Source organism: Pseudomonas sp. LBUM1666 (assembly GCF_059695775.1).
Map to the genome: position 1 here is coordinate 1,892,844 of NZ_CP166789.1, position 57,671 is coordinate 1,950,514.

31 protein-coding genes and 2 pseudogenes (2 of these 33 cut by a window edge) are annotated in these 57,671 nt (G+C 61.5%); 21 read left to right on the top strand and 12 right to left on the bottom strand.

What is annotated here, in order from left to right; translation table 11 throughout:
* On the bottom strand, window positions 1–873 hold the 5' portion of the coding sequence (locus tag ACA056_RS08610) for a LysR family transcriptional regulator (protein WP_497271900.1). Its footprint begins 60 nt before the window's first position; only the first 873 of its 933 coding nucleotides appear in the window; the start codon lies at window positions 871–873; the stop codon falls past the left edge of the window.
* A 162-nt stretch (window positions 874–1,035) separates the two neighbouring features.
* Between ACA056_RS08610 and ACA056_RS08615 the strand changes: the two genes are divergently transcribed.
* From ACA056_RS08615 to qhpG, 7 genes are all read left to right on the top strand, one after another.
* A complete protein-coding gene (locus ACA056_RS08615; protein ID WP_497271902.1) occupies window positions 1,036–2,346 on the top strand; it encodes an MFS transporter in 1,311 nt (436 codons plus the stop codon).
* Window positions 2,347–2,369: 23 nt separating this feature from the next.
* The gene (locus ACA056_RS08620; RefSeq protein WP_497271904.1) at window positions 2,370–3,599 is read left to right on the top strand and encodes a Zn-dependent hydrolase; all 1,230 of its coding nucleotides are present in this window, start codon (window positions 2,370–2,372) and stop codon (window positions 3,597–3,599) included.
* A 151-nt stretch (window positions 3,600–3,750) separates the two neighbouring features.
* Entirely contained in the window at window positions 3,751–4,776 is a 1,026-nt protein-coding gene (locus ACA056_RS08625) for a histone deacetylase family protein (protein ID WP_497271906.1), read from the top strand.
* A 248-nt stretch (window positions 4,777–5,024) separates the two neighbouring features.
* Window positions 5,025–6,929, top strand: coding sequence for a sigma-54-dependent Fis family transcriptional regulator (locus ACA056_RS08630; protein ID WP_497271908.1), 1,905 nt, complete (start codon window positions 5,025–5,027; stop codon window positions 6,927–6,929).
* Window positions 6,929–8,647: an ABC transporter ATP-binding protein gene (locus tag ACA056_RS08635; RefSeq protein ID WP_497271910.1), complete on the top strand. Its 1,719-nt coding sequence runs from the start codon at window positions 6,929–6,931 to the stop codon at window positions 8,645–8,647. The genes ACA056_RS08630 and ACA056_RS08635 overlap by 1 nt, the downstream gene beginning before the upstream one ends.
* Window positions 8,637–9,314 (top strand): subtilisin-like serine protease QhpE, encoded by a 678-nt coding sequence (qhpE, locus tag ACA056_RS08640; RefSeq protein ID WP_497271912.1) that lies wholly within the window; start codon window positions 8,637–8,639, stop codon window positions 9,312–9,314. The genes ACA056_RS08635 and qhpE overlap by 11 nt, the downstream gene beginning before the upstream one ends.
* Window positions 9,311–10,636, top strand: a complete 1,326-nt coding sequence (gene qhpG / locus ACA056_RS08645) for a flavin-dependent monooxygenase QhpG (protein WP_497271914.1) — start codon at window positions 9,311–9,313, stop codon at window positions 10,634–10,636. The genes qhpE and qhpG overlap by 4 nt, the downstream gene beginning before the upstream one ends.
* Before the next feature lie 163 nt (window positions 10,637–10,799).
* Here the strand turns inward: qhpG and ACA056_RS08650 are convergent, their stop codons facing one another.
* Window positions 10,800–12,290 carry an aldehyde dehydrogenase family protein gene (locus tag ACA056_RS08650; protein WP_497271916.1) on the bottom strand — a complete coding sequence of 497 codons (1,491 nt, stop codon included), beginning with the start codon at window positions 12,288–12,290 and terminating at the stop codon, window positions 10,800–10,802.
* Between the two features lie 274 nt (window positions 12,291–12,564).
* Here ACA056_RS08650 and ACA056_RS08655 point away from each other — a divergent pair, with 274 nt between their 5' ends.
* Entirely contained in the window at window positions 12,565–12,819 is a 255-nt protein-coding gene (locus tag ACA056_RS08655) for a DUF1652 domain-containing protein (RefSeq protein WP_046048402.1), read from the top strand.
* Between the two features lie 48 nt (window positions 12,820–12,867).
* Here ACA056_RS08655 and ACA056_RS08660 read toward each other — a convergent pair whose 3' ends face one another.
* Window positions 12,868–13,224 (bottom strand): hypothetical protein, encoded by a 357-nt coding sequence (locus ACA056_RS08660; protein ID WP_497271919.1) that lies wholly within the window; start codon window positions 13,222–13,224, stop codon window positions 12,868–12,870.
* A 344-nt stretch (window positions 13,225–13,568) separates the two neighbouring features.
* Here ACA056_RS08660 and peaA point away from each other — a divergent pair, with 344 nt between their 5' ends.
* From peaA to peaD, 4 genes are all read left to right on the top strand, one after another.
* The gene (gene peaA, locus ACA056_RS08665; RefSeq protein WP_497271921.1) at window positions 13,569–15,149 is read left to right on the top strand and encodes a quinohemoprotein amine dehydrogenase subunit alpha; all 1,581 of its coding nucleotides are present in this window, start codon (window positions 13,569–13,571) and stop codon (window positions 15,147–15,149) included.
* Window positions 15,150–15,230: 81 nt separating this feature from the next.
* Window positions 15,231–16,661, top strand: a complete 1,431-nt coding sequence (peaB, locus tag ACA056_RS08670; protein WP_497271923.1) for a quinohemoprotein amine dehydrogenase maturation protein — start codon at window positions 15,231–15,233, stop codon at window positions 16,659–16,661.
* Window position 16,662: 1 nt separating this feature from the next.
* Window positions 16,663–16,986, top strand: a complete 324-nt coding sequence (gene qhpC / locus ACA056_RS08675) for a quinohemoprotein amine dehydrogenase subunit gamma (protein WP_497271925.1) — start codon at window positions 16,663–16,665, stop codon at window positions 16,984–16,986.
* A 25-nt stretch (window positions 16,987–17,011) separates the two neighbouring features.
* Complete coding sequence (gene peaD, locus ACA056_RS08680) at window positions 17,012–18,130, top strand: quinohemoprotein amine dehydrogenase subunit beta (protein ID WP_497271927.1); 1,119 nt, start codon at window positions 17,012–17,014, stop codon at window positions 18,128–18,130.
* A gap of 138 nt (window positions 18,131–18,268) precedes the next feature.
* Here peaD and ACA056_RS08685 read toward each other — a convergent pair whose 3' ends face one another.
* Both ACA056_RS08685 and ACA056_RS08690 read right to left on the bottom strand, forming a co-directional pair.
* Complete coding sequence (locus tag ACA056_RS08685) at window positions 18,269–18,670, bottom strand: lysozyme inhibitor LprI family protein (protein WP_497271929.1); 402 nt, start codon at window positions 18,668–18,670, stop codon at window positions 18,269–18,271.
* Window positions 18,671–18,727: 57 nt separating this feature from the next.
* Entirely contained in the window at window positions 18,728–19,126 is a 399-nt protein-coding gene (locus ACA056_RS08690) for a GFA family protein (protein WP_497271931.1), read from the bottom strand.
* A 277-nt stretch (window positions 19,127–19,403) separates the two neighbouring features.
* Between ACA056_RS08690 and ACA056_RS08695 the strand changes: the two genes are divergently transcribed.
* Together ACA056_RS08695 and ACA056_RS08700 are read left to right on the top strand one after the other, a co-directional pair.
* A complete protein-coding gene (locus tag ACA056_RS08695) occupies window positions 19,404–19,892 on the top strand; it encodes an SRPBCC family protein (RefSeq protein ID WP_282480961.1) in 489 nt (162 codons plus the stop codon).
* 7 nt (window positions 19,893–19,899) lie between these two features.
* A complete protein-coding gene (locus ACA056_RS08700; protein WP_497271933.1) occupies window positions 19,900–20,700 on the top strand; it encodes an aminoglycoside phosphotransferase family protein in 801 nt (266 codons plus the stop codon).
* Window positions 20,701–21,236: 536 nt separating this feature from the next.
* Here the strand turns inward: ACA056_RS08700 and inhA are convergent.
* Window positions 21,237–21,932: an isonitrile hydratase gene (gene inhA / locus ACA056_RS08705; RefSeq protein ID WP_497271935.1), complete on the bottom strand. Its 696-nt coding sequence runs from the start codon at window positions 21,930–21,932 to the stop codon at window positions 21,237–21,239.
* Window positions 21,933–22,022: 90 nt separating this feature from the next.
* Here inhA and ACA056_RS08710 point away from each other — a divergent pair, with 90 nt between their 5' ends.
* Entirely contained in the window at window positions 22,023–23,006 is a 984-nt protein-coding gene (locus tag ACA056_RS08710) for a GlxA family transcriptional regulator (RefSeq protein ID WP_497271937.1), read from the top strand.
* Here ACA056_RS08710 and ACA056_RS08715 read toward each other — a convergent pair.
* The 4 genes from ACA056_RS08715 to ACA056_RS08730 form a co-directional block, all read right to left on the bottom strand.
* The gene (locus tag ACA056_RS08715; protein ID WP_497271939.1) at window positions 22,975–23,877 is read right to left on the bottom strand and encodes an alpha/beta fold hydrolase; all 903 of its coding nucleotides are present in this window, start codon (window positions 23,875–23,877) and stop codon (window positions 22,975–22,977) included. The genes ACA056_RS08710 and ACA056_RS08715 overlap by 32 nt on opposite strands.
* A 36-nt stretch (window positions 23,878–23,913) precedes the next feature.
* Window positions 23,914–24,303, bottom strand: coding sequence for a hypothetical protein (locus ACA056_RS08720; protein WP_497271941.1), 390 nt, complete (start codon window positions 24,301–24,303; stop codon window positions 23,914–23,916).
* Between the two features lie 333 nt (window positions 24,304–24,636).
* On the bottom strand, window positions 24,637–26,463 hold the full coding sequence (locus tag ACA056_RS08725) for a glycoside hydrolase family 15 protein (protein WP_497271943.1): 1,827 nt from the start codon (window positions 26,461–26,463) through the stop codon (window positions 24,637–24,639).
* On the bottom strand, window positions 26,456–27,256 hold the full coding sequence (locus tag ACA056_RS08730) for a glucose 1-dehydrogenase (protein ID WP_497271945.1): 801 nt from the start codon (window positions 27,254–27,256) through the stop codon (window positions 26,456–26,458). The genes ACA056_RS08725 and ACA056_RS08730 overlap by 8 nt, the downstream gene beginning before the upstream one ends.
* 264 nt (window positions 27,257–27,520) lie before the next feature.
* Here ACA056_RS08730 and ACA056_RS08735 point away from each other — a divergent pair, with 264 nt between their 5' ends.
* The 6 genes and pseudogenes from ACA056_RS08735 (at window position 27,521) to ACA056_RS08760 (ending at window position 53,689) form a co-directional block, all read left to right on the top strand.
* Window positions 27,521–28,693, top strand: coding sequence for an MFS transporter (locus ACA056_RS08735; protein ID WP_497271947.1), 1,173 nt, complete (start codon window positions 27,521–27,523; stop codon window positions 28,691–28,693).
* Between the two features lie 169 nt (window positions 28,694–28,862).
* Window positions 28,863–29,597: a thioesterase II family protein gene (locus tag ACA056_RS08740; RefSeq protein ID WP_497271949.1), complete on the top strand. Its 735-nt coding sequence runs from the start codon at window positions 28,863–28,865 to the stop codon at window positions 29,595–29,597.
* A 303-nt stretch (window positions 29,598–29,900) separates the two neighbouring features.
* A pseudogene (locus ACA056_RS08745) lies at window positions 29,901–37,496 on the top strand (amino acid adenylation domain-containing protein); the annotation flags it as partial.
* Between the two features lie 27 nt (window positions 37,497–37,523).
* Window positions 37,524–40,808, top strand: a pseudogene (locus ACA056_RS08750) (amino acid adenylation domain-containing protein); the annotation flags it as partial.
* Window positions 40,808–52,570 carry a non-ribosomal peptide synthase/polyketide synthase gene (locus tag ACA056_RS08755; RefSeq protein WP_497271951.1) on the top strand — a complete coding sequence of 3,921 codons (11,763 nt, stop codon included), beginning with the start codon at window positions 40,808–40,810 and terminating at the stop codon, window positions 52,568–52,570. The pseudogene ACA056_RS08750 and the gene ACA056_RS08755, both read left to right, overlap by 1 nt.
* 162 nt (window positions 52,571–52,732) lie before the next feature.
* Entirely contained in the window at window positions 52,733–53,689 is a 957-nt protein-coding gene (locus ACA056_RS08760; RefSeq protein WP_497271953.1) for an alpha/beta hydrolase, read from the top strand.
* A 352-nt stretch (window positions 53,690–54,041) separates the two neighbouring features.
* On the opposite strand, the gene ACA056_RS08765 is transcribed toward ACA056_RS08760, so the two are convergent.
* Together ACA056_RS08765 and ACA056_RS08770 are read right to left on the bottom strand one after the other, a co-directional pair.
* The gene (locus ACA056_RS08765; protein ID WP_497271955.1) at window positions 54,042–56,519 is read right to left on the bottom strand and encodes a TonB-dependent siderophore receptor; all 2,478 of its coding nucleotides are present in this window, start codon (window positions 56,517–56,519) and stop codon (window positions 54,042–54,044) included.
* Window positions 56,520–56,770: 251 nt separating this feature from the next.
* Window positions 56,771–57,671: the 3' portion of a cyclic peptide export ABC transporter gene (locus ACA056_RS08770; protein WP_497271957.1), read on the bottom strand. 749 nt of this gene lie beyond the right edge of the window; the window shows 901 of its 1,650 coding nt (coding positions 750–1,650); the start codon falls outside the window, past its right edge; the stop codon is at window positions 56,771–56,773.

Below are 57,671 nucleotides of genomic sequence, written 5' to 3' on the forward strand. Positions count from 1 at the left end.
CTGCTCGCGGTTCCACAGCAAATGAATGTCCACATCGGCAATCCCTTCGTGGGGCGGCAGGCGCCAGAGCAATCCGGCGTCGACGTCCGCCGCCACCACGTGCTCGGGCAAACAGCCGATCCCGTACCCGGCGATCACCAGTCGCCGGACTTCCTCCAGGCTCGGTGATGAGGCGACGATCCGTCCGCTGAAGCCTTGCTGATCACGGAAAATCGTCAGCGGCGACAGCATGCCGCCGATTTGGTCGCTGGTGAAACTGACGAAGTTCTCCCGCTGCAAATCCCCTTCGGCAACGTTCTGTTGGCCGAACAGTGCATGGTGCTTGCCGCAGAAAAACGCATAGCGTTGACGCAGGAACAGCCGTTGTTCCAGGCGCGGTTGTGGGCGGCGATTGAGGCTCAGGCCCAGGGTCGCGGTTTTTTCCTGGAGGGCGCTGACGATGTCGGAGCTGCGCATCACGTCGACTTCCAGATCCACTCGCGGATGCTGGCGATGGAAGTCCGCGAGGAAGTCATCGAAGCGCTCCGAAAAGATCCGGCTGATGATCAGCAAGCGAACCTTACCGATCACTTCGTCGGCCGGTTGCTCCAGCACGCTGCTGACCTGGGACATCTGCCCGTAGATTTCCCCGGCCAGTTCGAAGATCTGCTCACCGACTTCGGTCAGGGCAAATCGTGGCCCGCGCCGGGCGATCAGTTGTCGGCCCAGTTGCTCCTCCAGACGTTTCAGCGCCTGGCTCACCGCCGGTTGCGTCAGGTGCAGGCGGGCGGCGGCGCGGCTGATGCTCAGCTCCTGGCCGATCACCCGAAAAGTGCGCAGCAGGTTCCAGTCCAGACGGTCATTGAGCAGGCGTTGTACATCGCGTTCGGCCATGGCGGCTCTCGATTATAAGCTGTCGTAATAGTCAGCATAATAAATAGAAAATTGACTAATCATAGCCCCGAGACGATAAATCATCTCCAGACAGGCGCCGTCAGAGCGCCTTGATTTAGCCGTTTCACTCCTGCCAAAAAAATAACCAAAGGAGACCGACCCATGAAGCCCCAAGCTTCTCCTCAGCCGCGCCGTGCGGCAGCCGCAGCCTTTATTGGCACCATGATCGAGTGGTACGACTTTTACATTTATGCCACCGCCGCCGCGCTGGTATTCGGCGCGCTGTTCTTCCCCTCCGACGACAAACTGTTCAGCACCATGGCCGCCTTTGGCACCTTCGCCGTGGGTTTTTTTGCGCGGCCGTTGGGCGGGATTATCTTCGGCCATATCGGCGACCGCATCGGCCGCAAGAAGTCGCTGATCATCACGTTGCTGATGATGGGCGTGGTCACGGTCTGCATCGGCTTGCTGCCGACCTACGCACAAATCGGCGCAGCAGCGCCGGTGCTGCTGATTCTGCTGCGCATCGTCCAGGGCATCGCCGTCGGTGGCGAGTGGGGCGGGGCCGTGCTGATGGCCGGCGAGCATGCGCCGAAAGGTCGACGAAATTTCTTCGCCTCCTTTGCGCAACTGGGCAGCCCGGCCGGTTTGATCCTGTCGTTGCTGGCCTTCAGCGCAGTCACCCGTCTGCCGGAAGAAGAACTGATGAGCTGGGGCTGGCGCCTGCCGTTCCTCGCCAGTTCGTTGCTGCTGCTGGTGGGCCTGGCGATTCGCCTGGGCGTGAATGAGTCGCCGGAATTTCTCGCCAGCCGCGAACTGGCTGCAAAAAGTACTCGTAAAGAACAGGCTCCGGTCATGGAAGTCCTGCGTACCGCATGGCGCCCGCTGCTGCTGTGCATCGGCGCCAATACCCTCGGGATCGCCGGGGTGTATTTCACCAATACCTTCATGATCGCCTACACCACCCAGCAACTCGAACTGCCGCGCTCACTGATTCTTGAGTGCCTGTTTGTGGTGGCGATCATTCAGTTCTGCATTCAACCACTGGCCGCGTGGGTCGCCGAGAAAATGGGCGCCACGCGATTCCTGTGCCTGGTGTCGTTGTTGGCCATCGCCTCGCCGTACCCGATGTTCGTGCTGGTCAGCTCGGCCCAGGCGCCGCTGATCATCCTCGGCATCGCCCTGGCGGTGGTGTGCATGGCGTCGTTCTACGCGGTGATCGCCGGTTACGTCAGCGGCATGTTCGAGATCCGCGTGCGCTACACCGCGATCTCGCTGGCCTATCAGATTTGCGGTGCCGTGGCCGGTGGCCTGACGCCGCTGATCGGCACCTTGCTGGCGCACAAGTTCGCCGGCCAATGGTGGCCGATGGCGGTGTTCTACAGCCTGATTGCCGCGACTTCGCTGATCTGTGTCCTGTCCCTTGCCCGTCGCCATGCCAGCGCTGAACGCCTCGAAATGGCCAACGCTTAATCACAATTTCCCAGGAGTAACTTATGTTGAAAATTAACGGTGAACGCCTGTGGGCGAGTCTGATGGCCATGGCCGAAATCGGCGCCACCGCACGTGGCGGCAGCTGCCGCCTGGCGCTGAGCGATGAAGACAAGGCCGGTCGCGAACTGTTTTCCCACTGGTGCCGCGAAGCCGGCATGATCCTGAGCGTGGACGCCATCGGCAACCTGTTCGCCCGCCGCGCCGGCACCGACCCCGATGCCGCGCCCGTGATGATGGGCAGCCACCTCGACACCCAACCTGAAGGCGGGCGTTTCGATGGCGTCTACGGCGTACTCGCCGGCCTGGAAGTGGTGCGTTGCCTGAACGACCTCGGCATCCAGACCCGCAAGCCGCTGGAAGTGGCGGTCTGGACCAACGAAGAAGGCGCACGCTTCACCCCTGCGATGTTCGGCTCGGCGGTGTTCACCGGGATCATGCAACTGGACACGGCGCTGGCGGTGTGTGACATCGACGGCATCAGCGTTGCCGAGGCGTTGCAGCGCACCGGTTATGCCGGCGAACGCCCATTGGGTGGCGCGGTGGATGCGTACTTTGAAGCGCACATCGAACAAGGGCCGATCCTCGAAGACAACGCCAAAAGCATCGGCGTGGTCAGCGGCGGGCAGGCGATTCGCTGGCTAGATGTACGCGTCGAAGGTATGGCCGCGCACGCCGGCACCACGCCGATGCCGCTGCGCAAAGACGCCTTGTATGGCGTGGCGCGGATGATCCAGGCCATCGAAGGTCTTGCTACCGATTTCACCCCCGAAGGCCTGACCACCGTCGGCGAGTTGAGCATCAACAAGTCCTCGCGCAACACCATTCCGGGGCTGGTGAACTTCACCGTCGACCTGCGTCATCACCGCGACGAAGCGATTGAGGCCATGGAGCAGCAGGTCCGCGCGCGGCTTCAGGCGATTGCCGATAGCCGAGGCTTGAGCCTGACGATTACGCCTCACTGGATCAGCCCGGCAACACCGTTCGATGCCGATTGCGTGGCGGCCGTGCAGCAGGCGGTGGACGCGCTGGGCTACGCTCAGCAATCGATTGTCAGCGGCGCCGGGCATGATGCAATTCACCTGGCGCGGTTCTGCCCTACGGCGATGGTGTTCATTCCTTGTGTCGGCGGCTTGAGCCATAACGAAGCCGAAGATGTGTTGCCCGAAGACGTGCGTCAGGGCACCGATGTGTTGCTCAACGCTGTGCTGTCTCGCGCCGGTAAAGTTGAATAACCACGATCCATGTGGGAGCGAGCTTGCTCGCGATAGCGGTGGATCAGTCGTTATCAATGTTGAATGTGCTGACCTCATCGCGAGCAAGCTCGCTCCCACAGTTGAACGCACCCGGTTTCAAGATCTACGTTAACTGACAGGTATCAACCCCATGCGCAGTTTTTTCCACCCCGAACAATTGCTTCACCATCCACGCAGCTACTACTCCCGTGGGCAGATGCGCACACCACAGGAAGTGCCGGAGAGGGCTCAGCGGTTGGTCCAGGCGTCGCACTCGCTGGGCTTTAACGTCGAGCAACCGGTCGATGCCGGGCTCGATCCGCTGTTGGCGGTCCACGGCGCGCCGTACCTGACGTTTTTGCAGGAAGCCCATCAGCGCTGGAAAGAGATTCCCGAGGATTGGGGCGACGAGGTGATGTCGAACATCTTCGTCCGCGAGCCCAATGCCCTGCGCGGGATTCTCGCCCAGGCTGCACGCTATCTGGCCGATGGCAGTTGCCCGGTGGGCGAGCAGACCTGGCGTTCGGCCTATTGGTCGGCGCAAAGCGCCATTGCCGGCGCTCAGGCGTTGCTCGATGGCGAGTCGGCCGCTTACGCCTTGTGCCGTCCACCCGGTCACCACGCCCGGGCCGAGGCGGCCGGGGGGTTCTGCTATGTGAACAATGCAGCGGTGGCGGCGCAGGTTCTGCGTGGCGGATTTGAGCGCGTCGCGGTGCTCGACACCGACATGCACCACGGTCAGGGGATTCAGGAGATTTTCTACGACCGTGATGACGTGCTCTACGTCTCGGTGCATGGCGATCCGACCAACTTCTATCCGGGGGTTGCCGGGTTCGGTGATGAGCGGGGTGTAGGGAAGGGCGAGGGCTTCAACCTCAACTTGCCGATGGCGCATGGCGCCAGTGAGGCGGATTTCCTGGGGCAATTGGACGTGGCATTGGCGGCGGTGAAAGATTTCGGCGCCGAGGTGCTGGTGCTGTCCCTGGGGTTCGATATTTTCGAGCTGGATCCGCAGAGCAAAGTGGCGGTGACCCGTGAAGGGTTTGCGCGGCTGGGCGAGCGGATTCGTAGCCTTGGGTTGCCGTGTCTGATCGTGCAGGAGGGTGGGTATCACCTGGAGAGTCTGGAGGATAATGCCCGGGCGTTTTTTGTGAATGCCGAGGTGTGGCAGATCTGAGTTTATGGTTGCCCGGGAAATAGCTATCGCGAGCAAGCTCGCTCCCACAGTAGTCGGTGTTGAATGCAAATTTGTGGTTCAACGCCATCAACTGTGGGAGCGAGCCTGCTCGCGATGAACGATAACGCGGTCCACCTGATGAAACACAAGCGCCGTAAGGCACTTGCCATCGCCCTGACGTTAACGTAAAGATTGCGGCAGGGCGCTGATCTTAAAAAAGCGCAGGGCGGACCGATCCGGAGCGCTTGATGACGCTAATAAAAACAACTCCTCCCAAGCTGCACCATGAAGCCCGGCTGGCCCGGGAAAAGCTCCATCTCGAGGGCGAAGTCCCCGATGGCGTGTTGCGGGCGGAAATCGATGCGTCGTGGCGGCGTAGCCTGAGCCATGGCGTGCATTTCAATGCCAAGCACGAGCTGGCGCTGGAATCCAGCGCGAGCCTCGACGTGCTGTTGGCGAGCAATCGGCTGCTGATCGACGCGGCATTGCCGGCCATCGATTACCTGGCCGAACGCCAGGGCAAGGAAGGGCTGATCATCCTCGCCAATTCCGACGCCACCATTCTCGCTGTCGAAGGCCGCGCCGATCGCCTCAAGGGCAGCGGCCTGCAAGACATCACCCTCGGCGCCTGCTGGAGCGAAGCCGCTCGCGGCACCAACGCGTTGGGCACCGCGCTGGTGGAAGCCCGGCCAACGATGATCGATTGCGGCGAACATTACCTCGATCGCCTGACCGATTTCTCCTGCACCTCGGTGCCGATTTACTGCCCCCAAGGCGACATTCTCGGCGTACTCGACCTGACCCGCGAAGGCCCGCTTGGCCGCGTGCATGACAGCACCGCATTGTTGGCCATGGCCGTCAGCCAGATCGAAAGCCGGGTGTTCAATGCCAGTTATCCGGACGAGATCGTCCTGGCCTTCCACAGCCGTCGGCAGTACCTCGAATCCCCTTGGCAAGGTCTGTTGGCGGTGAGCCTCGGCGGGCAAATCCTCGCGGTCAGCGCCCAGGCCTGTCAGTTGCTGCATGCCGAGCGTTCGGCGTTGGTCGGTCGACGTTGTGAAGAGTTTCTGGGTGTCGACGGCTTGCAACTGCTGTCGCGTTTGCATCAGGGCGGTGTTGGCAGTCTGCAAACGGCCAAAGGCGAGTTCTTCTACAAAACCCTGCGTGCGCCGCAGCGTTCGATCAACGTCAGCACACCACCGCGCAGCGTCGCCAAAACGGCCAAGCCACAACCGGATCTCGAATCCCTGGCCGGCAGCAATGTCCGTTATGCCCGAGCCTTGCGCATGGCCCGGCAAGGCCTGGCCAATGAACTGCCGGTGTTGCTGCTGGGTGAAACCGGCACCGGTAAGGAAGTCATTGCCCGCGCCCTGCACTTGGCCGGAACCCGCTGCGACAAACCCTTCGTCGCGGTGAACTGCGCGGCGATCCCTGAAGGCCTGATCGAGTCGGAATTGTTCGGCTACCGCGAAGGCGCGTTCACGGGCTCGCGTCGCGGCGGCATGATCGGTCGTCTGCAACAGGCCCATGGCGGCACCTTGTTTCTCGACGAAATCGGCGACATGCCGTTGGCCTTGCAGGCCCGTCTGTTGCGGGTGTTGCAGGACCGCAAAGTGGCACCGTTGGGTGCTGGCGAAGAGCAAGACATCGACGTCGCACTGATCTGCGCCACCCACCGTGACCTCAAGCGACTGGTCGAAGAAAAACACTTCCGCGAGGATCTGTTTTATCGGGTCAACGGCATCAGCGTGATGCTCCCGGCTCTGCGCGAACGTGAGGATTTCAGCGGTCTGGTCACTCGACTGCTGGCCAAGCTGGATGCGCCGACGATGGTCCTGCATGACGATTTGAACCGCTTGCTCGGCGGCTATCACTGGCCGGGCAACATCCGCCAACTGGAAATGGTTTTACGCACGGCGCTGGCCATGCGCGAGCCGGGGGACACCGTACTCACCCTCGACCACTTGCCCGACAGCATGCTCGACGAGTTGACCGCCACCGAACGTCCTCAGGCCGGCAGCATTCGCGAAAATGAACTGGAGCTGATTCGCCAGTCCCTGGACACTCACCAGGGCAACGTCTCGGCCGCCGCCGACGCCTTGGGCATCAGTCGCGCGACCTTGTATCGCAAGCTCAAACAGTTGCGCTCGTGATGCAGCGCTTGATCGTTCGGCTGATCGACAGCCAGAACCCCGAAGCCCTGCAAGCGGCGTTGCGCTGGCTCTATAGCTTCGTGCGGCCCCATCGTCTGGCGATTGCCGGGTTGCTCGGGTTATCGGTCTGCGCCTCGTTGCTGGTGCTGGTCCAGCCTTGGCTGACCAAACTGCTGATCGACGATGGCCTGCTGGCGCGCAACTTTCCGATGCTGGTGCTGATCGCCGGGTTGATGATCGTGGCCGGGCTGCTCGGAACGGGGTTGTCGGGGATCAACCGTTACCTGCACACGCGGCTGTCCGGGCGGATTCTGTTCGCCCTGCGCGACGACCTCTATCGACACCTGCAAACCCTCTCGCCGAGTTTCTACGGACAGCGGCGCATCGGTGACCTGATGTCACGTCTCGATGGTGACGTCGCGGAGATCCAGCGCTTTGCCGTGGACTCCTTGTTCTCAGCGGTGTCGAGCGTGATCGGCCTGGTCTGCGCCGTGGCGATGCTGCTGACCCTGTCATGGAAACTCTCGCTGCTGGCACTGGTGCTGATTCCCCTCGACGTGCTCTGGTTGCGCTGGATGCGGCGCAAGGTCGAGCGTGATGTGCGGCAATTGCGCGAGCGCTCGGCGGACATGTCCTCGTTCATGGTCGAGACCTTGCCAGTGATGAAATTCATCCAGTCTGCCGGCCAGCAACAGCGTGAATCGCGGCGCCTGGAGACGTTGGGCCAAGGCTACATGAGCCAGTTGCTGCGCCTGCAAGTCACCGAGTTTTTCACCCAGGCGGTACCGGGCACACTGACCTCGCTGTCCCGTGCCTGCGCGTTCCTGATCGGTGGATATTGGGTGGTGCAGGGGACCTGGCAACTGGGCGCGCTGATCGCGTTTTCCACCTATCTGGGCATGGCCGTCGGACCGGTGCAGAGCCTGCTGGGGCTCTATGTCGCGGTCCAACGAATGACCGTCAGCCTCGGGCGCGTGATGGAATTGCGCGGCGAAGAACCGACCGTTCTCACGCCGGTCACGCCTCAGCCGATGCCGACCTCCGGCGAATTGCGTTTCGACAACGTGCACTTCAGCCATCCCGGTCGCCCGACCACCCTGCGCGGCATCGAAGCGCGAATTCCTTACGGTTTGAAAGTCGCCCTGAGCGGCGGCTCCGGGGTCGGCAAATCGACCCTGATCGACCTGCTGCAACGGCACCACGATCCGCAGTCCGGCCGGGTGTTGCTGGGAGAGGTCGATCTGCGGGAACTGGACCTGTTCCAGTTGCGTCGGCGGATTGCCGTGGTCAGTCAGGACATCGTGCTGTTTCGCGGCAGCCTCGCCGACAACCTGGCCTACGCGGTGCCGGACGCCAGCCGTGAAGCGATTACCGAAGTCGCACGGCTGGCGCAACTCGACAGCCTGATCGAGTCTTTGCCCGAAGGCCTCGACAGTCCGTTGGGCGAACGCGGTCAGCAGTTGTCCGGCGGGCAGAAACAACGCATCGCCATCGCCCGGGCGCTGTTGCAGGATCCGTTGATTCTGGTGCTGGACGAAGCGACCTCGGCGGTGGATGAAGCCACCGAGCGCGAAGTCATCGAAGCCATCGATCGACTGTTTGCCGGGCGCACGCGGATCCTCATCAGCCACCGTCCTTCAACCTTGGCCGATGCCGATTTGCGCTTCGAATTGCTCGACGGCGTACTCACTTCAAAAACGGTGCTGCATGAAGCCTGAGCTGCGGATTGGCGTGGTGGACAGCGGTCACTCGGCGGCACAGCGGGTGCAGGTGGTCGCCGGGCGGCGCTTCTCGTTGCTGGAGGATGGCCTGGCCGAAAGCGACTTGCGCGACGATCCGCTGGGCCACGGCAGCGCGGTGGTCGAGGCCATCGGTCGACGGGCGCCGTCGGCGGTGTTTTGCGTGGCTCAGGTGTTCGACCAGCGTGGGGTCACCAGCGCGTTGCAGATCGCCACGGCGATTGACTGGCTGGTGGCGCAGGACGTTCGGCTGATCAATTTGAGCCTCGGTCTGCGTCAGGATCGCAGCCTGTTGCGTGAAGCCTGTGCCGCGGCGGTAGCGCGAGGTGTTTTGCTCTGTGCGTCCAGCCCGGCGCAGGGCGAGGGCGTGTTCCCGGCGAATTATCCACAGGTGCTGCGAGTCACCGGCGATGCGCGTTGCGCCGAACAGGAATGGTCGTGGCTCAACAGTGCTCAGGCAGATTTTGCCGCGTGTGTGCATGGCACCTATCCGGGGCAGTCCGGCGCCAGCCTCGGCTGTGCGGCGTTGAGCGGGCACATCGCGGGTTTCCTGGTGGCACATCCCGAGGCGAGCAACGAACACGTCATCGAATGGCTGCGGGAGAATGCCCGCTATCGCGGCCCTGAACGGCGCTTCGGACCATGATTTTGATTCTTGGCGCAGGGCCAGCAGGAGCGGCGGTTGCCTTGGGTTTGCGTCGGCTCGGTTATCCCGTGACGCTGATCAGCGAATGGCGGCGGTTTGCGGCGCTGGAGGGCGTTTCCATTCGGGTGCTGGAGGCCTTGCGTGGTGCGGGGCTTCATCAGGCGCTGGCAGATGCAGCGCTGCCGTCGCAAAGACAGGTGTCATGGAACGGTCAGCAGCATGCGCAGAACATCGAATTTTTACTGGATCGTCCGAGCTTTGATCGAGGCCTGCGCGAGGATCTGCGCCTGGCTGGCGTTGAGCTGATCGAAGGCCGTGTGCTGACGGTGCAGTCATCGGTTTCGGGGCATCGGATCGAGGTCGAAGGGCGCGAGGCGCTGCTGGCGGATTTTCTGGTTGAGGCGCGTGGGCGTCAGGCCCCTGCGCTCGGCAAAGGCCTGCGCGGGCCGAAGACGGTCAGCCTGCTCAATCGCTGGCAAGGCACGCCGGGCAGCACCGCCAGCGCGGTGGAAAGCCTTAAGGACGGCTGGGCCTGGATGGCCCGGCGAGCCGACGGTCAGTGTTACTGGCAATGGACGGTGGACGTGGCCAGTGCTGAATTGCCGGGCAAGGCGAATTTGCTCGAATACTGTCGTCAACGCCGCCAAGGCTCGGTGTTGACGCGGGCGTTTTTCGGTGCCGAGCCTGAGATCGATCTACAGCTGCATGCCCGCAGCAGCACGGCGATTCTTTGCCCGCAGGTGTGTGGCGATAACTGGATTCGGGTAGGCGATGCGGCGATGGCGGTGGATCCGCTGTCGGGCAACGGGATTTTTCAGTCCTTGTCCTCGGCGTTACAGGCGCCGACGGTGATCAACACGTTGTTGCGTAAACCCGAGCGAGCGGCGCTGGCCCAGCGCTTTCATCAGCAACGGGTGGAACAGTTGTTTTTGCGTTTTGCGCGGATCGGGCGGGATTTTTATGCCGATGAGCAGCGTTGGCTGGATCAGCCTTTTTGGCAGGCGCGGCGGCAATGGCCGGATGCTGAAGTGGCGCATGCCGAGGCGGACTTTTCCTCGTTGAGGATTGAGCGCGCGCCGGTGCTGCGCGATGGATTTGTGGATGAGGCCGAGGTGGTGATCACGGCGGATCAGCCGCTGGGGATCTGGCATGTGCAAGGGGTTGAGCTGGCGCCGTTGGTGCGGCGGTTGCGGATCGAACCGGCCGAGCAGGCGTTGGCGGGGTTGACGGTGGAGCAGGGGCGAGTGGTCAGGAGTTGGTTGTTGAGTCAGGGATATCGACCCCTCACCCTAACCCTCTCCCCAAAGGGTAGAGGGGACTGACCGTGGGTTTCTATTGAGGTACTGCGACCTGAAAGTCCGAGTCGAGCTCAGGCTTTGAACAGCATGAAGATCGACTCCCTTTCCCCCTCTCCCCATTGGGGAGAGGGCTGGGGTGAGGGGTGGATCTTGGGTCCGACACCGATCCATCTCCCTCCAAAAAAACCTACAGCTTTATCAACACCGACTTCAACTCGGTGTAATGCTCGATCGCCGCATACCCCATCTCCCGCCCAACCCCCGACATCTTGTACCCACCAAACGGCAACGCCGGGTCCAGGGCGCTGTGGCAGTTGACCCACACCGAACCCGACTTGATCCGCGGAATCATCCGGTGCACCGCCGCCAGATCGTTCGACCAAATGCTAGCCCCAAGCCCATACGGACTGTCATTGGCCATGCGCAACGCATCGGCTTCATCATCGAACGGAATCGCCACCAGCACCGGTCCGAAAATCTCTTCCTGCACCAGCGAATGTTTCTGATCGACATCGACGATCACCGTCGGTTTGACGAAAAAGCCCGGCCCGAACTGCTCACCCCCACAGGCGATCGTCGCGCCACTTTCCCGTCCCTTTTCGATGTAACCGTAAACCCGTTCCTGTTGGCGTGCGGAGATCAGCGGGCCCATGTCGACACTCGGGTCCATGCCGTTACCGAGTTTCATGGCGTTGGCGATGTCGGCGATGTCCGCCACCACATTGTCGAAATGCTTACGCTGCACATACAGCCTGGAGCCTGCGCAGCACACCTGGCCCTGATTGAAGAAAATCGCGCTGGCGGCGCCGGCTGCGGCACTCTTCAGGTCGGCGTCGGCCATGACGATGGTGGGCGATTTGCCGCCCAGTTCCAGGGTCACCCGGGTCATGGAATCCATGGCGATCTTGCCGATCTGCTTGCCCACGGCGGTGGAGCCGGTGAAGGTCAGCTTGTCCACCAGCGGATTGTGGGTCAGGGCGGAACCGGCGGTGATGCCGGTGCCGGTGACCACGTTGAACACGCCTTCGGGGTAACCGGCTTCCAGCACCAATTCGGCAAGTTTCAGCGCGGTCAGCGGGGTTTCGTCGGCGGGTTTGAGCACCACGGTGCAACCGGTGGCCAGGGCCGGACCGAGTTTCCAGCAGGCCAGCAGCAGCGGGAAATTCCAGGCAACGATGGCGCCAACCACGCCCACTGCTTCGCGGCGGATGAAACTGTGGAACTGATCGTTGGGCATCAACGGCAACGACACTTCAACGCTGGAGCCTTCGATCTTGGTCGCCCAACCGGCCATGTAGCGCAGGAAGTCGATGGACAGTTGCACGTCCATCACCTGGGCCACGGCCGCGCTTTTGCCGTTGTTCAGGCATTCCAGTTGCGCGAGTGGTTCGGCGTCGCGTTCCATCAGATCGGCGAGTTTCCACAGCAGGTTCTGCCGCTCTCGAGGTCGGGTGCGGGTCCAGGCCGAATCATCAAAGGCCTGACGCGCAGCGAGCACGGCGCGGTCGACATCCTCAGGCGTAGCCCGTGGCACTACGCACAGCACTTCGCCGGTGGCCGGGTTGTGCAGGGGCATGGTCTGGCCGTCGGCGGCCTCGACCCAGTCGCCGCCGATGAGCATGCGTGGGGCGCGCTGGATGAATGCCGACGTAGCGGGAAGCAGATAAGGGAGCGACATGGCGAGGCCTCTTGTTGTTCGTGAGAACAGGGCTTTCGCAATGGCTGTGCCAAGTGCCCGAAAAGGCAGAACCGCCCTTGATCGGCGGGGTTTTGGGGCACTCAAGGGAATCGCGGGCGCTGTGAGATTGTTGCAAATTGCGACAGCTATGAGACGACGAGCAACCGGGTTGCGACCTTGAGGTACCCATTATTGAGGACTAGAATTTTCAGGATAGGTGGGTGAAGTGACGGACCGTTCATCCGGCAATGCATCTGGCGTGAGGGAGGTAACGATGTTCCTTTCAACCCTGGAAATTCAAAACATCATTGAACACAGCTTTCTGCCGTCCGTGTGCACCTGCACCATGGCGGCGGACCAGTCCCTGACGATTCGGGTCTGCGACTGCATGACCGGCAAAGTGGATATAGTGGCCACCCACGTTCCCCTGTGGACACTGGACAGTCCCCATGCGATCGCGTCGCTGGTGGCGGACATGCAGCACGAGATCGACGTACACAAAAGCGTTCCCCCCACCTATGACATCTGAACCGGCGTCACGCCGCACCGTGGAAGCGGTGCGGCCCGCGCCGATTATTCAGGCTGCAAAATTACGGGATATTTCTTCGAACGTGTTGCCATCCACGGCAGCCAACAGTTTTCTGTCGTCCTTGAGTGTCGCCAGAAAGGTCACTTCGGTTTCCTTGCCAGCCAGCATGAACCCGGCGATTGCGCCGATGGGCCCCAACAGCATGGCCCCGGCCACGCCAAAGCCGATGGCATCCTTGATGTTGTTGATCGAATCCTCGTTGGCCACTTCCACGCACTTGAACGATGAGAGCGGCAGGGTAATGCCGGGCCATGGGTGAAGCGACGTTCTGAGGGTGAAAACGCCGTCTCTGTACTCTCCATCACCCTGCAGAAAGTCCCCCGCCAGGACAGTGATGCTTGCCATTTTTTTATCCCCTGGTGGCAATCGGTGAACAACCATTTCGCGCTTGCAGAGGATCGGCGTCAATCGCCGGCCGATGAGCTGTTCCGGTCAGGCCATCTATGCTTGTCTCAGACTGCAACACGTGTCGCGATATTAGACGCAGGTGATCTCGTTCAGCGATGCCGCAACGTGTTGATTTTCTCGCAACTCCTTGATTAAAAAGCTAATCGGCAAGCTGGCACGCTCCGTGTATTGCTCATCGCAGACGTTTCTCTTGCCTCCGTCAGCGGTGCGCCGCCGACGGCAGAAACCATAAAAACGATAAGCCACAAAAATAAGAAAGCACCGTGCGAGGTTCGACGTTGATGAAGAGAAAACTCCGATCAGGCCTGAGTGCCAGTCTGCTGGCCGTGGCCGCTTGTGTGGCGCTGCATTCGCCTTACAGCCTGGCAGCCCGCGACGCTCAGACCATCCTCAAGGAAACCTGTCAGGGCTGTCATACCCCCGAAGCCGATAATGCCCTGAGCCGCATCAGCCACCAGCGCAAAACCCCTGAAGGCTGGCTGATGAGCATCGCCCGCATGCAAATCATGCACGGTTTGCAGATCAGCGATGACGACCGCCGAACCCTGGTCAAATACCTGGCCGACACCCAAGGCCTGGCCCCAAGCGAAACCGATGGCGTGCGTTATGCGCTGGAACGTCGACTCAATACCGTTGAGAAGTTCGACGACCAGACCAGCCAGATGTGCGGCCGCTGCCACTCCGGTGCGCGGGTCGCGCTGCAACGGCGCCCGGCCCAGGAATGGGAGCGTCTGGTGAACTTCCACCTCGGCCAATGGCCGTCCCTGGAATACCAGGCGCTGTCTCGCGACCGCGACTGGTTCGACCTTGCTCGAAAAGACATGGTGCCGCTGTTGGCCAAGCGTTATCCGCTGGACAACCCGGCCTGGAAAAAATGGCTGAGCACCGCGCCAAAAGCCGAAGCGCTGGTGGGTGACTGGAGCTTCAGCGGCCACTTGCCCGGCAAGGGTGAATTGGCCGGTGTGATGAGCGTCACGGCCGATGGCAGCGACACGTTCAAGGTCAGCGTCAAAGGCCAATACGCCGACGGCAGCCCGTTCAACGGCGACGGCAGCGCGATTCTCTACACCGGCTACGAATGGCGCGGCAACGTGACCATCGACGGCGTGACCATGCGCCAAGTGTTCGCTGCCCAAGGCAACGCGATGCAGGGCCGGATGTTCGAGGCGGAGCACGATGAGCGTGGTCTGGACTTCGTCGCCGCCAAACAGGGCAGCAGCCGTTTGCTGGCGGTGCAGCCAGGTTACCTGAAGGCTGGCGCCGAAACTGAAGTGACCCTTGTCGGCAGCGGTCTCACTGGTAAACCGAACTTCGGCAAAGGCGTGGAAGTGGTCGAAGTGCTGGAGCAAACGCCAGAGCGCCTGCGCGTCAAACTCAAGGCCGCTGCGAATGCCCAACCGGGTCTGCGCAACGTCACCGTCGGCACGCTGAAAGGCCCGACCCTGTCGGTCTACAGCAAAATCGCTGAAGTCAAAGTCGTGCCCGAGTTCTCGGTGGCGCGGATCGGCGAGGGCGGTGGTTCGACGCCGAAAGTTCAGGGCCGTTTTGATGCCGAAGCCTGGGGCAAGGGCGCTGACGGCAAGCCGTATCGCATCGGCGTGTTCCCGGCGCAGTGGTCGGTCGAAGCCTTCGACGACCGCGCCAAGGAAGACGAGGACGTCAAGTTCGCCGGCACCATGCAGGCTGACAGCGGCGTGTTCACACCGGGCGATGCCGGGCCGAACCCGCAGCGCAAAATGTCCACCAACAATGCCGGCAACCTCAAGGTGATCGCCGCGGTCGACGACGCAGGGAAATCCCTGACCGGCGAAGGCCACATGATCGTCACCGTGCAACGCTGGAACAATCCACCCATTCCATGAGTTGGCTGATCTCAAACGATTCAGACACTTTTTCGGAATGACCGCAGGCCCCGTAGAACGGGGTTTGCACAGGAGGTTGCAATGGGCGCTATTTTGAATCTGGTTGAGCGGAATCTGCACGAAGTGCACGTCGATGCCGACCGCATGCTGTTTCACATCCCCAGCAGTTCGCTGTTCGCCAGCGATGAGCTGACGGGAACCATCATCGACACCTTGCGCGGTCCCGGCTGTTCATCCGATGACTTGATCCAGCGTTTGGCGTCACGCTTCAACGGCGAAGAAATCACCGAGACCCTGCGTGAGCTGATGGCCCTGGAACTGGTCAGCGACGGCTCGCCGCTGACCCCGGACATCGGCACCAAACGGGTCGAGCGCACGGCGATCAACACTGTGGTGCTCAACGTCAACACCGGCTGCAATCTGAGCTGCACCTACTGCTACAAGGAAGACCTGGACAAGCCGTCGGCCGGCAAGAAAATGGACGTCGAAACGGCGGTTGCCTCGGTGGAAATGTTGCTGCGCGAGTCCCCTGACGAAGAGCGTTTCACCGTGGTGTTTTTCGGCGGTGAGCCGCTGAGCAATCGCAAGCTCATCGAGTACATGGTCGACTATTGCGAGAAGCGTTTCCGCGAAGCCGGCAAGTTCGTCGAGTTCGTCATGACCACCAACGCCACGCTGCTCACCGAAGAAACCGTGGACTACCTCAACGCCCACCGTTTCGGCCTGTCAGTCAGTATCGACGGACCGAAAACCGTGCACGACCGCAACCGCATCACCGTGGGCGGGCAGGGTACTTACGACGTGGTGCGGCGCAAGGCCGAGATGCTGCTGTCGCGCTACAACAGTCGTCCGGTCGGCGCCCGCGTAACCCTGACCACCGGCGTCACCGACGTCGAAACCATCTGGGATCACCTGTTCAACGAACTGGGTTTTGCCGAAGTCGGGTTTGCCCCGGTGACCTCTGGCGACATCAGCACCTTCAACCTGTCCAGCGACGAGCTGATCGAAGTCTTCGCCAACATGAAGAAGCTCGGTCGACGCTATCTGGAAGCGGCGCTGGAGCACCGCAATATCGGTTTCTCCAACCTGCACCAGTTGATCACCGACATCCACGAAGGCCACAAAAAAGCCCTGCCCTGCGGCGCGGGCCTGAAGATGCTGGCAGTGGATCACAAGGGTGAGCTGAACCTGTGCCACCGGTTTACCGGTTCGAGTCTGCCGACGTTCGGCAACGTCCACAGCGGTGTGAAGCAGGTGGAGTTGAACGACTTTCTGTCCCAGCGACTGGACCGCACCAACACCGGTTGCGAGGACTGCCAGATCCGCAATCTCTGCTCCGGCGGCTGCTACCACGAGAGCTACGCCCGCTACGGCGACCCGACCCACCCGACCTATCACTACTGCGAACTGATGCGTGACTGGGTCGACTTCGGCATCGAGGTCTACACCCGGATCATGGCCCACAACCCTGCGTTTATCAGCAGCTACATCACTCCGCGCAAGGCTCACTGATATGAAACATCTCAAGGCAATCAATAATAAAGCGCTGAAACTGAATGAGGCCGCGGCCGAAAACCGTATTGAAGAGGTGGTGGCGATGAGCTCCGTCGCCGGCTGCGCCTCGACCACCGACCCGGGTTGGGAAATCGATGCATTTGGCGGTGTGTCGTCGCTGTGCCAGCCGATGGAAGCGGACCTTTACGGCTGCTCCGACCCTTGCTGGTGGCCGGCCCAGGTGCCCGACATGATGAGCACCTACCCGGACTGGAACAAGGATGCCCAGGCGTCCAACGACAACTGGCGCAACCTTGGCACTGTCTTCCCTAAAGACAAGTGATCGGACAGAGAAGAAGGATTCCAGCATGCCTAGCATCAAAGCCTGCGGCCTGGCCGCATTCGCCGTCCTGAGCGTCTGTTCGCTCACTGTTCTGGCCGATGAAAACACCACTCTCGAAACTGGTCACGAGTACATGGTGACCACCAATTACCCGAACAACCTGCACGTCATCGACCTGGCCACCGACACCCTGTTCAAGACCTGCAAAATGCCGGATGCCTTCGGTCCCGGCACCGTTCAGTTGTCGCCGGACCGCAAGACCGCTTACGTGCTGAACAATCACTACGCGGATGTCTACGGCGTTGAACTCGACAGCTGCAAGCAGGTGTTCCACGCCAGCATCACCCAGAAACCGGGGGAGAAAGCGAAGTCGATGTTCGCCTTCACCCTCAGCCACGACGGCAAGGAACTGTTCACCATTGCCAACCCGACGTTGATGCTCAACGACCGCTACGAAGTGCAGCAACCGCGGCTCGATGTGTACGCCACCGACGCCGGCCTGAACGCCAAACCCGTGCGCAGTTTCCCGGCACCACGGCAGTTGACCATCATGCAGAGCGGTGACGACGGCACGCTGTACGTGGCCGGGGCGGATGTCTACAAGGTCGATGTGAAGACCGGCAAGTTCGACGTGCTGATCCCCAGCCGCCACTGGAAACGCCCGAACTACAGCGCGCCGGACGTGCTTTACGTGTGGAACCAGCAGACTTATCGCCATGACTTCTCGCTGTTCTACACCGCGGCGAAATTCAAGGACAAGAAGCAGGATCCGTTGACCGCCGAGTACGTCTACGGGCTGTTCAGCATCGACCTGAAAACCGGCAAGACCGAAACCACCGACTTCGGTCCTCTGACGGAAATCTACTTCAGCGGCATGCGCTCGCCGAAGGACCCGAACTTGATGTTTGGCGTGCTGAACCGTTTGGCGAAGTACGACATCAAGGAAAAGAAAATGCTCCAGGCGGCGACGCTGGATCATTCCTACTACTGCATTTCGTTCAGTAAGGACGGCAGCAAGATCTACCTGTCCGGGACGTTTAATGATGTGGCCATCTTTGATCCCGAGAGCATGAAGCAGATCGGCAGCATCAAGTTGCCGGGTGGGGATATGGCGATCACGACGGCGCAGGTATTTGTTCGGTAAATGCGGCGTCTGAACTGACGCCATCGCGAGCAAGCTCGCTCCCACAGTGGATCTCAACGTGATCACTATTGTGTGAACATCATTGAACCCTGTGGGAGCGAGCCTGCTCGCGAAGAGGCCCTCGAAGACACAGAATCATCAAGCCCCAGGCACCGGACAACTCAAATCCCCCTCCTGACACTTCAAGTAATTCTTGAAAGTCTCAACCCGCGCCTTGGTCAATTCAGTCACGCAGTTGCTGTAGATCAGCGGATACACACTCCCGCCTTCTACCCCGGCGCTCGAGAACTTGCACTCGGCATCCCGAAACGCAATCCACGAACGCTGCGCCCCGATCAGCAGCTTTTTGCTTTCGGGGGTGCTCTTCAAACGCTCGTTGATCTGCTGGTAAAGCGCATTCAACTCCTTGTCCGCCGCCTTGTGCTGCTGCGCCGCGCACTGATTCATCGTGGCCTGATCGGCGGCGTTGTCGCAGTCCACCGCATAAGCGCCGGTAGTGAACAGCAGAGGCGTCAACGCCAGAAGAAAGCGTGGGTGCATGGGGATTCTCGCTGTGACAGGAAAGTTGGGGGGCAGTTTAGTGCCGTATTCGACCCTTTATGTTTGCCATTCAGGGCATTTTTTTATCGAATCATAGCCAAGCCACGGCACATCATGCGATGTCCAGATATGCGCCTGAGGCGTCATTTTCGGGTCATCATCCAGTGTCGCCACACGAACGATAACCTGGGGTTGGGCCAAGCGTTCAGCCATCAAGTGTGAACCGCAGACCGAACAGAAATGCCGAAGCTTGCCCGGTGACGATTCGTAGCTGCTCAGGCGGTCCTGGCCTTTGGTCCAGCGAAAATGTTCGCGCATGACCCCCGCTGTCGAGGCGAATGCCGCCGCGTGTGCCTTGCGACAGGTTTGGCAGTGGCAATGACTGATGGGCATGTCGAGGCTATTGACTTGGTACTCGATGGCTTTACACAAACAGCTGCCATGCAGGCTATTCATCGCTTGCTCCTGATTGTGTTTGGGTGCCGCTGGCCAGGCCCAGCAGGGCTCCGCGATAACACTCCGTAAGTGAAAGCTGCATGAATCGTCCTTGTCTGAGTCAATTTCGTTTTTAACGTTAGCAGTTTCGGTCTGCTCGTTTTGTTTTCAAACCAGCAGTTACACTTGGAAGTGCAGCTGAATATTTCGTCAGGGTTGATTGAGATACCCGATTGATACAACTTTAGGGTTGGTCTTGTGGTCTTACAGGCCTACTGTTCAGTACAGGAGGTGACTTATGAATCCAGCATCAGATCGCATCGAAAGGAAGATCCTGCTTAAAACGCCGCGCTCGCAGGTCTGGCGTGTGCTGGCCAATGCCGAAGCCTTCGGACAGTGGTTTGGCGTGGCGCTGGAGGGCAAGCGTTTTGTCGCCGGTGAGTGGACCCAGGGGCAGATTACGTACCCGGGTTATGAGCACTTGCTGTGGAACGTACTGGTGGAGCGGGTCGAGCCGGAACGGGTGTTTTCGTTTCGCTGGCACCCGTATGCCGTGGAGCCTGAGCTCGATTACTCCCAGGAACCCACCACGCTGGTGAAGTTCGAGCTCGAAGACATGGATGAAGGCACGTTACTCAAGGTCACCGAGTCCGGTTTCGATCACATCCCTCAGACGCGCCGACTCAAGGCGTTCCGCATGGACAGCCGCGGTTGGGATGAGCAGATGAACAACATCGAAGAGTTTCTCAAAGTCAGTGCCAAGGCGCGCGAGCGTCAGGAAGAGTGATGGCTGAATGTTCGAACCTTGGCTGAAACGCTGGGCGCTGGTGCCGGACGGTGATCCGATCATCACACCCGGCAGTCGTTTGTTGCCGGTGCGCATGGGGGATGTGCCGGCGATGTTGAAGATTGCTGTCGATGCCGAAGAAAAGTTCGGCAATCTGTTGATGACCTGGTGGGGCGGCGAGGGCGCTGCCCACGTCTATGCCCATGACGGAGACGGGTTGTTGATCGAGCGTGCCATGGGCCAGCGATCGCTGATGCACATGGCGCTCACCGGTCAGGACGACGAAGCCAGCCAGATACTGTGTGCGACGTTGGCGCGGCTGCACGCGCCGCGGCCATCGTCACCACCGCCCCTGGTTCCATTGGCGCCATGGTTCAAGTCGCTTCGTTTGGCGGCTGAACAGTTTGGCGGCCCTTATTCCCTCAGTCTCGCCGCTGCCGAAGCCTTGTTGGCCAAACCGCAGGACGTCGTGGTGCTGCACGGCGACATGCATCACGACAATGTCCTGGACTTCGGCCCGCGGGGCTGGCTGGCCATCGATCCCAAGCGGGTGATCGGTGAGCGCGGATTCGATTACGCCAACCTGATCTGTAATCCCGACTTGCCGACGGCGACGGATCCGCAGCGTTTCCACAGGCAGATAGCGGTGGTGGCTGACGCCGCCGGCCTCGAGCGTCGACGGTTACTGCAATGGGTATTGGCGTTTGCCGGATTGTCGGCAGCCTGGTTTCTCGAGGATGACGATACCCTGGCGGCAGATGGTCAGCTACAGGCCGCTAAACTCGCGGCTTCAATGCTCGATACCTGAGCCGTCTAAGGGGTTTCGGAAGGGCGGCTATAGCGAATGTCCTACACGCGATGGTAGCTATGTCGTCTATTGCACATTGGATCCGAAGCGTAATCTAGCTTCATCAACCGAAGCACAGGAAGTGCTCGGGATCACGGATGATCGACCATAAGCAAGGAATCGCTGCCGACAGGGAGTCGTAATGGTCTTGGGAAAAACCCGCTTCGGCGGGTTTTTTTTCGCCTGTCGAAAAGGCTTCGGCAGTTGCTACAAGAGAGGCTTCATGGCTGGAATGGTCAATGGCTTACGCCAGAGCGCTGGTATGTCCTCTGTTTACGCTTCACCGATGTGTTTAATCTGGATCCATCAACTGAGTCGCAGGAAGCGCTCAGGATCACGGATGATCGACCATTGGCCAGGATGGCTGCCGACAGGATGTCGAAATGGTCTTGAGAAACCCGCTTACGCGGGTTTTTTTATGGGCGATGGAAAATCCTCGGCGCGCCATTTTGGCCGGGGGAAACGGCAGCCAGGCACTGGCTGCCGATCAGGATGGATCAGCGTGCTGACAATTGATCCAGTTTCGCCGCTACACGTTCAGTGATTTCCGAGCGCAGTTTCAATGACCCGGCAGCACGTTTGCGGGCCTCCTCCAGCACACTGACCGGCGCCGTCTCAGGACTGCCCGACGCAAACGGCGGCGCCGGGGCGTATTCGAGCTGTAACTGCACCAACTCTGCCGTGTCCTTATCGAACAACTCCGCGGCCAGGGTCAGGGCAAAATCGATGCCCGCCGTGATCCCGCCACCGGTTAGAAGATTGCCGTCGCGCACCACCCGATCCTTAACCGGGATCGCCCCCAAGGGTGCGAGTAATTCGTGATAAGCCCAGTGAGTGGTGGCGCGTTTACCCTTCAGCAGACCCGCCGCACCGAGCACCAGCGCGCCGGTACACACCGACGTGACGTAACGCGCGTTGGCGGCTTGCGTCTTGATGAAGGCCAGCGTCTGTTCATCCTCCATCAACGGCCCGACGCCACTGCCGCCGGGAATGCAGATCACATCCAGCTTCGGGCAGTCGTCGAACGTGGTGGTCGGTTTCAGCACCAGGCCCGTGCTCGCGGTAACGGGCATCAGGTCCTTCCAGATCAAATGCACCTTCACGTCCGGCAGCGAGGCCAGTACGTCGAAAGGGCCGGTGAGGTCCAGTTGCTGAACCTGTGGAAACAACAGAAAACCGATCTGCAACGTCATGGCATTTTTCTCATGAAGTGGGTAGACGGCTTCACTTTAGGCTCGTAGGATTTGGCGTATACGCCAATAACCCCACGAATTACGCCAATCATGCCGAAAACCATTCACGTGCTCGCCTTTGCCAATGTGCAACTGCTCGACGTCACTGGGCCGTTGCAGGTGTTCGCCTCGGCCAATGACATTGCTCGCCAGAAAGGCTTGCCGCCGCCTTACGCGCCGACGGTGATTGCCCGCGGCGGCGGGGCGGTAATGTCGTCGGCGGGGTTGGCGCTGGTGGCCGAACCGTTGCCCGAGGACGGCAGTGACACATTGATCATTGCCGGTGGCTGGGGCGTTTACGACGCGGCGGAAGACCAACCACTGGTGGCGTGGGTACGTGAACATGCGACGGGATGTCGGCGGGTATCGTCGGTGTGCACCGGGGCATTTTTGCTGGCGGCCAGCGGCTGGCTCGATGGCCGGCGGGTGGTCACTCACTGGACCCGTTGCGAGCAGTTGGCGCAGCAGCATCCGCAGCTGCAGGTTGAGCCCAATCCGATTTTCATCAATGACGGTCCGGTCTGGACCTCGGCCGGGGTCACCGCCGGTATCGATCTGGCGCTGGCCATGGTCGAAGAAGACCTTGGCCGCACGATGGCCCTGGAAGTCGCCCGGCAACTGGTGGTGTTCCTGAAACGACCCGGCGGCCAGTCGCAGTTCAGCGTAACCCTCTCTTTGCAAAAGGAAGGCAACCGTTTCGACGAACTTCACGCCTGGATCAGCGAAAACCTCACCAAGGATTTGGGCATCCCGACCCTGGCCTTGCAGGCCGGCATGAGCGAACGCAGCTTCGTCCGCCACTACCGCGCCGACACCGGCCAGACACCCGCGCGGGCCATCGAACTGATTCGGGTCGAGACTGCCCGACGTTTGCTCAGCGATACCGGCGTGCCGATCAAACGGGTGGCGGTGCAATGCGGATTTGGTAGCGAAGAGACGCTTCGACGCAGTTTTCTGCGGGCCATGGGCGTGACCCCGCAAGCCTATCGCGAGCGTTTCAGCGTCAGCCCTCCAGCAGATCCAGTAATGCTCTGAGCGTTGCCTCGGGCGCTTCCTCGGGAATGTTGTGCCCGACGCCCGCCAGCACTTGCCGCTCATAACGCCCGGTGAAATGGGCGATGTCTTCGTCTATCTCCGGTGCCGGTCCGACGCCATCGTCAGCACCGCACAGGGAAATCGTCGGTACGCTGATTGGCGGCTGTCGGGTCAGCGCTTCTTCGATCCACTCCAGCGCCGGGTCGCCGGGCGTGTACATGAACCGGTGGCGGTAGGAGTGAATCACCACCTCGACGAAATCCGGATTATCGAAGGCCGGTGCGCTTGACGGATACAACTCAGGGCCTTTGGCCCAGGTCGGTGACCACAACGTCCAGAGCAATTCGCACAAAGCCCGGCGATTTTTCGTCAGGCCTTCAACCCCGCGTGGCGTGTGGAAGTAGTACTGATACCAGAGGCGGTGCTCGGTTTCCGGGTCCAACGGTTCGGTGGAGAGGGGAATGTTTTGAAGGTTGTAACCATCGCCGGTCACCAGGCAACGAACCCGCTCCGGCCATAGCGCCGCCACGATGCACGCCGCCCGACCGCCCCAGTCGTAACCGCACAAGGCGGCTTGTTGAATGGCCAACGCGTCCATCAGATCCAGCAAATCCTGAGCGAGGGCGGCTTGTTGGCCGGAGCGCAGGGTGTCGGGGTGGTTGAATCGGGTTGGGCCGTAACCGCGCAGGTACGGGACGATGACGCGGTAGCCCTTGGTGGCGAGGACTGGGGCGATTTCGTCGTAAGCGCGGGGGGAATAGGGGAAGCCGTGGAGGAGGATGATCGGGTCGCCGGTGGTGGGGCCGTGTTCTTCGTAGGCGAGCGACAACCCTGGCGTTTGGGTGAAGTGGATCAGCGCTTCATTGTTCATTCGACACTCCAGAAAGGGTTGTTTTTCGCCTGTTTCCTAGGCTTCCACTTCCGCTACCTGATTGAAGTACTTCGACCGATCCGGCGTAAACGTCACCACCATTTTGGTCCGCGAACAGGTCAACGCCCGTTCTTCACTCAAATCGATATCCAGATCCTCCCCGCGCAAACCCTGCCATTGGGCGAGGTATTTGAGGGATCCATACTTTTCAAGTTTCTTCAGACTGCGACTCACCCCACCTTTCCAGCCCAGCACCGGGAGTTCGCCGGCAAGGCAGCGTTGGGCGAGTTCGGGGAAACGGGCGGCGCGTTGGCGGCCGATCTCCCAGCATTTGATCAGGCCTTTGTCCTGGCCTTCCCACAATTCGTCGCGGTTCAGACCTGACCGGAGTGGGGCGTCGATGCTGCGGTGGATGCGCTGGGTCATTCTGGTTCCTTGAATTCGGGTTTTGTTGGACAGCTCCGCTGTACCCGTTGGTGGTCGATGGTAGGTGGGGATGTAACGGCTGGCAACAAACGTTTTCAGGCTATAGAAATGAGGTGCTTCGTGCGATTGAACAGGTCTGTTTAGCGGTTGTAGGAGATTGGCCTATACCGGCTACCGTTTCTTTTGCCGGTATTCAGTCTGCCTTGTGTTGTGGCTGATGGCCCCATCGCGAGCAGGCTCGCTCCCACATTTAATCTCGGTCGAACACAAATTTCGTGGCCACTAAAGATCAAATGTGGGAGCGAGCCTGCTCGCGAAAGGGGCAACACGGTCTCAAGGCTGCCAGAAAGTCTTTTCCCCACTCAGTTTCCGATCCAGAAAACTGGCCGCACTGATCAGTGCCAAATGCGTCAGCGCTTGCGGCGTATTGCCCAGATGCCGGGCATGGCTGTCGAACTCTTCGGCGTACAACCCCAACGGGTTGGCGTACCTCAGCAATTGTTCGAACTCTAGATGCGCCTTTTCCACCCGTCCGGCGCGGGCCAGGCATTCGACGTACCAGAATGAGCACGCGGCGAAGGCGCCTTCGGTGCCGTCGAGGCCGTCGATCCGGGTGTCGTCATTGCGATAGCGGTAAACCATGCCATCGCGCACCAGATTCTTTTCGATGGCGTCGAGGGTCGCGAGCCAGCGCGGGTCTTTAGCGCTGACGAAGCGCACCAGCGGCATCAGCAGCATCGAGCCATCAAGCGCGGTGCCGCCGATGTGCTGGACGAAATGCCCGCGTTCTTCGTTCCAGAAGTTTTCCCAGATGTCGGCGTGGATCGCCTGTCGGGTCTGGTCCCAGCGGGCGAACGGGGCGGGCAGTGAGCGTTTTGAGGCGAGGCGAATGGCTCGGTCCAGTGCGACCCAGCACATCAGTCGCGAGTGCAGGAAGTGATGCTGCTCACCGCGCATTTCCCAGATGCCGACGTCCTTTTGCTCCCAGGTTTCGCAGACCTGATCGACCACTTCCACAACGTGTTTCCAGCCTTCATGGGAGATGGCGTCGCCGTATTTGTTGACCAGGTACACCGCGTCCATCAACTCGCCGAAGATGTCGAGCTGGACCTGGTCGTAAGCCTGATTGCCGATCCGTACCGGTGTTGCACCGCCATGACCGGTCAGGTGCGAGAGGTCGGTTTCCGGCAGTTCCTGGCAACCGTCGATGGCGTAGAGGATGTTGAGTTTCTTGGACTTGCCGTGGCAATCGCTGACTCTTCCGCGTAGCCAGCGCATGTAATCATTGGCTTCCTGAACGAAGCCCAGGCGCATGAACGCGTAGACGGTGAACGAGGCGTCGCGGATCCACGTGTAGCGATAATCCCAGTTGCGCTCGCCGCCCGGCGTTTCCGGCAGGCCGAAGGTCGCGGCGGCGAGGATTGCGCCATGCTTGCGCGAGGTCAGCAGCTTCAACGCCAGGGCCGAGCGATTGACCATTTCCCGCCAGCGACCGCGATAGTTGGACTGGCCGATCCAGTCACGCCAGAACTTCAAGGTGCGCTCCAGGCATATCGCGGCGACGCCTTCCTTGAACCGCGGATCGTCGATTCCGCCCAGCATGAATTCGGCGCTCTGGTCCTGTTTGAGGGTGAATTCGGCGACTGCCGCATGGCCGTCTATACGCAAAACCTGATCCGAAGACAGGCGCAGGGACGGCTGATCGGTGGCCTCGAAGGTCACGTCTTCTTCATCCATGCGTGCGCGGGTCTTGGCGCGAGCGTAGTCATGGCGCACGGCGCAGCGCATGTGAAACGTTGCCTGGCCGCTGACCACACGAACCCGGCGCATCAGCACCGGCGTGGCATCTTCGCTGTCGCCAATGGGCAGCAGATCGGTGACTTCGACGACCGCGCGGTCACTGAGCCAACGGGTTTGCAGCACATTGGTGTCGGGCAGGTAAATCTGCTCGCGGCGAGCGTCGGGTAAATCCGGGGACAGTTGGAAAATCCCGGCGTCGGGTGTGTCCAGCAGCGAGCAGAAGATCGACGGGCTGTCGAATTCCGGCCAGCAGAAAAAGTCCACGCTGCCCTTGTCGTTGACCAGTGCTGCGCTGCGCATGTCGCCGATGATGCCATGGGCATCGATAGCGCTTTGTCGTTCGGGATGATGATCAGCCATTGCCGCGAAACTCCGGATAAAGGCTCATGCCGCCGTCGATGAACAGGGTGGTGCCGACGATGTAGTCGGAGGCATCGGAGGCGAGGAAGACCACCGCGTTGGCGATGTCCTCGACCTCGCCGACCCGGCCGTAAGGAATGAGTTTGAGCAGCTCCTGCTCGTGATCGCCGTGGGTGGCGGCGCGATTGATCGCCGTGCGAATGGCGCCCGGCGCGATGCCGTTGATGCGGATGCGCTGGAGGCTGACTTCCTGGGCCAGGGTTTGCATCAACATGTCCACGCCACCCTTGGATGCGGCGTAATTGACGTGGCCGGCCCACGGAATGCGCTGGTGCACCGAACTCATGTGAATGATCTTGCCGGCCGCCCGGGACACACCTTCACGAACACCTTGCCGGTTGAAAATACGCAGGGCGGCGCGGGCGCAGAGGAACTGGCCGGTAAGGTTGACGCCGATCACTTGGTTCCAATCGTCGAGGCTCATGTCCACGGCCGGTGCGTCTTTCTGCATGCCGGAGTTGGCGACCAGAATGTCCAGGAAACCGAAGGCTTCGAGGGTTTGTGCAAATAACCGTTCGACGTCTGCTTCTTTGGAGACATCGGCACCGATGGCGATGGCGCGACCGCCTTCGGCATTGATCTTGCGGGCGAGCTCCTCGGCGGGGGCGGCCTGGGAATTGTAGTTGATCACCACCGCGGCCCCGGCGGCGGCCAGGGCCTTGGCGGCTCCTGCGCCGATGCCGGAGCTGGCACCGGTGATGAGGGCGACTTGTTGGTCGAGGGAAATTTGCATAAACGTCAGCGCCTTGAGCTGAGGGCTTATTTAGCTGACTGGTTTGGGTGGGGGAGAGTTCATTTGGTGACTGCGCTGGCGCCATCGCGAGCAGGCTCGCTCCCACATTTGATCTCTAGTGCCCACAAATAGTGTGTTCACAGTAGATCCACTGTGGGAGCGAGCCTGCTCGCGAAGGGGCCTTCACATTCAACCAACAATTAGCCGCTTTCCCCTCTGTCAGCGTTTATGGCAACTTGCAGGCCCTTGTTGAGACCGGCACCCATGGCAAACCCTTACCGCGAGCTGTTCAAAGCCCCAGGCAGCAGCGCTTTTGTGCTGGCCGGCATGATCGCGCGCATGCCGATTTCCATGACTGGCATCGGCCTGATCACCATGCTCTCGCAGTTGCAGGGCGGTTATGGATTGGCCGGTGCGGTGGCGGCGACGTTTGCCTTGGCCACGGCATTTTGTGCGCCGCTGGTCTCGCGGCTGGTGGACCGTTTCGGGCAGCGTCGGATCTTGCCTGTGTCGGCGTTGATCGGTGGCGGGGCGTTGTTGCTGGTGTTGCTTTGCACTCGCTTGCAGGCGCCGCAGTGGACGTTGTTTGTGTTCGCCGCGCTGGCCGGTTGCATGCCGAGCATGTCGGCGATGGTGCGGGCGCGCTGGACCGAGGTGTATCGCGGCCAGCCAGCGCTGCAAACCGCTTATGCGCTGGAGTCGGTGCTGGACGAGGTCTGCTTTATCGTCGGACCACCGCTGTCGGTGGGGTTGTGCGTGGTGGTGTTCCCCGAGGCCGGGCCGTTGGCGGCGTTGCTGATGCTGGCGATCGGGGTGACGGCGTTTGTGCTGCAACGTGACACCGAGCCGGCGATTCATCCCCATGAAGAGCATCATCAAGGCTCGATCATTCGCTCCGGCGAAATTCAGTTGCTGATGCTGTTGATGGTCGCCATGGGCACCATCGTCGGTGTGGTGGATGTGGTCAGCGTGGCGTTCGCCCAGCAGCAGGGCCAGCCGGCGGCGGCGAGCATTGTGTTGTCGGTGTATGCCATCGGCTCGTGCCTGGCGGGACTGGCGTTCGGGGCGTTGCGCTCGAAACTGCCACTGCCGCGACTGTTTCTTTACGGTGGAGTGGCGACGGCGGTGACCACGTTGCCGTTGCTGCTGGCGACGAACATTCTCGGGCTGTCGCTGGCGGTGTTCGTCGCCGGGTTGTTCTTTGCGCCGACGCTGATTGTGGCGATGGCGTTGGTAGAGCGCATCGTGCCGCCGGCCAAACTCACTGAAGGCCTGACCTGGCTGGTGACCGGGTTGAGCATTGGTGTGGCGATCGGCGCGGCCAGTTCCGGCTGGCTGGTGGATGCGTTCGGCGCGCGCAGCGGATTTTGGGTGGCGATTGCGGCTGGCGCCGTGGTGCTCGGTTCGGCGATCCAAAGCTATCGTCACTTGAAATAAAGAACAAATGTGGGAGCGGGCTTGCTCGCGAATGCGGTTCATCATTCAACATTGATGTTGGCTGAACCACCGCTTTCGCGAGCAAGCCCGCTCCCACATTTAGATCTCCGACTAATTCAAGCCGCGCCTCATCCGTTCTTCTATACAGACAACTTTCGAGGTAAGCCCGGTGACCCAGCTGACATTGCTCTGCCTGCCCTATTCGGGCGCGAGTGCCATGGTCTACAGCCGCTGGCGGCGCAAACTGCCGGAGTGGCTCAAGCTGCAGCCGGTGGAGTTGCCGGGCCGAGGCGCCCGGTTTGGCGAACCCTTGCACACCGACATGCGACGCCTGGCGCTGCAGCTTGCGCAGGAACAAAAAGCCACGCTCAAGACGCCGTACGCGCTGTTCGGCCATAGTCTTGGGGCGTTGCTGGCCTGTGAGATGGCCCATGCGTTTCGCTCGCTGGGCTGCCCGGAACCGGTGGCGCTGTTCGCTTCGGGCACCGCCGCACCGACCCTGCGTGCCGAGTATGACCGGGGTTTCGCCGAGCCCAAAACCGATGCCGAATTGATCGAGCAATTGCGCACCCTCAACGGCACCAGTGAAGAGGTGCTGGCCAACGAAGAGCTGATGAGCCTGACGCTGCCGGTGCTGCGCGCGGACTTTCTGTTGTGCGGACGTTTCGAACCGCAACAGCGCCCGTTGCTCAAGTGCCCGATCCATGTGCTCGGCGGCAAGGCTGACCGCGCCACTACTGAGCAGTTGATCGGCTGGAGCAAGGAAACTCACGGCAGTTTCTCGGTGGACATGCTCGCTGGCGGACACTTCTTTATCCATGAGCACGAAGCCAAGGTATTGCGGGTGATCAAGGATCAGCTGGAAGTTCATCATCGGCGGCATGCCATGGCAGTCAGCGCCTGACGCAATACCTGTGGGAGCGAGCTTGCTCGCGATAGCGGCGGCACATTCAATATGGATGTGGCTGACAGACCGCTATCGCGAGCAAGCTCGCTCCCACAATGATTTTTGACACCCTGACACTCCGCGTTCTACCTCCTTTCTGATACTTGTTCTCATTCGCTAATTTTTCCGGTCTGCATTCGTTTTATAGGGACGACGTGCCTTTGTGCTTCCCGCCACTGATCCGGATGCTAAGAAATGAATGCTGAAGACTCCTTGAAACTTGCTCGCCGGTTTATCGGGTTGCCCCTGGAAAAGCGCCAGATGTTCCTCGCGGCTTTGCAAAAGGAAGGCGTTGATTTCGCCCGGTTCCCGATTCCTGCCGGTGTCGAAGCCGAAGATCGCCAGTCGTTGTCGTACGCCCAGCAGCGCATGTGGTTTCTCTGGCAACTGGACCCGCAAAGCGGCGCGTACAACCTGCCGGGCGCGGTGCGTCTGACCGGGCAGTTGAACCTGCCCGCGCTGGAGCAAGCGTTCGCCAGCCTCGTTGAACGTCACGAAACCCTGCGCACCGTGTTCCAGCGCCAGGCCGATGACACTTTGCTGCAAGTGCCGGCCAGCACGCCGTTGGTTATCGATCAGGTGGATTTCAGCGCATTACCGGCCACGGAGCGCGAAAAGTCCGTTGCCCAAGCGGCCGAGCAGCAATCCGTGCTGCCGTTTGATCTGGCAACCGGCCCATTGCTGCGCGTCACCTTGCTCAAACTCGCCGAGCAGGAACACGTCCTGCTGCTGACCCTGCACCACATCGTTTCCGACGGCTGGTCGATGAACGTGCTGATCGACGAATTCATCCGCTGCTACGACGCTTTTGAGGCAGGCGCACAACCGCAACTCGTGCCATTGCCGATCCAGTACAGCGACTATGCGTTGTGGCAACGCCGCTGGCTGGAGGCCGGCGAGCAGGCGCGTCAACTCGACTACTGGCAGGCGCAACTGGGCGACGAGCACCCGGTGCTGGAACTGCCCACCGATCATCCGCGCCCGGCGATGCCGAGCTATCGCGGCACCCGTTACGAGTTCGCTGTCGACGGTCAGTTGGCCGAGCAACTGCGGGCCACGGCGCAGAAACACAACATCACCCTGTTCATGCTGTTGCTCGGTGCCTTCAACGCGCTGCTGCATCGCTACACCGGGCAGACCGATATCCGCGTAGGCGTGCCGATCGCCAACCGCAACCGCGCAGAAATCGAAGGCCTGATCGGCTTCTTCGTCAACACCCAGGTGCTGCGCACCCAGTTCGACGGCCAGACCCGCGTCGATGATTTGCTGCGCGCCATCAAGGAAACTGCCCTTGGTGCCCAGGCTCATCAGGACATGCCGTTCGAGCGTTTGGTCGAAGCGCTGAAACTGGAGCGCAGCCTCAGCCACACGCCGCTGTTTCAGGTGATGTACAACCACCAGCCGAAGGTCGCGGACATTTCCACGGTCAGTACCGCGTCCGGTCTGGCGCTGGGCGTGGTCGAGTGGGAAGGGCGCACCACCCAGTTCGATCTGACTCTCGACACCTATGAAAAGGGCGGAAAGCTGCACGCCGCGCTGACGTATGCCAACGATCTGTTCGACGGGGCGACCATCGCGCGCATGGCCCAGCACTGGACGCATTTGTTGCAGGGCATGGTCAACGATTCGCAGCAGCGCATCAGTGATTTGCCATTGCTGGAGAGCGCCGAATACCAGCGCATCGTGCATGACTGGAACAGTGCTGACGAAAGCTTCGCCCAGGACCTGTGCATTCATGAGCTGATCAGCCAGCAAGTCGCCGCGAACCCGACGGCATTGGCGGTGACCTTTGCCACGAAGCAGCTGACTTACACCGAGCTCGACAATCAGGCCAATCGGCTGGCTAACAAGCTGATCGAGCTGGGTGTTGGTCCGGAAATCCGCGTTGGCGTGGCGATGCAACGTTCCGACAACCTGTTGGTCGCGTTGCTCGCGGTACTCAAGGCCGGTGGCGCTTATGTGCCGCTGGACCCGGATTACCCGGCCGAACGCGTTGCCTACATGCTCGAAGATAGCCGCGCTCTGGTGCTGCTGACCGAGCAAGCTGTCGCCGCAACATTGACCGTCAACGCCGACACCCAAGTGTTGCTGATGGACGATAGGGCGTGGGCCGCTTACCCAAGTAGCGCGCCGGTGACCCGAGTCACGCCGGACAACCTTGCCTACGTGATCTACACCTCCGGCTCCACCGGCAAGCCCAAAGGCGTGGCCATCGCCCACCGCAACGTGCTCGCGCTGATCGACTGGTCGAAATCGGTCTACAGCCGCGAAGACATTCAAGGGGTGCTGGCCTCGACGTCGGTGTGCTTCGACCTGTCGGTGTGGGAACTGTTTGTCACCCTGGCAAACGGCGGCTCGGTGATCATCGCCCGCAATGCCCTGGAATTACCGCAGCTGCCGGCCCGGGATCAGGTGCGCCTGATCAACACCGTGCCGTCGGCGATCAATGCGTTGCAGCGCGACGGGCAGATCCCGTCGAGCGTGCGCATCATCAACCTCGCCGGCGAGCCGCTGAAGCAGAGCCTGGTGGACGCGCTGTATCAGCAGTCGACGGTCGAGCATGTCTACGATTTGTACGGTCCGTCGGAAGACACCACTTACTCAACCTGGACCCGCCGCAAGGCCGGTGGCCGTGCAAACATCGGTCGGCCACTCAAACACACCGGCAGCTATTTGCTCGATGCTGACCTGCAACCGGTGCCGCAAGGTGTATCCGCCGAGCTGTACCTGGCTGGCGCGGGCATCACCCGCGGTTACCTGGCACGTCCGGGCATGACCGCCGAAAAATACGTGCCGAACCCGTTCGCCAGCAATGGCGAACGCCTGTACCGCACTGGCGATCTGACCCGTTATCAGGCCGACGCTACGTTGCAATTTGTCGGTCGCATCGACCATCAGGTCAAGGTCCGTGGCTTCCGCATCGAACTCGGCGAAATCGAAGCGCGGCTGTTGCAGCAGGACGCCGTGCGTGAATTGGCGGTGCTGGCGCAGGACGGTGTCAACGGCCAACAACTGGTCGCGTACATCGTGCCAGCCGATCCATCGTTACTGGACGACATCGAAGCTCAAGCGACCCAGCGTGAAACTTTGAAAGCCGCGCTGCGCCAACACCTGCCGGACTACATGGTCCCGTCGTTTCTGCTGTTCCTCGATCAACTGCCACTGACCCCCAACGGCAAGCTCGACCGCAAGGCTCTGCCTGCGGTGGACGGCTCGCAGCAACAACGCGAACACGTCGCGCCGCGCACTGCGATGGAAAAATCCCTCGCGGCGATTTGGCAGGACGTGTTGTCCATCGAAAATGTGGGTCTTGAAGACAACTTCTTCGAACTGGGCGGCGACTCCATCGTTTCCATGCAAGTCGTCAGTCGTGCGCGTCAGGCCGGCATCGTGTTGAGCCCCAAGGATCTGTTCCAGCACCAGACCATCCGCAGCCTGGCCCAGGCCGCCCGCAGCGGCGAGCAGCCGTTGATCGATCAAGGTCCAGCGGTTGGCGCGGTGGCGTTGGCGCCGGTGCAACAGTGGTTCTTCGAACAAGCGATCCCTGAGCGTCAGCACTGGAACCAGTCGCTGTTGCTGGTGCCGCGCGAGGCGTTGAACGTTGAGGCGCTGGATCAGGCCTTGATGAAATTGCTGACCCATCACGACAGCTTGCGTCTGCGATACGAACACACCGCCGAAGGTTGGCAGCAAACCTATGCCGCACCGACCACTGAATCGGTGTTGTGGCAGCGTTCGGCCCAGTCGGTCGAAGAACTCAACGCCCTATGCGACGAAGCCCAGCGCAGTCTTGACCTGCAGAACGGCCCGTTGCTGCGCGCGCTGCTGGTAGCGATGGCCGACGGGACTCAACGGTTGCTGCTGGTCATTCATCACCTGGCGGTGGACGGTGTTTCCTGGCGCGTGCTGCTGGAAGACCTTCAGCAGTTCTACAGCGGCGGTAATGTGTCGCTGGCGAAAACCAGCACCTATCAGCGCTGGGTCGCTCGCTTGCAGGATCATCTGCCAGTCTTTGAAAACAGCCTCGGACACTGGCAGACCCAACTGAAAAACGCGCCGAGCGATCTGCCGTGCGACCGCCCAACCGGCGCGCTGGAAAACCGCTTCGAACAGAAACTCGAACTCAAACTCGACGCCGAGCAAACCCGCAAACTGCTGCAACAGGCCCCGGCGGCGTATCGCACGCAGGTCAACGACCTGCTGCTGACCGCGCTGGCGCGTGCGGTTTGCCGCTGGAGCGGGCAGGGCAGCACGCTGATCCAGCTCGAAGGCCATGGCCGCGAAGACCTGTTCGATGACATCGACCTGACCCGCACCGTCGGTTGGTTCACCAGCCTGTTCCCGGTCAATCTGATGCCGTGCGCCGATCTCTCGGCTTCGATCAAAACCATTAAAGAACAACTGCGCGCCTTGCCGGACAAAGGCCTCGGCTACGGCGCTCTGCGCTACCTCGGCACACCAGCGATTCGCGCTGAACTGGCGGCGTTGCCGCAACCGCGCATCACCTTCAACTACCTGGGGCAGTTCGACCGTCAGTTCGACGACGCGGCGATGTTTGTGCCGTCCACCGAGGGCAACGGCGTGGCGCAGGATCCATCGGCTCCATTGGGCAACTGGTTGACGGTCGAAGGTCAGGTCTATGGCGGCGAGTTGTCGCTGAGCTGGGGTTTCAGCCGTGAGATGTTCGACACCGCGACCATCCAGCGTTTGGCCGACGATTACGCGCTGGAACTCAACGCGTTGATAGATCACTGCAGTGCCGTTGAAGCGTCGCAAGCCACACCGTCGGACTTCCCGTTGGCGCGCATCAGTCAGGCTCAACTCGATGCACTGCCGGTCGCTGTTTCGGCCCTCGAAGACCTTTATCCACTGTCGCCGATGCAGCAGGGCATGCTGTTTCATACCCTGTACGAACCCGAAGTCGGCGCCTACATCAGTCAGATGCGTCTGGACATCCAGGGCCTCGATCCAGTGCGATTCGCTCAGGCCTGGCAAACCGCGCTGGAGCGTCACGACATCCTGCGCAGCAGTTTCCACTGGCAAGGCCTCGACACCGCACACCAGGCGATTGTCCGTCAGGTCGCGTTGCCGTTTGAAGTGCTTGAAGCGACCGACACCGATGCGCTGGCCGACGCCGAACGCGCCCAGGGTTTCGAACTGGGCAGCTCACCGCTGTTCCGCTTGAAGCTCGTCCGCACGGGCGCCAATGACTGGCACCTGGTCTACACCAGCCACCACATTTTGATGGACGGCTGGAGCAACGCACAGTTGCTGGCCGAAGTGATCCAGCACTACGCCGCCGGGCAATCGCTGCCGGCACCGACCGGGCAATACCGTGATTACCTGGGCTGGTTGCAACAGCAATCGGCCGCTGCGGGCGAGCAGTTTTGGAAAGCGGCATTGGCACCGCTCGAAGCACCGACATTGCTGGCCGAAGCGTTGCGGCCGCCGATCGACGCTGAGGGCAGTGAGGAATATCGCGTCGCACTCGACAACCGTGCGACCCAGCGTCTGGCCGAGTTCGCCCGTCAGCAGAAGGTCACCCTCAACACCTTGCTTCAAGCGGCGTGGAGCCTGTTGCTGCAACGCTACACCGGTCAGGATTGCGTCGTTTTCGGCGCCACGGTCGCCGGGCGTTCGGCGCCGCTGCCAGACATCGAAGAGCAGCTCGGCCTCTTCATCAACACGCTGCCGCTGGTGTGCGCGATGAAGCCGGATCAAACCGTCAGCCAATGGCTGGGCGAACTGCAAGGGCTGAACCTGGCCATGCGCGAGTTCGAGCATGTGCCGCTTTATGACATTCAGGGTTGGGCGGGGCAGCAGGGATCTGCGCTGTTCGACAGCCTGCTGGTGTTCGAAAACTTCCCGGTGGCAGAGGCGCTGAAACAGGGCGCACCGGCCGGATTGTCGTTCGGCAACCTGCACAACCACGAGCGCACGCACTATCCCCTGACCTTGGGCATCGAATTGGGCGAGGGCCTGAGCCTGGACTTCAGTTACGACGCGGCGCGGTTCAGTGCGGCGCAGGTCGCTGAGTTGTCGGCCAATTTGCAGCACCTGCTGGCGCAATTGGTGGCGCTGCCGGACGCGGCATTGGGCACGCTGGAACTGCTCGATGTCGATGGCAAAAATGCGGTGCTCGCGATCAGTCAGCCGGTGACGGTTGAGTTATCCACAACGCTTTTGGTCCACGAACAAATCGCGGCTCAGGCTGCCGCCACTCCGCAAGCATTGGCATTGCAGGTCGATGGTCAGACCTTGAGCTACGGCCAATTGAACGCTCAGGCCAACCGCCTGGCCCATCGCCTGATCGACAACGGCGCCGGTCCAGGCTCGCGTGTCGGTCTGGCGTTGAAGCGTGGCCCGCAACTGATCGTCAGCCTGCTGGCGGTGCTCAAAACCGGCGCAGCCTATGTGCCGTTGGACCCGAAATACCCGGCCGAACGCCTGGCCTATATGATCGACGACAGCCGCCTCGACGTGCTGCTGTGCGAGTCCGGTCTGCTGGAAGACGTGCCAGGCGTGCTGCGTCTGAGCCTCGAAGACAACGCCGGCTACTCCGACAGCAATCCGCCAAATCATGCGGTCGCGGAAAATCTGGCCTACATCATCTACACCTCCGGTTCCACCGGCCAGCCCAAAGGCGTGGCCATCGCCCATGCCGCGCTGCGCGAGTTCTGCCAGAGCGCCGCCGACTATTCGCTGCTGTCGGCGTCGGACCGCGTGTTGCAGTTCGCGACCTTCAGTTTCGATGGCTTCGTCGAGCAATGTTTCCCGGCGTTGTGCGTCGGCGCGGCGTTGATCATGCGTGGCGATGACCTGTGGGACGCCGGCCGCCTCGCCGCCGAAATCGTTCAGCAAGGCGTAACCGTTGCAGACTTGCCGGCCGCTTATTGGTACTTGCTGGCCCGCGAATGCGCGAGCGGTGTGGTGCGCAATCTCGGTGAGTTGCGCCAGGTTCACGTCGGCGGCGAAGCCATGTCGGTCGAAGGTCTGCGTTTGTGGCATCAGGCCGGTTTGAGCCATGTGCGTTTGCTCAACACCTACGGCCCGACCGAGGCGACCGTGGTGTCCAGTGTTCATGAATGCCATCTCGAAGATGCCAGCGACGCGTTTGGCATTCCGATCGGTCGAGCCATCGCGGGTCGAGCACTGTACGTGCTGGACGCTGCCGGTCAACTGCTGCCAAACGGTGGCGTTGGCGAATTGTGCATCGGTGCCCCGGCCAGCCTGGCTCAAAGCTACTTCGACCGCCCGGCGCTGACCGCCGAACGCTTCCTGCCGGACCCGTTCGCCCGTGAACCGGGCGCGCGGCTGTACCGCAGCGGCGATCTGGCGCGCTACAACGCTGAAGGGAATCTGGAATACGTCGGCCGCATCGACCATCAAGTGAAGATTCGCGGTTTCCGCATTGAAATGGGCGAGATCGAAGCCTGCCTGCAAGCCCGTGAGGACGTGCGCGAAGCAGCGGTCATTGCTCAGGACGGCACGCAACTGGTGGCGTATGTCGTGGCCAACGGCGCGGTGGTTTCAGAGACGGAATATCTGGCAGGTCTCAAAGCCGTCTTGCGTCAGTCGCTGCCGGAATACATGGTGCCGAATCACCTGGTCCTGCTGCCGAAACTGCCGCTCAACAACAACGGCAAACTCGACCGCAAAGCCCTGCCGCGTGCTGAAGCTGGCGATGCACAACGTGACTTCGTGGCCCCGGCCGAAGGGCTGGAAACGCAACTCGCGCTGATCTGGCAGGACGTGTTGCAGGTCGAACGCGTGGGACGTGATGACAACTTCTTCGAGCTGGGCGGGCACTCGTTGCTGGTGCTTCAGGTGATCTCTCGGGTGCGTCAGCAGTTGCAACTCGAACTGTCCGTGAGCAGTCTGTTCTCCGCGACGAATCTGGCGGAATTTGCCGAGCGTGCCGCACTGGCGAACGCCAGCGGCCAACCGTCCCTGCAACGTGCAGCGGTCGATCAGCCACACATTCTGTCGTACGCCCAACAGCGTCAATGGATTCTCTGGCAACTGGACCCTCAAAGCTCGGCCTACAACATTCCCGCCGCGCTGCGCCTCAAGGGCCCGCTGAATCGCGCAGCCCTGCGCGAAGCCTTTGCACAATTGCAGGCCCGTCACCAAACCCTGCGCACAACCTTCGAGCAGGACGGCCAGCAGGCGCGTCCGGTGCTGCACGACAATCTGGTGTTGCAACTGGATGAACGCACACTCGATCAGTCTTCGATCGACAATGCCGTAGCCGAAGAAATCGCCCGTCCGTTTGACCTGCGCAACGGTCCGCTGTGGCGCGTGTTGCTGCTGCAAGTGAACACTGACGAATACGTGCTGGTGCTCACCGTGCACCACATCGCTGCCGATGGCTGGTCAATGCAGGTCATGGTCGATGAATTCAGCGCGCTGTATCAGGCTGTCGTTGAAGGCAAGGTTGCGAACCTGTCGAGCCTGCCGGTGAACTACAGCGACTACGCCCGCTGGCAGCGCGACTGGCTGGAGGCCGGGGAGGGCGCACGCCAACTGACATGGTGGAGCGAGCAACTAGCCGGCAGCCAAACGCCGCTGGAGTTACCGAGTGAACTGACCCGTCCGGCCCGTCGCACCGAGCGCGGCGCCAGCCTGATGCTGAACGTTGACCGCGAATTGCTCGCCGGTTTGCGTCAACGTGCCCAGGAACAACAAGTGACGTTGTTCATGCTGTTGCTGGCGAGCTTCCAGACCTTGTTGCACCGCCAGAGCGGGCAGTCGAGCATCAGCGTCGGCGTACCGAGCGCCGGGCGTTCGCGTCTGGAAACCGAAGGCCTGATTGGCTTCTTCATCAACACCCAAGTGCTGCGTGCCGAGATCGACGGGCAGCAGTCCTTCAGCACGTTGCTGCAACAGGTCAAACAGGTTGCATTGGGCGCGCAGTCGAACCAGGACTTGCCGTTCGAGCAACTGGTCGATGCCTTGCAGCCGGATCGCAGCCTGAATCACAGTCCATTGTTCCAGGTGCTCTACAACCATCAGCAGCAGTTGGGTGCGAGCGTCGAACGCACGGTTGCCAACTTGCAGGTCAAGCGTCTGCACTGGCAGCAACACACCACGCAATTCGATCTGGTGCTGGATACTCAGGAGCAGGGCGAAACGCTGGACGCCAGCCTGACCTACGCCACGGATCTGTACGACGAGGCGTCGATGAACCGCCTCGCCGAGCAGTGGCTGAACCTGCTGCGAGCGGTGGTCGCCGATCCGCAGCAACGCGTCGCCGAACTGCCGCTCATTGATGGGGCGCAACAAGATGCCTTGGTGCAGCACTGGAACCCTGCGTTCCAGGCACAACCGTCGTCGCCGACCTTGCACCACTTGTTCGAAGTGCAAGCCGCACAACGGCCGAACGCTGTCGCACTGATCTACGAAGGCGAGCAACTGACCTACGCCGCGCTCAACGCTCAGGCCAATCGACTGGCGCGCAAACTGCGTGAACAGGGAGTCGGCCCAGAGGTGCGCGTCGGCATCGCCACCGAGCGAGCGATGCCGTTAGTGATCGGCTTGCTGGCGATTCTCAAGGCCGGCGGCGCCTATGTGCCGCTCGATCCGCAATACCCGGCCGAGCGCCTGAGCTACATGATCGAAGACAGCGGCATCACGTTGCTGCTGACCCAACAACACTTGATCGATGGCTTGCCGTCCCGCGACGGCGTGCAGGTGCTGAGCCTGGAGTCGTTGCAACTGGATGCCTTCAGCGACGACAACCTGCCAGCACTGGCGACCCCGGACAACCTCGCCTACGTCATCTACACCTCCGGTTCCACCGGCCGCCCGAAAGGTGCATTGCTCAGCCATGGCAACGTCGGGCGTTTACTCACAGCCACCGCTGCCGAGTTCAATTTCGGCCCGGACGATGTCTGGACGCTGTTCCATTCCTACGCCTTCGATTTCTCGGTGTGGGAGCTGTTCGGCTCGCTGTGTACCGGCGGGCGTCTGGTGATCGTGCCGTATTACATCAGCCGCGAGCCGCAAGAGTTTCACCGCTTGCTCTGTGATGAAGGTGTGACGGTGTTGAACCAGACCCCGACCGCGTTCCGCCAGTTGTTGCCGATTGCCTGCGCCAGCGAGCGAAACCTGGCGCTGCGTCAGGTGATTTTCGGCGGCGAAGCCCTGGAAGTCGCGAGCCTGCGTCCATGGTTCGAGCGCTTCGGCGACCAACAGCCCACCCTGGTCAACATGTACGGCATCACCGAAACCACGGTGCACGTGACCTACCGCGCCATCCGCCTGGCCGACCTCGACGGCAAGGCCCAAAGCCCGATTGGCCTGCCGATCCGCGACCTGCGCTGGTACCTGCTCGACAGCCAGTTGCAACCGGTGCCGGTGGGTGTGGCGGGCGAGTTGTACATCGCCGGCGCTGGTCTGGCGCGCGGTTATCACGGTCGTTTCGGCCTGACTGCCGAGCGTTTCGTACCGAGTCCGTTCGATGCATCCCAGCGTCTCTATCGCAGCGGCGACCTGGCCCGCCAGCGTGCCGACGGCAGCATCGATTACCTCGGCCGGATCGACCAGCAAGTAAAAATTCGCGGTTTCCGCATCGAATTGGGTGAAATCGAAGCCGCGCTACTGGCCCAACCGGGCGTGCGCCAAGCGGTGTTGAGCGTGCATGCAGGCGAAAGCGGGCCGCAGCTGTGCGCCTACGTCGTGGCCGAGCAAACCCCGCACGACCCAATCGCCTGGCGCGACAACCTGCGCGCCGCGCTCAAGGTGGGTCTGCCGGATTACATGGTGCCGAGCCACTGGCTGCTGCTGGATGCCTTGCCACTGACCGGCAACGGCAAGCTCGACCGCAAGGCCTTGCCGGTGCCCGACGCTCAGGAATGGCAACGCCCGTTCGAAGCCCCCGAAGGCGATCTCGAACGGCAACTGGCAGACATCTGGGCCAGCGTGCTGGGCGTGGCGCAGATCGGCCGGCGCGACAACTTCTTTGAATTGGGCGGGCATTCGCTGCTCGCCGCCCAGGCCAGTGCCCGTGTGGAACTGGAACTGGGCATCGAGCTGCCGCTGCGCGCGCTGTTCGAATCCACCGACCTTCAGGCTTATGCCGCCATGGCCGGGCAACACGCCCCGGCTGACAACGATGCACGTCTTGATGCGCTTGAGTCGCTTCTCGACGAGATGGAGATCAACTGATGGAACACACCACTGCCCAGCGCATCGCCACCCGCTTCGCCGGCCTGCCGGCTGACAAGCGCCGCGAGTTTCTGCAACGCATGCAAGAGCAGGGCGTGAGTTTTGGCCAACTGCCGATTCCGCCTGCTGCCGAGCCGCAAGCGACGTTTGAACTGTCGTACGCGCAGCAGCGCCAATGGTTCCTCTGGCAGCTTGATCCGCAGAGTTCTGCGTACAACATTCCAGCCGCCCTGCGTTTACACGGGCCGCTGAATGTCGCGGCATTGCAGCAGAGTTTCGACGTGCTGCTGGAGCGGCATCAGAGCCTGCGTAGCCGTTTCGTCGAGGACGACGGGAAGGTCGTGCAGACACTGGCCGAGTTCACCTCGCTGCCCATCGAACAAATCGACCTGCGCGGCGAACCTCAGGCACAGCGCCTCGATCAGGCGATGAACAGCGTCGAACAGGAAATTGCCCGGCCGTTCGATCTTCAGCACGGTCCGTTGTTGCGGGTCACCTTGTTGCAACTCGACACCGAAGACCATGTGCTGCTGCTGACGCTGCACCACATCGTCACCGATGGCTGGTCGATGGGTGTGCTGGTTGAAGAGTTTTCCCGGCTCTACGCCGCGCATTGCCAAGACCAGAACGCTGCGCTTGAAGCATTGCCGATCCAGTATTCCGACTACGCGATGTGGCAACGCCGCTGGATGGAAGCGGGCGAGCTGGAGCGCCAACTCAACTGGTGGCGCGACTGCCTGGGCAGCGAGCAACCGTTGCTCGAGTTACCGACTGACCGTCCACGCCCGGCGCAACCAAGCCAGCGCGGTGCGCGTCTGGATTTCGCCCTCGACGCGACCTTGGCCAGCAGTCTGATGAGTCTGGCCAAACAACGCGGCGTCACGCCGTTCATGCTGTTGCTGGCCAGCTTCCAGGCCTTGCTCTATCGCTACAGCGGCCAGTCCGACCTGCGGGTCGGCGTGCCGATTGCCAACCGTAATCGCGCGGAAACCCGTGGCCTGATCGGTTTCTTCGTCAACACCCAGGTGATGCGTGCTGAACTGGACGGACGTCTGCCATTCAGCCAGTTGCTCGACCAGACCCGCGCCGCGTCGCTGGATGCCCAGGATTATCAGGACTTGCCGTTCGAGCGTCTGGTGCAGGCGCTGCAAGGTGAACGCAGCCTGAGCCACAGCCCGCTGTTCCAGGTGATGTTCAACCACCAGCAAGCCAAACCGGCGGCGGTCAGCGGCTTGCTCGCGGGCCTGCGCGTCGAAGCGCTGAACGCCACGGCGCACACCACGCAATTCGATTTGCAACTGGACACGCAGGAGGAGGGCGACAAGCTGTTCGCCAGCCTGACTTACGCCACCGATCTGTTCGACGCCGAGCGCATCGAGCATTTGGCTCGTCACTGGCGCAATCTGTTGGCCGGGGTGCTGGCGAATCCGCAATGCCCGCTCGCCGAGTTGCCATTGCTGGATGCCGACGAGCGTCTGCGCATTCTGGATGACCTCAACGACACCGCTCAGGCCTATCCGGGCGAAGTCTGCGTGCAGCGGCATTTCGAAACGCGCGTGATTGAAAACGGTGAGGCGACCGCGCTGGTGTTCCAGGGCCAGAGCCTGAGTTACGCCGAGCTGAACCTGCGCGCCAACCGTCTGGCCCATCACTTGCGCGCCCAGGGTGTCGGCCCGGAAGTGCTGGTGGGGATTGCCTGCGACCGCTCGTTTGAAATGGTCGTCGGCCTGCTGGCGATTCTCAAGGCTGGCGGTGCGTATGTGCCGCTGGACCCGGAATACCCGATTGATCGCCTGAGCTACATGATCGAAGACAGCGGCATTTCGCTGTTGCTGACTCAGGAACATCTTCTGGCGCAACTGCCGACCCCGGACAACGTGCGCACCCTGTGCCTGCACGCCGAGGCCGATTGGCTGAGCGACTTGCCAGGCACCGATCTGCCCAACCTGGCCGTCGCAGAAAACCTCGCTTATGTGATTTACACCTCCGGTTCTACCGGCAAACCCAAAGGCGCGGGCAACCGCCATGTGGCGCTGCATAACCGTCTGGAGTGGATGCAGCAAGCCTACAACCTGCTGCCGACTGACCGCGTGCTGCAAAAAACGCCGTTCAGTTTTGACGTGTCGGTGTGGGAGTTTTTCTGGCCGCTGATGAAGGGCGCCACGTTGGTCATCGCCGCCCCCGGCGAGCACCGCGACCCGCAACGCCTCGCCGCGTTGATTGTCGAACAGGCGATCACCACGCTGCACTTTGTGCCGTCGATGCTCTCGGCGTTTATCGGTGCCGACGAGGCGCTGGCCTGCACGTCTTTGCAACGGATCATCTGCAGCGGTGAAGCGCTGCCGATGGAGCTGCAACGCCAGACCTTGCGCAGCCTGCCGCAAGCGAATTTGTACAACCTGTATGGCCCGACCGAAGCGGCCATCGACGTGACCCATTGGACCTGCGTGGAAGAAGGCCGCGACAGCGTGCCGATCGGCCGCCCAATCGCCAACCTGCGCACCTGCATCCTCGACAGCGAACTGCAACCGTTGCCACTGGGCGCGGTGGGCGAGTTGTACCTGGGCGGTGTCGGTCTGGCTCGCGGTTATCACCGTCGTGGCGCGCTGACTGCCGAGCGTTTTGTCGTTGATCCGTTCGGCAGTGGCGAGCGCCTGTACCGCACTGGTGATCTGGCGCGCTATCGCGCTGATGGCGCCATCGACTACTGCGGCCGTGTCGACCACCAAGTGAAGATTCGCGGTTTGCGCATCGAACTGGGTGAAATCGAAGCGCGCCTGCAAGAACATGCCGACGTGCAGGAAGCTGTGGTGCTGGCCCTTGATGGCCCGAGCGGCAAGCAACTGGTTGCGTACCTCGTGCCGCAAGATCGAGCCTTGGTCAGCGCCGATGCCGAGCAGCAAGGCGCGTGGCGTGAAACCCTGAAAAGCCATTTGCTGGCGAGCCTGCCGGACTACATGGTGCCGGCGCAGACCGTGCTGATCGAACAAATGCCGCTGAGTCCGAACGGCAAGCTTGACCGCAAACGCCTGCCCGCGCCGACCGCACAGGTCAGCCAACGCGCGTTCGAAGCGCCACGCAGCGAACACGAACAGGTGCTGGCGCAGATCTGGCAGGACGTGTTGGGTGTGGAACAAGTCGGGCGTCAGGACAATTTCTTCGAACTGGGCGGCGACTCGATCATTTCGATTCAAGTGGTCAGCCGTGCTCGTCGAGCCGGTCTGAGCCTGCAACCCCGTGACCTGTTCCAGCAGCAAACCTTGCAAGCGCTGGCCGCCGTGGTCAAAGAACAGGCCGCACCGCTGGCGCAACAAGGGCCGGTGGACGGCGTGCAAACACTCACGCCGATCCAGCGCTGGTTCTTCGACGAACCGATCCCGCAACGCGCGCACTGGAACCAGGCGGTGCTGCTTGTGCCGCGCGAAACCCTCGAGTTACCGCGTCTGCAAGCGGCGCTGCAACGCCTGCTCAAGCAGCACGATGCCCTGCGTTTGCGCTTCAGTCAGGTCGACGGCCAATGGTCGGCGCGTTATGTCGGGGCCGACAGCGCTGACGTGATCGACATGCTCTGGACCGCTCGCGTGGCCAGCGATGCCTCGCTGGAATCGGTGTGCGATGAAGCCCAGCGCAGCCTCAGCCTGCAAGACGGTCCGCTGCTGCGCGTCGCGTTGATCGCTCAGGCCGATGGTTCGCAGCGTTTGCTGTTGGTGATCCACCACTTGGCGGTGGACGGTGTGTCCTGGCGGGTGTTGCTGGAGGATTTGCAGGCCGCTTACCAAGGGCAAGAGCTGCCGCCGAAGACCAGCGCTTTCCAGGCCTGGGCCGACAAGCTCGACACTTATGCACGCTCCGAAGCCGCCGCCAGCGAACTGAACTGGTGGCAGGCGCAACTGAGCGTCGCCAATGATTCGCTGCCAGCCGCCAACGCTCAGGCCAGTCAGGCCGGGCATTTGCGCCAAGGCGTCAGCATCGGCCTTGACCGCGAACAGACCCGCCAATTGCTGCAACAGGCACCGGCGATCTACCGCACCCAAGTCAACGACCTGCTGCTGACCGCGCTGGCCCGCACCCTCAGCCGCTGGACCGGCGACGCCTCGGCGCTGATCCAGCTCGAAGGCCATGGCCGCGAAGAGCTGTTCGATGACATCGACCTGACTCGCACCGTCGGCTGGTTCTCCAGTCTGTTCCCGGTGCGCCTGACGCCGACCTCCGACCTTTCGGGTTCGATTAAGGCAATCAAGCAGCAACTGCGCGAGATTCCCGGCAAAGGCATGGGCTACGGCCTGTTGCGTTACATGGGCGATTCGACGACCCAAGCGACGTTGGCCGCGCTGCCGCAAGCGCGGGTCACCTTCAACTACCTTGGCCAGTTCGACCAGAGCTTCGCCGAAGACGCACTGTTCACCCCGGCTCGCGAATCCAGCGGTGCCGCGCAATCGGCGGATGCGCCGTTGCCGAATTGGCTGTCGGTGGACGGCCAGGTCTATGGCGGTGAACTGAAACTGGACTGGACCTTCAGCCGCGAATGCTTCGACCAACGTGAAATCGAAGCGCTGGCCGCGGATTTCCGCAGCGAGTTGCTGGCACTGATCGCCCATTGCCTTAGCGATGGCGCGGGCGGCGTGACCCCGGCGGACTTCCCATTGGCGCGCCTGACCCAGGCGCAACTCGATGGCCTGCCGGTGCCGCCGGCGCAAATCGAGGACCTGTATCCGCTGTCGCCAATGCAGGCCGGTTTGTTGTTCCACAGCCTGTACGAGTCGGAGTCCGGCGCCTACGTGAACCAACTCAGCGTCGAAGCCCGTGGGCTCGATGCCGAACGTTTGGGCCGTGCGTGGCAAGCGGTACTCGACACTCATCCGATCCTGCGCAGCAGTTTCCACTTCCCCGACGGCTTCGAAGCGCCGGTGCAGTTGGTGCATCGTCACCTGCAATTGCCGATGACCTGCCTCGACTGGCGCGGCCGCAGTGATCAGGCCGAAGCGTTGGTTCAACTGATCGACAGCGAACGCCGGCAACTCGATTCGACTCGCGCGCCGTTGATGCGTTTGACCCTGGTGCGACTCGACGATGAGCGTCAGCAACTGATCTACACCCACCATCACTTGCTGCTCGATGGCTGGAGCAACTCGCTGCTGTTGAGCGAAGTCCTGCAGCGTTATGCCGGGCAAGACGTGCAGGCGCCGACCGGGCGCTTCGCCGATTACATTGGCTGGCTGCAACGTCAGGATGCGCAAGCCGACGAGCTGTTCTGGCGCGAGCAACTGGCGACCCTCGACAACCCGACCCTGTTGGCGCAGAGCTTGGCCCATGGCGACAGTAAAAACCTGTCGACGGCAGAGTTCGCCGACCATCGCCAGACCTTCGATGTCGCCACGAGCAAGCGCTTCAGCGAGTTTGCCCGTCAGCAAAAAGTGACGCTCAACACCTTGGTCCAGGGCGCATGGGCACTCTTGCTGCAACGCTACAGCGGTCAACGCAGCGTCGCGTTCGGCGCGACCGTGGCGGGGCGGCCGGTGGACTTGCCGGGTGCTGAAAGCCAGCTCGGCCTGTTCATCAACACCTTGCCGGTGATCAGCAGCCCGGACGCGGTTGAAAGCGTCGGTCAATGGCTAACCCGATTGCAGGCGCAGAACCTGGAATTGCGTGAGCATGAATTCACTGCGTTGGGTGACATTCAGCGCTGGGCCGGGCGTGCCGGCGAGCCGCTGTTCGACAGCCTGCTGGTGTTCGAAAACTTCCCGGTGGCCGAAGCGTTGCAACAGGGCGCGCCGGCCGGGTTGAGCTTCTCGATCCCGCAGAACCATGAACGCACCAACTTCCCGCTGACGCTGGCGGCCACCGCCGAAAGCCAGCTCAGCCTGAACTGGAGCTACCAGTGCGCCCACTTCAGCGCCGAGGCGATTGCCCGCATGAGCGAGCATTTGGCCGCGCTGCTGGCAGCGATGGTCGCCGCGCCACAGGCTGCATTGAGTGAACTGGACCTGCTGACCGCGCCGGAACGTGCGCAACAGTTAGTGGAGTGGAACCCGGCATTCACCGCGACGGAAAACCCGCTCTGCGTGCATCAATTGATCGAGGCTCAGGCCGTCATCCGACCGGACGCCACCGCGCTGATCTTCAACGACCTGGAATTGAGCTTCGACCAACTCAACCGCCGCGCCAACCAATTGGCCCATCGCCTGCGCGACTTGGGCATCGGCCCCGAAGTGCGGGTCGGCCTGGCCATGCAGCGTTCGCCGGAAATGATCATTGGCCTGCTGGCGATCCTCAAGGCCGGCGGCGCGTACGTGCCGCTGGACCCGGCGTACCCGGCCGAGCGACTGCGTTATTTGATGGAAGACAGCGGCATTTCGCTGCTGATCAGCCAATCGTGGCTGCGGGAAAAACTGCCCTTGCCGGAAGGCCTGTCGGTCCTGGAGATCGACCGCGAGCCGCTGGAGCAAATGTCGGAAACCAATCCGGTCAACCTGACCTGCGGCGAAAACCTCGCCTACCTGATTTACACCTCGGGCTCCACCGGGCGGCCGAAAGGCGTCAGCGTGGCCCACGGTCCGCTGGCCATGCATTGCCTGTCGATCGGCGAGTTGTACGGCATGACCCCGGACGATCGCGAGCTGCAATTTGCCTCGATCAGCTTCGACGGCGCCCACGAGCGCTGGCTGACGCCGCTGGTGTTCGGTTCGGCGGTGATGCCGCGCGACGATGAGTTGTGGAGCGTGGAGCGCACCTGCGCCGAGATCGAAAAGCACGGCATCACCATCGCCTGCTTCACCCCGACCTATCTGGGGCAGATCGCCGAATTCATGGGCGAAGCGGGGCGTGATTTGCCGATCCGTTCCTACACCCCGTGCGGTGAAGGCATGGCAAAACATGCGTTCGACGAGGTCCAGCAGGTGTTGCAACCCAAGCGCCTGATCAACGGCTACGGCCCGACCGAAACGGTGATCACGCCGCTGATCTGGCTGGCGTACCCGGATACCGAATTCGACTCGGCGTTCATGCCGATTGGCCGGCCGGTGGGCAACCGCAGCGCCTACATTCTGGACGGCGGTTTGCAGCCGTTGCCGGTTGGCGTGGCGGGCGAGTTGTACCTGGGCGGCGAGGGCGTCGCCCGGGGTTACCATCAACGTCCGGACCTGACCGCTGAACGTTTCGTGCCGGATCCGTTTGTGCCGGGTGCGCGTTTGTACCGCAGTGGCGACCTCGCAAGGTTCCGTGCTGACGGTGTTGTTGAATACCTCGGTCGTATCGACCAGCAAGTGAAGATCCGCGGGTTCCGTATCGAACTCGGTGAAATCGAAGCCTGCCTGCTTGAATACGAAGGCGTGCGTGAAGCGTTCGTGATCGACCGCGAAGGCCCGGTGAGCCGACAGTTGGTCGGTTACGTGGTGCCACGCGATCCGCTCGCCGATGAGCAGGATTTGCGTGAAGCGCTGGCGGCTCACCTGCGCAGCCGTCTGCCGGCACACATGCTGCCGGCGCATTTGATGTGCCTGGCCGCGTTGCCGCTGACGCCGAACGGCAAGCTCGACCGCCAAGGCCTGCCAGCGCCGGAAGCCACTCGGCAGAACCACGATCAAGTGGCCGCCGCATCACCGGCCGAAGCGTTGCTGTTGGAGATCTGGCGGGAACTGCTGGGGCTGGAGTCGGTGGGCGTCACGGAGAACTTCTTCGAGCTGGGCGGTGATTCGATTATCTCGCTGCAAGCGGTGAGCCGTGCCGGGCAGCGCGGGCTGGTGTTCAGTCCGAAGCAACTGTTCGAACAACAAACCATTCGTGCACTCGCGGCGGTGGCGACCAGCCGTGAAGCAGCGTTGGTTGAAGCGCCGAAGATCCCTGCTTTTGCGCTGGTGCCGCACATCGACATCGCCGCCCGTGAAGGGCTGCAAGACTTGTATCCGCTGTCGCCGATGCAGCAGGGCATGTTGTTCCATTGCCTCGATTCGCCGGAACTCAACCCCTACGTCAACCAGTTGAGCGTGGCGGTGGACGGTTTGCAGGTGCCGCGTTTCCGCGCGGCGTGGCAGACGCTGGTGGACCGGCATGAAGTGCTGCGCGCCGCATTTCGCTGGCGCGATGGCTTGGCCGATCCGTTGCAAGCGGTGTTCGCCGATGTTGAGTTGCCGATCGAAGAACTCGACTGGCGCGAGCGTACCGACACCGAGCAGGCGTTGGGCGAATTGGCTGCGGCGGAACAGGCCAAGGGCTTCGACCTGAGCTGCCCGCCGTTGATGCGTTTCATCCTGGTGCGTCTGGGCGATGATCGATACCAGATGATCTGGATCTACCATCACCTGCTGCTCGACGGCTGGAGCGCTTCGCGCCTGTTGGGCGACATGCTGCGCCTGTACCACAACGACACTCTGCCGACCCTGACCGGTCGCTACGCCGACTACATCGCCTGGCTGCAACGCCAGGACGGTGCGCAGGCCGAAGGCTTCTGGCGTGAGCGACTGGCGTTGCTCGAGGAACCGACCATTCTGGCCAAGGCTTCCGGTGCCGCAGGTTCCGGCCACGGCGTGATGTACAGCAACCTCGACGCCGACGCGACGCGCAAACTGCACACGTTCGCCAAGCGTCAGCGCGTGACGTTGAACACGCTGGTACAAGGTGCATGGCTCCTGCTGTTGCAACGTCACAGCGGCCAACGCAGTGTCGCATTCGGCGCCACGGTGGCCGGGCGTCCGACCGGGCTGGCCGGGGCGCAAGACATGCTCGGCCTGTTCATCAACACCTTGCCGGTGATCCAGACCCTCGACCCGCAACAGCCGTTGGGTGAGTGGCTGCGCGACTTGCAGGATTACAACCTGATGGTCCGCGACTACGAGCACACGCCGTTGTCGGACATTCAGCGCTGGGCCGGACAGGGTGGCCAGGGCTTGTTCGACAGCATCATCGTGTTCGAAAACCATCCGGTGGACCGCGCCTTGAAAGGGGGCGAGGAAGGTGAGTTGCGCTTTGCCGAAGTCGGCAGCGGCGGGGTCACCAACTTCCCGATGGACTTGATGGTCAGCGCCAATGAAGAAGGCCTGGAAGTCGAATACCTGTTCCTGCGTGATCGCTTCAGTGAAGTGGAAGTTGAGCGGATTCGTGCGCAGCTTGAAGGTTTGCTGCGCGCGTTACCTGAGGATGCCACGCGTCTGCTTGGCAATATTGGCTTGCCTGAAGCACTGATCAGCCTGCCGCAAGTTTCTGAAGACAACGCCGATTTGCTGCACGCGTTCAATCAGCATGTACGCACGCAACCGCAGAAAGTCGCCTTGATCTGCGAGGATCGGGAAGTCAGCTACGCCGAGCTTGAGGCGCAGGCCAATGGGTTGGCGCAGCAATTGATCGGTCGCGGTATTGGCCCGGAAAGTCTGGTGGCGGTGGCGCTGCCGCGTTCCGAACGCACGATTGTCGCGTTCCTTGCGGTGCTGAAAGCAGGGGCGGCTTATCTGCCGCTGGACTTGGCGTACCCGGCCGAGCGACTGGCCTACATGCTCAGCGATTCGGCGGCCAGCCTGTTGCTCTGCGACAGTGATCTGGGCGAACGGTTGACCCTGGCCGACAGCCCGCCACGTCTGTTGCTCGATCAGTTGGCCGTTGCTGGCAACACCGAGTGTCCGGTTGCCAATCCGCTGCCGGGACACCTGGCGTATCTGATTTACACCTCCGGTTCCACTGGCCAACCGAAAGGCGTGGCCGTGGCGCGCGGACCGATTGCCCGGCATTGCCGCGGTATCATCGAGCTCTACGAACTGGCACCGCGCAGCCGCGAATTGCACTTCATGTCGTTTGCCTTCGACGGTGCTCAGGAGCGCTGGCTGAGCGTGCTGTTGGCCGGCGGCAGCCTGGTGATCCGCGATGACAGTTTGTGGACGCCGGAGCAAACCCTGGAAGTTCTGCGGCGTCACGCCGTCACCGTGGCCTGCTTCCCGCCGGCGTATCTGCAACAGATGGCCGAGGTGGCTGAACGTTTGGGCAATCCACCGGCGGTCGAGGTGTATTGCTTTGGCGGTGATGCGGTGCCGGAGGCCAGTTTCGAGCAGGTCAAACGGGCTCTGCGTCCGGAGCGTCTGGTCAACGGTTACGGCCCGACCGAAACAGTGGTCACGCCTTTGTTGTGGCGTGCCGAAGTCAGCGAAACCTGCGACGCGGCGTATGCGCCGATTGGTCGCGGTGTGGCCGGGCGTGGGTTGTACGTGCTGGATGCCGATCTCAATCCGTTGCCGGTCGGTGTCAGCGGCGAGTTGTACCTGGGCGGCGAATGCCTGGCGCGCGGTTATCACCAGCGCCCCGGCATGAGTGCCGAGCGTTTCATTCCAGACCCGTTCGAGGCCGGTGGCCGCATGTACCGCACCGGCGATCTGGTGCGCCAGCGTGAGTGCGGGTTGATCGACTACCTCGGTCGTCTCGACCAGCAAGTGAAGATTCGTGGTTTCCGCATCGAACTGGGCGAAATCGAAGCGCGCCTGCGTGATTGCGCCGGGGTGCAGGATGCCGCCGTAGTGGTGCACGACACGCCGACCGGCAAGCAATTGGTGGGTTATGTGGTGGCGGCCGGGGTTGTTGGGCTGGACCGTCGCTTGAAGTCTGAACTGCAAGCGCAATTGCCGGACTACATGGTGCCGGCGCGAATCCTGGTGCTGGAGCGTTTCCCGCTGTCGGCCAACGGAAAGCTCGACCGTCGCGCACTGCCTGCGCCTGAATGGGCGCTCGGCGGTTATCGCGCGCCGCGCAACGCACTGGAAACGGCGCTGACCGCGATCTGGCAGGAGGTGCTCGGCGTGCCGCAAGTGGGCATCGACGACAACTTCTTCGAACTCGGCGGCGACTCGTTGCAGGTGCTAAAAGTCATTTCGCGGGTGCGCAGCCAGCCGCAACTGGGCTTCGAATTGAAACTGCGGGATCTGATGCAGAAACCGTGCATTGCCGAGCTCAGCGGCTATCAGGCTGCCGAACCGGCGTCTGCGCCGGACCCGTTGCTGGCGCTGAATGCGCGGATCCCGAACGTGCCGGCGCTGTTCTGCCTGCACGCCGGTTTCGGCACGGTGTTCGACTACGAACCGCTGGCCCGTCGACTGGAAGGACGGCGCACGGTGTACGGCCTGCAATGCCGGATGCTGCTCGACCCGCACTGGCAGGACGAGTCGCTGTTGGCGATGGCTCAAGCCTATGCGCAACGGATTCGCAGTCAGCAGGCCAAGGGGCCGTATTACTTGTTGGGTTGGTCATTGGGCGGGGCGTTGACGCAACTGGTCGCTCACGAACTGGAAACCCAGGGTGAGACGGTCGCATTTGCCGGGCTGGTCGACAGTTACGTGGCGGGCACCGCAGAAGCGGGGGACTGGCGCGAGGACCTGGGCGACTTCCTGAAATTTGTGCTCGGTCTGCCGGCCGATGAGGCTCAGGTGCTGATTGCGCTGAAAGTCGCTGATTTGAATGAGCGCGAGGGTTCCACGGCGGTGATCGAGGCGGCCATGCACGGCTCCAATGAACAAGCTGCGTTGGGCGCGGGGGAACTCACGCAGATCTTCGCCACCGGCTCACGCCTCAAGCAACTGGCGCTGGCGCATCGGCAACTGCCGGCGATTCAGGTCGCGGCGCATCGTTGGTGGGTGGCCGGGCGGGACGACGAACGTCGGGTGTTTGAGGCTCAGGTCGGTAGCCATGGCGTTGATCGCTTGTTGGCAGGTGGGCACTACGAATTGCTGCGCGGTGAAGAGTTGCTCGATGAGCTTGAAGACCTGTTGGAACGCAGGCCGGCTATCGCATAACCCCTGTGGGAGCGAGCCTGCTCGCGAAGAGGGAGTTTCAGACGACATTCATGTTGCTGACACGCCGCCTTCGCGAGCAGGCTCGCTCCCACAAGATCTTCACTCGAATCAAGATTTTCTGTTGCCTGATTATTGACCTATTTGTGTAGAAGGATTTGTCCCATGGCTGTGTTGCCAGAACTTGAAGCATTTCTCGAACTCGCCGAGTTCGGCCGGATGACCGGCAAAAGTCGCGCAATGCATGAGCAGTCGCCGCAACAGGCGCGGATCGATTTCGAAGCGTCGTCGGGATATCTCGATGTGCCGCTGGACAGCGTTGCCTGCGAGGACTTCACCATCGCCGCGCGAGATGGCCACAGCCTGTCGGCAAGGGTGTATCGCGATGGGCAAACGGTCGAAGGGCTGCAACCGGTGGTGTTGTATTTCCATGGTGGTGGCTACGTGGTCGGCAGTCTCGATTCCCATGATGCGCTGTGCCGGCGGTTGGCCTCCCAGGGCGGTTTTGCCTTGTTGACGGTGGATTATCGCCTGGCGCCGGAATGGCGGTTCCCGACGCCGGTGCAGGATGCTTGCGATGCGGGGAACTGGCTGGTGCGTGAGGGCGCGGCACATGGCCTGGATGCAACGCGGGTGGCTGTGGCCGGTGACAGCGTGGGTGCGACGCTGGCGACGGTGTTGTCGATCATGGCGGTGCGTGAACCTCAGGAACTGGCGTTGAAACCCAAGGCGCAATTGTTGGTGTACCCGGTGACGGATGCCACGACCAAGCGCGCATCCCATCGGGATTTCGCCGAGGGCTATTTGCTGGAGACGCCGACGCTGGATTGGTTCTATGCGCATTACGGGCGTACGCCGCAGGATCTGGCTGATTGGCGGTGTTCGCCGTTGCTGGCGGAGGATCTGTCGGGTGTGGCGCCGGCGCTGGTGTACCTGGCCGGGCATGATCCGTTGCATGACGAAGGGTTGGCGTATGCGGATCGGTTGTGTGTGGCGGGGAATGAGGTGACGTTGCTGGAACAGCCTGGAATGACCCATGACTTTTTGCGCATGGCGGGGTTGTTGGGGGAGGTGGAAGGGATTCATGCAGAAGTGGCGGGGTGGGTGCGTTCGCGGGTTTGAGGTGAAATGAAGAAGCCTGCCATCTCTGTTGAAAGGGATGGCAGGTTTTTTGTTGTCCGATGGATTCTAGTTCAATTCGAAATCCACCCCTCACCCCAGCCCTCCCGAAACGTCGGACCGCCCCAGAGGGGAGAGGGGGAAAGGGAGCAGATCTTTATGCTTATCAAAACCTGAGTTCGACTTGATATCTCAGGTCGCAGTACCTCAAAAGAACGCCTCGGTCAGCTCCCTCGCCCCTCTGGGGCGGTCCGACGTTTCGGGAGGGTTGGGGTGAGGGGGCTTTTGATTGTTTGCACTCATAAAAAATGCCCGTATCTCGCGATACGGGCATTTTTCATTTCAGCTCAGCCACTCAGAAATCATACTTCGCGGTGATCTGCAGGTTACGTGGCTCGCCGTAGAACGTGGTGCCGAAGTTGCCCAGGCCCGACATGTATTTCTTGTCGAAGACGTTGTAGGCATTGGCGGTGAAGCTCAGGTGTTCGTCGTACTGATAACGGGTCATCAGGTCCACAAGGGTGTAGCCGCCTTGTTTGAGCATGGTGCTGCCGCCTTCGCCGTTACCCACGTTCGGGCTGTAGCTCTGGCCGTAGAAAGCGCTCTGCCAGCTGACACCACCACCGACGGTGAACTGGTTCAGCGCGCCAGGCAGACGGTAAGTGGTGAACGTACGCACTACGTGTTCCGGTTTGCTGGAGGCCAGCGGGAAACCGAAGATGCGTTGTTCGTCGTCGTCACGGGTACGGGCATAGGTGTAGCCGGCAGTTACGTTCCAGTCCTGCGCCAGTTCGCCGGCCAGTTCCAGTTCCACACCCTTGGTGGTGGCGCCGGAGATGGCTTTGTAAACGTCTTGGCCGGTGCCGACGTCGGTGGTGACGTATTGCGCGACGTTGTCCTGCTCGATCTGGAACAAGGCGAAGCTGGCGTTCAGCTTGCCGTCGAAATAAGCCGCTTTGATGCCGGTTTCGTAACTGTCGCCTTCAACTGGCTTGAGGGTCGAACCGGTCACGTCCTTGTAGATTTGTGGCTGGTAGATCTTGGTGTAGCTGGCGTAGACCGAGTACGTATCGTTCAGGTCATAGACCACACCGGCGTACGGTGTCACGACGCCGTGCTCCTTGTAGCTGGCGTGGGTGTCGGTCTGGGTAGAGCCTGGATAGTACGAGTAATCTTCGTTGTACTTGAAGGTGCTCAGACGGCTGCCGAGGATGAACGACAGGTCGTCGGTCGGACGCAGGCGGGTGGCCAGGTAAAGACCGTTCTGGCTTTGGGTACGTTCGTATTTGCCGTTTTTCGGGAATTCCTGTTTCGGCAGGTGACCGTTCCAGTCAAAGATGCTGCCCGGCACCAGTTCGAAAGCGCTGGTGTCGTAGGTCGCACCGGTCTGGCGCGAGTGGGAAGCCATGAAGCCAGCCACCAGTTCATGTTCGCGACCGCCCAGGGAGAACGGACCGGAGACGTTTACGTCAGCGGAGTTCTGCACGCGATGACCTTCCCAGCGACCCCAGTACAGGAAGTTGCCTTCGCCAGTAACGGGGTCAGCGGAGCCACCGCTGGCCGAGGCCAGTTGGGTATCGTGATCGGTGGTTTTCTGGTCGAAACTGGCCTTGAACTTCCAGTCATTGGCCAGCGCTTGTTCCAGCGACGAGAAGTAGGTGACGCTGTCGAAATCACGACGGCTCCAGTCGGCACCCGGGTTGAAACTGCGCGAGAAATCGGTACGGCTGCCATCGGTGAAGTACGGCGCGTTACCGGTCCACGAACTGCCGCGCGGCGTTGCACTGGACTTGTCGACGCCAAAGGTCAGCAGGGTGTCGTCGGTCAGGTCGGCTTCAAGGATGCCGTAGTAGATGTCTTTTTTCTGGCTGTAGTGGTCGATGTACGAACCTTTGTCCTGGTAGGCGCCAACGAAGCGACCGCGCACGTTGCCCGAGTCGGTCAGCGAACCGGAGATGTCGCCTTCGGTGCGGTAGTTGTCCCAGGAACCTGCGGTAGCGCTGACCGAGGCCTTGAAGTCCTTGGTCGGTTTCTTGCGGATCAGGTTGACCGTGGCGGACGGGTCGCCAGCGCCAGTCATCAGGCCGGTAGCGCCCTTGGTGACTTCGATGTGGTCGAGGCTGGCTGCGTCGTCGCTGTTGTTCGGGTTCTCACCGTAAACGCCGTCGTAAGGAATGTTGACGCCGTCGTACTGGAAGTTGGTGATGGCAAAACCACGAGCGGAAAACTCGGTACGGTCACTGTCGTACTTCTGCGACGTGACGCCAGGGGTGTTGCGCAATGCGTCGGCGACGCTAGTGACACCGCGGTCGTCCATCTGCTGACGGGTGACCACGGTGACCGATTGCGGGGTTTCGCGAAGGGTCAGCGGCAGCTTGGTCGCGGTGGTGGTGGCGCCGGTGGTGTAGGAACCGGTGTCTTCAGTGGTCAGGCCCAGGGCCTGGCCGGAAATGGTGGTCGCACCCAGTTGCAGGCTCGAGCCGCCGCCGGTTACCAGCGTGACGGTATTGCCGCTGATCTGGAACGAAATGCCAGTGCCTTTCAGCAGGGCGGCGAGGGCGTCGGACGGTTCCAGCGAACCGGACACCGCGCGGGACTTGATTCCTGCAACCTGATCCGGGCTGTAGAGGATTTGCAGGTTGGTCTGCATGCCCAGCTCGGTCAGCGCGTTGGAAAGCGATTGACCTGCAATGTTCACTTTTACAGGTGCAGCATTGGCCATCGAGCTCCCCAGCAAGGTGGCGGTCAGCAGTACGCTAGTGAACAGGGTGCGATGCAAAGTCGGGCGCTGTACGGCCAGCGCGAGAGGTGTGCGGGGTGTTTGAGGTCGCATTACTTACCTGAGCTCCTGAAAAAGTGTTGTGCAGAGTTTTTGTTAATAGGAATGATTATTAGACGCAGCACGAACGAGAAACCGGAAAGAAACCGGGAAAATAAATTTCGAAGAGGTAAAAGAGCGCAGAACCTGTGGGAGCGAGCTTGCTCCGGGCGGCGATCCGACGATGGCGTTGGATCAGTCGCCATCAATGTTGAATGTGATGGCCCCATCGCGAGCAAGCTCGCTCCCACAGGTAAATGGCGTAATCAGGCAGGGGCCAGCTCAGTGACGACCCGTCCGCTTTCCATGCGCACCAGTTGGTCCGCCACGTCGAAGTAACGGTCATCGTGGGAGATCACGATGATGGTCTTGCCCAGACGCTTGAGGTCCGGCAACAGCTCGGTGTAGAAAATCCGCCGGAAGGTCGGGTCCTGGTCGGCTGCCCATTCATCGAACACCAGCACCGGACGTTCCTCCAGCCAGGCATTGACCAGGGCCAGACGTTTGCGCTGGCCGGTGGAGAGGTCGGTGGTGGTGAAGTTGCCGTCCTTGACGCTGACCTTGTGCGCGATCTCCAGCCGTTGCAGGTATTTGTTGGCGTCTTCGGGGATGTGCGTATCGCCCTGGACCACGTCATCGAACAGGTAATAGTCGGCAAAAATGGTGGTGAACAACTGGCGATAGTCATCGCGGTTGGCGGCGTCGATCACTTCGCCGTTGACGTGGATTGCACCCTGCTGCGGCGTATACAGGCCCAGCAGCAGTTTGATCAGCGTGGTCTTGCCGCAGCCGTTCTCACCGACAATAAAGGTGATGTCGCCTTGCTTGATCGTCAGGTTCACCGGCCCGAGCTGGAAAGGTGCAGCGCCTTCGGCAGCCGGGAAGCTGAAACGCACATCGGCCAGTTTCAGTTCGTGAACCGCTTGCTTGACGTTGCCTTTATCGCTCAGCAGCAGATGAGGTTCCGGGGTGGAAAACTGCTCCGACAGTTCGGCGATGCGGCGGAAAGCGATCTGCGCGCGGCTGACGATAGGCAAGGTGCTGATCAAATGCTCCAACGGGCCTTTCATATAAAGCAGCACCAGCACAAAGCCGCTCATCACGGTTTTGTCGGCACTCGGCCAGAAGGTTTGCAGGGCCAGGGCCAGGCCGATGACCACGAAGAAC

What these genes read in the sequence shown, in the direction of transcription:
- qhpE (WP_497271912.1), top strand. Translation starts at nt 8,637, where the DNA reads ATGAAGCCTGAGCTGCGGATTGGCGTGGTGGACAGCGGTCACTCGGCG.
- ACA056_RS08625 (WP_497271906.1), top strand. Translation starts at nt 3,751, where the DNA reads ATGCGCAGTTTTTTCCACCCCGAACAATTGCTTCACCATCCACGCAGC.
- ACA056_RS08620 (WP_497271904.1), top strand. Translation starts at nt 2,370, where the DNA reads ATGTTGAAAATTAACGGTGAACGCCTGTGGGCGAGTCTGATGGCCATG.
- qhpC (WP_497271925.1), top strand. Translation starts at nt 16,663, where the DNA reads ATGAAACATCTCAAGGCAATCAATAATAAAGCGCTGAAACTGAATGAG.
- ACA056_RS08730 (WP_497271945.1), bottom strand. Translation starts at nt 27,256, where the DNA reads ATGCAAATTTCCCTCGACCAACAAGTCGCCCTCATCACCGGTGCCAGC.
- ACA056_RS08655 (WP_046048402.1), top strand. Translation starts at nt 12,565, where the DNA reads ATGTTCCTTTCAACCCTGGAAATTCAAAACATCATTGAACACAGCTTT.
- ACA056_RS08765 (WP_497271955.1), bottom strand. Translation starts at nt 56,519, where the DNA reads ATGCGACCTCAAACACCCCGCACACCTCTCGCGCTGGCCGTACAGCGC.
- ACA056_RS08735 (WP_497271947.1), top strand. Translation starts at nt 27,521, where the DNA reads ATGGCAAACCCTTACCGCGAGCTGTTCAAAGCCCCAGGCAGCAGCGCT.
- peaA (WP_497271921.1), top strand. Translation starts at nt 13,569, where the DNA reads ATGAAGAGAAAACTCCGATCAGGCCTGAGTGCCAGTCTGCTGGCCGTG.
- inhA (WP_497271935.1), bottom strand. Translation starts at nt 21,932, where the DNA reads ATGACGTTGCAGATCGGTTTTCTGTTGTTTCCACAGGTTCAGCAACTG.
- ACA056_RS08690 (WP_497271931.1), bottom strand. Translation starts at nt 19,126, where the DNA reads ATGAATAGCCTGCATGGCAGCTGTTTGTGTAAAGCCATCGAGTACCAA.
- ACA056_RS08755 (WP_497271951.1), top strand. Translation starts at nt 40,808, where the DNA reads ATGGAACACACCACTGCCCAGCGCATCGCCACCCGCTTCGCCGGCCTG.
- ACA056_RS08685 (WP_497271929.1), bottom strand. Translation starts at nt 18,670, where the DNA reads ATGCACCCACGCTTTCTTCTGGCGTTGACGCCTCTGCTGTTCACTACC.
- peaB (WP_497271923.1), top strand. Translation starts at nt 15,231, where the DNA reads ATGGGCGCTATTTTGAATCTGGTTGAGCGGAATCTGCACGAAGTGCAC.
- ACA056_RS08710 (WP_497271937.1), top strand. Translation starts at nt 22,023, where the DNA reads ATGCCGAAAACCATTCACGTGCTCGCCTTTGCCAATGTGCAACTGCTC.
- ACA056_RS08660 (WP_497271919.1), bottom strand. Translation starts at nt 13,224, where the DNA reads ATGGCAAGCATCACTGTCCTGGCGGGGGACTTTCTGCAGGGTGATGGA.
- ACA056_RS08760 (WP_497271953.1), top strand. Translation starts at nt 52,733, where the DNA reads ATGGCTGTGTTGCCAGAACTTGAAGCATTTCTCGAACTCGCCGAGTTC.
- ACA056_RS08695 (WP_282480961.1), top strand. Translation starts at nt 19,404, where the DNA reads ATGAATCCAGCATCAGATCGCATCGAAAGGAAGATCCTGCTTAAAACG.
- ACA056_RS08720 (WP_497271941.1), bottom strand. Translation starts at nt 24,303, where the DNA reads ATGACCCAGCGCATCCACCGCAGCATCGACGCCCCACTCCGGTCAGGT.
- ACA056_RS08630 (WP_497271908.1), top strand. Translation starts at nt 5,025, where the DNA reads ATGACGCTAATAAAAACAACTCCTCCCAAGCTGCACCATGAAGCCCGG.
- ACA056_RS08715 (WP_497271939.1), bottom strand. Translation starts at nt 23,877, where the DNA reads ATGAACAATGAAGCGCTGATCCACTTCACCCAAACGCCAGGGTTGTCG.
- ACA056_RS08615 (WP_497271902.1), top strand. Translation starts at nt 1,036, where the DNA reads ATGAAGCCCCAAGCTTCTCCTCAGCCGCGCCGTGCGGCAGCCGCAGCC.
- qhpG (WP_497271914.1), top strand. Translation starts at nt 9,311, where the DNA reads ATGATTTTGATTCTTGGCGCAGGGCCAGCAGGAGCGGCGGTTGCCTTG.
- ACA056_RS08650 (WP_497271916.1), bottom strand. Translation starts at nt 12,290, where the DNA reads ATGTCGCTCCCTTATCTGCTTCCCGCTACGTCGGCATTCATCCAGCGC.
- ACA056_RS08635 (WP_497271910.1), top strand. Translation starts at nt 6,929, where the DNA reads ATGCAGCGCTTGATCGTTCGGCTGATCGACAGCCAGAACCCCGAAGCC.
- ACA056_RS08700 (WP_497271933.1), top strand. Translation starts at nt 19,900, where the DNA reads ATGTTCGAACCTTGGCTGAAACGCTGGGCGCTGGTGCCGGACGGTGAT.
- ACA056_RS08725 (WP_497271943.1), bottom strand. Translation starts at nt 26,463, where the DNA reads ATGGCTGATCATCATCCCGAACGACAAAGCGCTATCGATGCCCATGGC.
- peaD (WP_497271927.1), top strand. Translation starts at nt 17,012, where the DNA reads ATGCCTAGCATCAAAGCCTGCGGCCTGGCCGCATTCGCCGTCCTGAGC.